The sequence below is a fragment of the Siphonobacter sp. BAB-5385 genome (assembly GCF_002261125.1).
Classification (GTDB): Bacteria; Bacteroidota; Bacteroidia; order Cytophagales; family Spirosomataceae; genus Siphonobacter.
On the sequence record NZ_NMPS01000046.1, the window covers coordinates 57,672 to 112,658 of the forward strand.

At 50.3% G+C, this 54,987-nt stretch carries 41 protein-coding genes, 1 tRNA gene and 1 pseudogene (1 of these 43 cut by a window edge); 27 read left to right on the plus strand and 16 right to left on the minus strand.

Annotation, left to right across the window (positions count from 1 at the left end):
- The 3 genes from BWI93_RS04245 to BWI93_RS04255 all read left to right on the plus strand — a co-directional run.
- Nucleotides 1-1,053, plus strand: the 3' end of a protein-coding gene (locus BWI93_RS04245; RefSeq protein WP_094808904.1) for a c-type cytochrome. 1,248 nt of this gene lie to the left of the window's left edge; 1,053 of the gene's 2,301 nt are visible here — the last part of the coding sequence; its start codon lies off the left edge, out of view; the stop codon is at nt 1,051-1,053.
- Between the two features lie 99 nt (nt 1,054-1,152).
- Complete coding sequence (locus tag BWI93_RS04250; RefSeq protein WP_094808905.1) at nt 1,153-1,872, plus strand: class I SAM-dependent methyltransferase; 720 nt, start codon at nt 1,153-1,155, stop codon at nt 1,870-1,872.
- Between the two features lie 88 nt (nt 1,873-1,960).
- Nucleotides 1,961-2,842, plus strand: coding sequence for an alpha/beta hydrolase (locus BWI93_RS04255; RefSeq protein ID WP_176454128.1), 882 nt, complete (start codon nt 1,961-1,963; stop codon nt 2,840-2,842).
- A 3-nt stretch (nt 2,843-2,845) separates the two neighbouring features.
- Here BWI93_RS04255 and BWI93_RS04260 read toward each other — a convergent pair whose 3' ends face one another.
- The gene (locus tag BWI93_RS04260) at nt 2,846-4,351 is read right to left on the minus strand and encodes a hypothetical protein (protein WP_141217352.1); all 1,506 of its coding nucleotides are present in this window, start codon (nt 4,349-4,351) and stop codon (nt 2,846-2,848) included.
- Nucleotides 4,352-4,819: 468 nt separating this feature from the next.
- Between BWI93_RS04260 and BWI93_RS04265 the strand changes: the two genes are divergently transcribed.
- The 10 genes from BWI93_RS04265 (at nt 4,820) to BWI93_RS04310 (ending at nt 14,101) form a co-directional block, all read left to right on the plus strand.
- On the plus strand, nt 4,820-5,389 hold the full coding sequence (locus tag BWI93_RS04265; RefSeq protein ID WP_094808946.1) for a cupin domain-containing protein: 570 nt from the start codon (nt 4,820-4,822) through the stop codon (nt 5,387-5,389).
- 84 nt (nt 5,390-5,473) lie between these two features.
- Complete coding sequence (locus BWI93_RS04270) at nt 5,474-6,499, plus strand: sensor histidine kinase (protein ID WP_094808908.1); 1,026 nt, start codon at nt 5,474-5,476, stop codon at nt 6,497-6,499.
- 85 nt (nt 6,500-6,584) lie between these two features.
- Entirely contained in the window at nt 6,585-7,775 is a 1,191-nt protein-coding gene (locus tag BWI93_RS04275; RefSeq protein ID WP_094808909.1) for an exo-beta-N-acetylmuramidase NamZ domain-containing protein, read from the plus strand.
- A gap of 121 nt (nt 7,776-7,896) precedes the next feature.
- Nucleotides 7,897-9,195, plus strand: a complete 1,299-nt coding sequence (locus tag BWI93_RS04280) for a M20/M25/M40 family metallo-hydrolase (RefSeq protein ID WP_094808910.1) — start codon at nt 7,897-7,899, stop codon at nt 9,193-9,195.
- Between the two features lie 117 nt (nt 9,196-9,312).
- On the plus strand, nt 9,313-10,113 hold the full coding sequence (locus BWI93_RS04285; protein WP_094808911.1) for an SDR family oxidoreductase: 801 nt from the start codon (nt 9,313-9,315) through the stop codon (nt 10,111-10,113).
- A gap of 133 nt (nt 10,114-10,246) precedes the next feature.
- The gene (locus BWI93_RS04290) at nt 10,247-11,554 is read left to right on the plus strand and encodes an MFS transporter (protein ID WP_255157726.1); all 1,308 of its coding nucleotides are present in this window, start codon (nt 10,247-10,249) and stop codon (nt 11,552-11,554) included.
- A gap of 30 nt (nt 11,555-11,584) precedes the next feature.
- Nucleotides 11,585-11,659: transfer RNA gene (locus tag BWI93_RS04295), tRNA-Val, on the plus strand.
- A 114-nt stretch (nt 11,660-11,773) separates the two neighbouring features.
- The gene (locus tag BWI93_RS04300) at nt 11,774-12,049 is read left to right on the plus strand and encodes a PAS domain-containing protein (protein ID WP_094808912.1); all 276 of its coding nucleotides are present in this window, start codon (nt 11,774-11,776) and stop codon (nt 12,047-12,049) included.
- Between the two features lie 52 nt (nt 12,050-12,101).
- Nucleotides 12,102-13,673 carry a PAS domain S-box protein gene (locus tag BWI93_RS04305; RefSeq protein ID WP_176454129.1) on the plus strand — a complete coding sequence of 524 codons (1,572 nt, stop codon included), beginning with the start codon at nt 12,102-12,104 and terminating at the stop codon, nt 13,671-13,673.
- Nucleotides 13,670-14,101, plus strand: coding sequence for a response regulator (locus BWI93_RS04310; protein WP_094808913.1), 432 nt, complete (start codon nt 13,670-13,672; stop codon nt 14,099-14,101). The genes BWI93_RS04305 and BWI93_RS04310 overlap by 4 nt, the downstream gene beginning before the upstream one ends.
- A gap of 53 nt (nt 14,102-14,154) precedes the next feature.
- On the opposite strand, the gene BWI93_RS04315 is transcribed toward BWI93_RS04310, so the two are convergent.
- The gene (locus tag BWI93_RS04315) at nt 14,155-14,577 is read right to left on the minus strand and encodes a response regulator (protein ID WP_094808914.1); all 423 of its coding nucleotides are present in this window, start codon (nt 14,575-14,577) and stop codon (nt 14,155-14,157) included.
- A gap of 462 nt (nt 14,578-15,039) precedes the next feature.
- Here BWI93_RS04315 and BWI93_RS04320 point away from each other — a divergent pair, with 462 nt between their 5' ends.
- Complete coding sequence (locus BWI93_RS04320; RefSeq protein ID WP_176454130.1) at nt 15,040-18,054, plus strand: PAS domain S-box protein; 3,015 nt, start codon at nt 15,040-15,042, stop codon at nt 18,052-18,054.
- Between the two features lie 76 nt (nt 18,055-18,130).
- Nucleotides 18,131-18,382, plus strand: coding sequence for a hypothetical protein (locus BWI93_RS04325; protein ID WP_094808916.1), 252 nt, complete (start codon nt 18,131-18,133; stop codon nt 18,380-18,382).
- An 85-nt stretch (nt 18,383-18,467) separates the two neighbouring features.
- Here BWI93_RS04325 and BWI93_RS04330 read toward each other — a convergent pair whose 3' ends face one another.
- Nucleotides 18,468-19,403 carry a hydrogen peroxide-inducible genes activator gene (locus BWI93_RS04330; RefSeq protein ID WP_094808917.1) on the minus strand — a complete coding sequence of 312 codons (936 nt, stop codon included), beginning with the start codon at nt 19,401-19,403 and terminating at the stop codon, nt 18,468-18,470.
- Nucleotides 19,404-19,601: 198 nt separating this feature from the next.
- Here BWI93_RS04330 and BWI93_RS04335 point away from each other — a divergent pair, with 198 nt between their 5' ends.
- Both BWI93_RS04335 and BWI93_RS04340 read left to right on the plus strand, forming a co-directional pair.
- The gene (locus BWI93_RS04335) at nt 19,602-20,156 is read left to right on the plus strand and encodes a peroxiredoxin (protein WP_094808918.1); all 555 of its coding nucleotides are present in this window, start codon (nt 19,602-19,604) and stop codon (nt 20,154-20,156) included.
- Nucleotides 20,157-20,257: 101 nt separating this feature from the next.
- Nucleotides 20,258-20,845 carry a carboxymuconolactone decarboxylase family protein gene (locus BWI93_RS04340; protein WP_094808919.1) on the plus strand — a complete coding sequence of 196 codons (588 nt, stop codon included), beginning with the start codon at nt 20,258-20,260 and terminating at the stop codon, nt 20,843-20,845.
- Here the strand turns inward: BWI93_RS04340 and BWI93_RS04345 are convergent.
- From BWI93_RS04345 to BWI93_RS04395, 11 genes and pseudogenes are all read right to left on the minus strand, one after another.
- Complete coding sequence (locus tag BWI93_RS04345) at nt 20,837-21,859, minus strand: hypothetical protein (protein ID WP_094808920.1); 1,023 nt, start codon at nt 21,857-21,859, stop codon at nt 20,837-20,839. The two genes, BWI93_RS04340 and BWI93_RS04345, sit on opposite strands and share 9 nt — an antisense overlap.
- A 41-nt stretch (nt 21,860-21,900) precedes the next feature.
- Nucleotides 21,901-23,331 carry an MBOAT family protein gene (locus BWI93_RS04350; RefSeq protein WP_094808921.1) on the minus strand — a complete coding sequence of 477 codons (1,431 nt, stop codon included), beginning with the start codon at nt 23,329-23,331 and terminating at the stop codon, nt 21,901-21,903.
- 78 nt (nt 23,332-23,409) lie between these two features.
- On the minus strand, nt 23,410-26,127 hold the full coding sequence (locus tag BWI93_RS04355; RefSeq protein WP_094808922.1) for a hypothetical protein: 2,718 nt from the start codon (nt 26,125-26,127) through the stop codon (nt 23,410-23,412).
- Between the two features lie 151 nt (nt 26,128-26,278).
- Entirely contained in the window at nt 26,279-27,670 is a 1,392-nt protein-coding gene (locus BWI93_RS04360; RefSeq protein ID WP_094808923.1) for an NAD(P)/FAD-dependent oxidoreductase, read from the minus strand.
- Nucleotides 27,671-27,724: 54 nt separating this feature from the next.
- Nucleotides 27,725-28,471, minus strand: a complete 747-nt coding sequence (locus BWI93_RS04365) for a glycosyltransferase family 2 protein (protein ID WP_094808924.1) — start codon at nt 28,469-28,471, stop codon at nt 27,725-27,727.
- Between the two features lie 245 nt (nt 28,472-28,716).
- Nucleotides 28,717-30,348 (minus strand): hypothetical protein, encoded by a 1,632-nt coding sequence (locus BWI93_RS04370; RefSeq protein WP_141217353.1) that lies wholly within the window; start codon nt 30,346-30,348, stop codon nt 28,717-28,719.
- Between the two features lie 34 nt (nt 30,349-30,382).
- Nucleotides 30,383-31,279, minus strand: coding sequence for a transketolase family protein (locus BWI93_RS04375; RefSeq protein ID WP_094808926.1), 897 nt, complete (start codon nt 31,277-31,279; stop codon nt 30,383-30,385).
- An 88-nt stretch (nt 31,280-31,367) separates the two neighbouring features.
- Nucleotides 31,368-33,352, minus strand: a pseudogene (locus BWI93_RS04380) (GDP-mannose 4,6-dehydratase).
- An 80-nt stretch (nt 33,353-33,432) separates the two neighbouring features.
- The gene (locus BWI93_RS04385) at nt 33,433-34,251 is read right to left on the minus strand and encodes a transketolase (protein WP_094808927.1); all 819 of its coding nucleotides are present in this window, start codon (nt 34,249-34,251) and stop codon (nt 33,433-33,435) included.
- Nucleotides 34,252-34,350: 99 nt separating this feature from the next.
- Nucleotides 34,351-36,087, minus strand: a complete 1,737-nt coding sequence (locus BWI93_RS04390) for a glycosyltransferase family 39 protein (RefSeq protein ID WP_094808928.1) — start codon at nt 36,085-36,087, stop codon at nt 34,351-34,353.
- Nucleotides 36,088-36,234: 147 nt separating this feature from the next.
- Entirely contained in the window at nt 36,235-38,298 is a 2,064-nt protein-coding gene (locus BWI93_RS04395; RefSeq protein ID WP_094808929.1) for an OmpA family protein, read from the minus strand.
- A 286-nt stretch (nt 38,299-38,584) separates the two neighbouring features.
- Between BWI93_RS04395 and BWI93_RS04400 the strand changes: the two genes are divergently transcribed.
- From BWI93_RS04400 to cls, 4 genes are all read left to right on the plus strand, one after another.
- On the plus strand, nt 38,585-40,291 hold the full coding sequence (locus BWI93_RS04400) for a M14 family metallopeptidase (protein ID WP_094808930.1): 1,707 nt from the start codon (nt 38,585-38,587) through the stop codon (nt 40,289-40,291).
- 265 nt (nt 40,292-40,556) lie between these two features.
- Nucleotides 40,557-42,350, plus strand: a complete 1,794-nt coding sequence (locus BWI93_RS04405; RefSeq protein ID WP_094808931.1) for a M14 family metallopeptidase — start codon at nt 40,557-40,559, stop codon at nt 42,348-42,350.
- 460 nt (nt 42,351-42,810) lie between these two features.
- Nucleotides 42,811-43,827, plus strand: a complete 1,017-nt coding sequence (locus BWI93_RS04410; protein WP_141217354.1) for a metal-dependent hydrolase — start codon at nt 42,811-42,813, stop codon at nt 43,825-43,827.
- Between the two features lie 2 nt (nt 43,828-43,829).
- A complete protein-coding gene (gene cls, locus BWI93_RS04415) occupies nt 43,830-45,293 on the plus strand; it encodes a cardiolipin synthase (protein WP_094808933.1) in 1,464 nt (487 codons plus the stop codon).
- Nucleotides 45,294-45,348: 55 nt separating this feature from the next.
- Here cls and BWI93_RS04420 read toward each other — a convergent pair whose 3' ends face one another.
- Nucleotides 45,349-46,767, minus strand: a complete 1,419-nt coding sequence (locus BWI93_RS04420) for an MDR family MFS transporter (protein WP_094808934.1) — start codon at nt 46,765-46,767, stop codon at nt 45,349-45,351.
- Between the two features lie 351 nt (nt 46,768-47,118).
- Between BWI93_RS04420 and BWI93_RS27650 the strand changes: the two genes are divergently transcribed.
- Complete coding sequence (locus tag BWI93_RS27650) at nt 47,119-47,292, plus strand: hypothetical protein (protein ID WP_176454131.1); 174 nt, start codon at nt 47,119-47,121, stop codon at nt 47,290-47,292.
- 209 nt (nt 47,293-47,501) lie between these two features.
- Nucleotides 47,502-49,925, plus strand: coding sequence for a TonB-dependent receptor (locus BWI93_RS04430; RefSeq protein WP_094808936.1), 2,424 nt, complete (start codon nt 47,502-47,504; stop codon nt 49,923-49,925).
- A 215-nt stretch (nt 49,926-50,140) separates the two neighbouring features.
- Here BWI93_RS04430 and rpe read toward each other — a convergent pair whose 3' ends face one another.
- Nucleotides 50,141-50,770, minus strand: a complete 630-nt coding sequence (gene rpe / locus BWI93_RS04435; RefSeq protein WP_094808937.1) for a ribulose-phosphate 3-epimerase — start codon at nt 50,768-50,770, stop codon at nt 50,141-50,143.
- A gap of 134 nt (nt 50,771-50,904) precedes the next feature.
- Between rpe and ligA the strand changes: the two genes are divergently transcribed.
- From ligA to BWI93_RS04455, 4 genes are all read left to right on the plus strand, one after another.
- A complete protein-coding gene (gene ligA, locus BWI93_RS04440) occupies nt 50,905-52,950 on the plus strand; it encodes an NAD-dependent DNA ligase LigA (RefSeq protein ID WP_094808938.1) in 2,046 nt (681 codons plus the stop codon).
- 49 nt (nt 52,951-52,999) lie between these two features.
- Complete coding sequence (gene dapA, locus BWI93_RS04445) at nt 53,000-53,881, plus strand: 4-hydroxy-tetrahydrodipicolinate synthase (protein WP_094808939.1); 882 nt, start codon at nt 53,000-53,002, stop codon at nt 53,879-53,881.
- Nucleotides 53,882-53,976: 95 nt separating this feature from the next.
- Nucleotides 53,977-54,279 carry a Dabb family protein gene (locus BWI93_RS04450; RefSeq protein WP_094808940.1) on the plus strand — a complete coding sequence of 101 codons (303 nt, stop codon included), beginning with the start codon at nt 53,977-53,979 and terminating at the stop codon, nt 54,277-54,279.
- Nucleotides 54,260-54,676, plus strand: coding sequence for a heavy metal-binding domain-containing protein (locus BWI93_RS04455; RefSeq protein ID WP_094808941.1), 417 nt, complete (start codon nt 54,260-54,262; stop codon nt 54,674-54,676). The genes BWI93_RS04450 and BWI93_RS04455 overlap by 20 nt, the downstream gene beginning before the upstream one ends.
- Nucleotides 54,677-54,987 lie beyond the last annotated feature (311 nt).

Consider the following 54,987-nt stretch of genomic DNA (forward strand, 5'->3'; position numbering starts at 1 on the left):
GTTTCCAAACAAAAGCCGTACACGGCCGCTCAACGGTCCTTACCGCAGCAACCCGAGCAACTGGTAGCCTTATTGGAAAGTCCGAACGGCTGGTTACGGGATTACGCTCAGCAGGCCCTGATTGATGGCAAATACACGACAATGGTCCCCCGGCTGCGACAACTCCTGACGGAAGGCACGCAGGAACTGGCCCGGGTGCACGCCCTGTGGACGCTGGAAGGCTTAGGAGCCTTGTCGACGCAAGACGTACTGCTTTGCCTGCGGGATTCTTCCTGGCCGATTCGTCGGCAGGGGCTAGGCGTGATTCCTTCGCAATTATCGGTGACCAACTGGCAACTGTACGCGGCCGAACTCGAAAAAAGAACGAACGATACGCTGGCGTACCCGTACCTGGCTTTTTTGAGCGGCTCCCTGCGTCGCTTTAACGCTCCGGCTGCCGATGCATTGGCGGAAAAAATACTACAAAAACGGCCCCGCGATCGTTACCTGGCAGCGGCCGTGGTGAGTACGTTGGCGAATAACGAAGCGGAATTTCAGGATCGACTCCGAGCGAATTTACCGGATTCCAATCTGGCCGTGTATCGAAGCCTGAAAGTGGCCCTGAAGAATGCCGCCAGCACCCGTACCAACCGCGATCCGGCCCTGCTAGCCCGACAGTATCCGAAGGGAGCAAACCTTTTCAATACCATTTGCCAGACCTGTCACGGAAAAGACGGGAACGGCGTGGCTTCGCTGGCTCCCCCGCTCAACAAATCGGAGTGGGTAACGGGTCGGAAAGATCACCTGATTTCCATTGTGCTGTATGGTCTGACCGGACCCGTATCGGTGAACAATCACCTGTACACGGCACCCGAAATCAATGCCGATATGCCCGGTATTGGGTATGATCCTTCGCTATCGAGTGGGGATGTGGCTGAGCTACTGAGTTTCATTCGGAAATCCTGGCAAAACAATGCCGAAGGGGTGACGACTGGCGAAGTAGATCAGGTACGGAAAAGCCTGGTGAAACGCGAAAAAGCATTCACGATTAAAGAATTACAGGGTCAACAGTAATTCCTTTGTGTTAAAATCCTGCGTCCCTTTGCTACGTTTCGGTAGTGAAGGGACGTAGGCGTTTAAAGCCATGGTTCAACTTACTAATGAATGGCGTGTATGACTATCGAAGAAACGAACGGCTGGGAAGCTTCCGCGGCAGCCTGGATTGCCGACATGGGAGAAACCGGTGATTATGGTCGCCAGTACGTATTGGATCGGCCGATGCTTGATCGGGTTCGTCCCTTTCGGCGGGCTTTGGATGTGGGTTGTGGCGAAGGGCGTTTTTGCCGGATGATGCAGGAAATCGGACTTCAAACGGTTGGCATCGACCCAACTGAAACCTTACTGAAACAGGCTCGGCATCGCGATCCGGCGGGTGAATATCACTTGGGCAAAGCCGAAGCACTACCGTTTCCAGACGCCTCGTTTGATCTGGTCGTAAGTTATTTAACGCTGATTGATATTCCCGATATTCGACGGGCCATTGCGGAGATGAGTCGCGTTCTGATGCCCGGCGGAAGCCTGCTGATTGCTAACCTGACCAGCTTTAATACGGCAGGCGTCGAAACGAGCTGGATACCCGACCCGACAGGACAACTTAAGTACGGAATTGACCGTTACCTGGAGGAGCGAGCCGCCTGGGTGAGCTGGCGGGGCATTCGCATTCAGAACTACCACCGACCGCTGAGTACCTACATGACCCTGCTACTCGAACAGGGCTTGCAGTTACGGCATTTTTCTGAGCCCAGGCCCTACGGTGGCGATCCGGCGAAAGTAGAGCATTACAGCCGCGTACCTTATTTTATGATGATGGAATGGCAAAAGCCACTCAGTTAAGTGCATGACAACAAAACGGTTTAAAGTCCAGCTTCTACGATGGCTGGGTGGAGTTATATTAGTTATTTTTCTAATTATCAATGTACTGATGGCTTTTCATGCCTATCGGTTTACGTACTTTTACGAAGCTCACGAAGCCCAGTTTCGTCGTCCGGAGCGGATGACCAGGGGCGAAAAGCTATCGCAGGCCCTCTTTGGTTTCCGTTTTCCCAAACGTTCAGTCAACGAAACGCCCGATTGGCCGTACCAGACCATCCGACTTAAAAACGAACGTAATCAAACGCTGGTGGGGTGGTACAGCCCGGCGGAAGAAGCCTCGAAAGGAACGGTGATTCTCTGGCACGGGCACGGCTCTGCGAAATCCCGCGTACTTGCCGAGGCGACTTACTTTCGACGACTGGGATACGCCGTTGCTCTGTTTGATTTCCGGGCTCACGGACAGTCGGATGGGAACGTGTGTACCATCGGTTACCACGAAACCAGCGATGTCAAAACGGTCTATGATTGGGTACAGGCCAAAGGCGAACAACGGATCATCTTTTGGGGGATGTCGATGGGAGCCGCCACGATATTGAAAGCCATACCGGAGTTTAATCTACAGCCGACGAAAGTCATTCTAGAGTGCCCCTTTGCTTCTCTGGAAGATGCCGTGAAAGGTCGCCTGCGTTCCCTGCATTTACCCGAACAACCCTTGGCGAATCTGCTGCTCTTTTACGGCGGACTGGAACGCAACCTAAAGGCTTGGGAGTACCAGCCCGCCGAATATGCCCGGAAGCTAACGATGCCCGTATTGCTCCAATGGGGTCGCAGTGACCCTCGGGTATCGCGGGATGAAACGAACCGGATTTTCCGTAATCTGGCTTCGGACCAGAAACAACTGGTGATTTACCAGGAATCGGGCCACCAGTCGTTTTGCCGCCACGAAACCGATCGTTGGGAGCGGACTGTGCGTAACTTCCTGAATCGTTGAAAATTAATCGTTAACCGATACGGTGGCCGCGTGTACCGTCTGACTTTTGAGCGTCATCGGAAACTGGGTACCCTGATAACGAACCAGCACGGACTGGCTGCCCGTACCCAAGTGAATGGGTTGTCCGGCGGTGGCTACCACCAGCAGTTCGCCCTTGGAGATAGCACCCCGGATGTAGGGGCGAGGGTCCTGGTTCTCGGCCAGGAGTTGCGTACCGGGCCGTTTGTCGGTTTGCCAGGTTTTACCGTTGTCGATTGAGAATTCCAGTAACAGGTTGTATTGCGTATTGGGGTCATTCCAGAAGCGATTGAACTGGAACGATCGCCACTTGCCCGCTTCGATGTAGTCCTGACCGATGGTACGCTTGCGACTGTCCGTCCAGTTGTACAACCCACCCCCGTAGCGATACGAACCCGTGACGTATCCCCACAGCGACATACTTTCCAGAATCCAGCTACCAACGACGGGCCAGGCTCCGGTGCCATCGTTACCACCTTCGTACACGGACATGATCCATTCGATATTCTGCGGACGATGGCCCGCGGGTAGGGTCTGGAAATAGGCGTCCGTCCATTCCAGTTTTTTCTGAATCGGGTGAAGGCTTTTGCTGGCATAATCCGCATGGGAAGCGTAGAGTTTCCCCGGCCCAATAACACTGGGCTCGTGTGAAGGATCATTCCAGAAATAGTACGGTAAATGGAAATAGGGGAGTGTACCGGGAAAAACCGTAACACCCGCTTCTTTAAACATTAGGTACCGCTGCATATTAGCCAGCTTCCCGCCCGGGTTCTGCTCCGAGCCGCCGGCTTCATTACAGAGCGAATTGTGCGAAGAACAGTACACCTGAAACGAAACGTTAGGGTATCTGTCTTTGACTTCCCGAATGGCCCGGCAGAGGGTTTTGACACCAAGGTACGTATACGGTCCTTCTTCCAGATCCAAGTCGAGCAGGATCGGATGATCGCCCCAGCCTACTTCCATGGGAAAGTCGATGGCGTACCCTCTCACCGCGTTATATACATCCTGGTACCGTTGGGCAACCTGTGGCGAATCCATCCAGTTGCCCGGAAAGACATTGGAGTACATCATGCGGTAGACGCCCGTTGTTTTCGGAAGGTTATACGCCGCCAGAATAGGTTTAAGCCGACCAGGCTGTATACCCCGCTGATTCCATTGGGGATGATGAAAACCGCCGTGCAAATCGGCCAGCATCGTCAGGTGTACGTAGTTGATCGCTCCCTTTTTTACCTGTTCGGCCTGTACGTTGAAGTCAAAATCAGTTGAGATCGTATTGATCGCTCCCTTGGGTAGCTGATAGGCAGGAATCTGGTTGAGGGCCGCCCGTCCGACCGGAGCCGTGAGCGTAAGTCGATTGATTTCCTTGGGCGAAGCCAGCGTAGTCGTCGATGTTCCGGAAAGCAGGCGGGGCGATCCTTCGGGGCGGTCGAACCAAAACCAGGCGGCTACAGCCATCGTAAAGGCCAGGGCCATGAAAAGGTAGTTTTTCATCAGAAGCATATCTACTAAACTGAAAAAACGCCGGATTTAGCGTTTTGGTTACGGAAAAGGAAAATCAGAGCGGAAAAATAGCCTTCCAGAAGTCCCGCAAAAATGATTCTTCTTTTGCTGATTTGTTCATCGATCTTCTTGTTTTTGCCGGATTTTCAAGGAATAGTCCTGCTTCCACGAATGTCCGTTAAAAGCATTTAAGTATTGAATATGGTTAGTAAAATTCTTCTGCCCCGCCCTTCAAAATCAGGTAGAGAGAATCGGCGTCCAGCGGCGGTTACAAGTCCTTGGAGCTTTGTCAGACTTGTACTTCGTCTGGAAAATACGCATACCGTCTTCTGCTCAATTCAGTACGGACAAATCCCACTTCAGTTCTTTTGACGTAGTAAACCCATTCGATTCGCTTCAATTTTGAACCGTCGATTTCATACATAAGTCGAATTATTCAACCTTCAAACAATGATTACCATGTCTGTAAAAACAAGTATCGCAGCCTCCCGTACCATTCGTAATCCCATGCTGAAAGATGAAGTAGTCTTTCTGGAAACCAGTCTGGAAAGTCAGGGCCAGCATACGCTGGTCGAAGTGACGCTGTCGGCGGGGGGAGGCAATCCGCTGCACTTCCACCGGGCTTTTTCCGAAGAGTTTACCTGTCTGGAAGGCGAACTGGGTATTCAACTGGGTAAGCAGATGCTGTACCTCAAACCGGGCGAATCAGCGATGGCTCCCGCCATGAGTCGCCACCGTTTCTTCAACCGGACCAGCGAACCCTGCCGGTTTCGCTGTCGCATTGCTCCGGGTTTTCCGGGCTTCGAGCAAACGTTGCAGATTACCTACGGCCTGGCCTGTGATGGCAAAGCCAATGCCCAGGGAATGCCCAAAAATCCCTATGAACTAGCGTACGCCTTTATGATTAGCGGAACGTGCCTGACGGGCTGGATGAGCGTACTGCAACCCGTATTGAATTACCTCGGCCAGCAGGCGATCAAGAAAGGAATTGCTGCTGAGTTACAGCGTAAGTATCTGAAAATCTGGTAGAATCGTTTGCTTTTTTAGTACCTTTTTCATTGGCTACATCCGCGAAGTTCTCGTCGGTCTTGAATGCACTGAACATTCGATTTCATGAAACAGTGGGCACGGTTTGATCGCTACGACTTTCTGATTTATCTCCTCAATTACCCGGCACTGATCATTGCCAATTACATCATCTTTGGAGCGACGTACTTTCAGCACCGTTCATTGTTCCTGGGTACTACGCTGATCGCCAATGGCTGGGGATTGATCGTTTTTGTCACGCTTACGCTCTGGATGAAATTCATGCGGTTTTGCTACGGAGCCCCGGATGAGTTCGGGCAGCGATTACTGTACTCCATGCTGGGCTACGTGGCGGTGATGATGTCGGTTATTCTCGGCGTCTTCTGGGTATACGACCAACTGGGGTATCCGTACAATCCCGACAAGATTCCCTGGGTATTGATGATAGGTTTTGTTACGAACGTTACGTCGGCGGGTTGTCACGAATCCATTTTTACGTATAACCAGCTCCGGGAAAGTACCCGTCGGGAAGTGGTACTGAAAGAGCTGAACATGCAACAGCAGATGGACGTGCTCAAACAACAGGTCAATCCGCATTTTCTGTTTAACAGCCTTAATTCGCTGATTGCCCTGATCGGCGAAAATCCGGTTCAGGCGGAAACTTTCGCTCAGGAGCTGAGTTCCGTGTACCGCTACGTGTTACGGGCCAATGAGCAGGATCTAACGGATTTGCATACGGAGCTGGAATTTATCCGCTCCTATGCTCATTTGTTACGCACCCGGCACGGGGCGGGCTTTCAATTGGTGAGCCAGATCGACCCGCAGTTCCGGCGGTACCAGTTACCGCCCCTGACGCTTCAGCTACTGGTGGAAAATGCCGTCAAGCACAATGTGGTACTCAACAGCCAGCCCTTACGCGTAGAAATCCACACGGATGAACTGGCCAATCTGTACGTCCGAAACAACCTGCAACCGAAAAAGCAAAGGCTTCCTTCCAATGGGGTAGGGCTGACGAATATCGTTCGGAAGTACCAGATGCTCGGACAGGCTCAGCCTTCCGTACGACAGGAGGCGGGACAGTTTGTCGTAGCTCTGCCGCTGATACCCGTCTAAAAATGCACGTAGCCGCATCGGTAGGCACCCAATTTCCCGTACCTTGGGTTCGAATTTCAGTCACCTCCGAATCTACGTCTTACTTATGCGGCTCGCTATTCTGCTTTTCTGGCTCTTTTTTGGCTTCTACGCCCAGGCTCAATCCTCCAAACCCATCCTCACGGGAGCCGACCGAATCGATGAATACCTACCGTATCTGAAAGGAAAACGGGTAGCTCTGGTTGTGAATCAAACCTCGATTATTGGCTCCCGGCCCAGTGTGGATAGTCTGGTGAGCCGCGGCGTACAGATTGTAAAGATTTTCGGTCCTGAACACGGCTTTCGGGGCAATGCCAGTAATGGAGCCAAAGTCGGCGACGAACGCGATCCCAAAACGGGAATTCCGGTGCTCTCGCTGTACGGCAAACGCAAGAAACCGCTACCCGAGGATTTAACGGATGTCGATCTGCTGGTTTACGATATTCAGGATGTAGGAGCCCGCTTTTACACGTACATCAACACCCTGCACCGGGTGATGGAATCCTGCGTGGAAAATAAAAAGGAACTGGTGATTCTGGATCGGCCCAATCCCAACGGGTACCTCGTCGATGGCCCCATCCTGGAAGATCACCTGCACTCGGGCATCGGGATGCACCGTATTCCCGTCAGCCACGGCATGACCATCGCCGAATTTGCCCGGATGATCAACGGAGAAGGCTGGTTGCCGAACAAAGCGACCTGTCAACTACACATTGTAAAAGTGGCCAACTACCGGCACGAGTTGCCCTATGATTTACCCGTGATGCCTTCGCCCAACCTGAATACGCAGCAATCCATTCTGCTGTATCCGCACATTTGCTGGTTTGAAGGGACCATCATCAGCCAGGGACGGGGTACGTACTTTCCTTTTACGGTACTCGGTGCTCCGGCCCTGAAAGGTAAATATGCTTTCTCGTTCAAACCCGTCAGTATCAAAGGGATGAAAGAAGAACCTTTGCACGAGAATCAGGACTGTTACGGACTGGATTTACGGAAATACGATACCCGGCAACTACGTAAAAGCGGTCGCCTAAATCTGCAATGGCTTATCGAACTATACCAAGCGTATCCGGACAAGGACCGTTTCTTCGATAAAAGTCAGCATAAAGAAATTGGCGAGTTTGATAAACTATCGGGTACTGAACAACTGCGGAAACAAATCATTGCCGGCAAAAGCGAAGCCGAGATTCGAAAGAGCTGGGAGCCGGGTCTTTCCCAGTTTAAGACCATGCGGAAAAAGTACTTGTTGTATCCGTAGGGCATTCATTCAAGACCTAGCTTGAGTAGCTATTTTTCTTAGGGGGATTTCCGGAAGGCTTGTCAAACAAAGGGGCGTACCTTAAATTGCTTCCTTTCCCATTTTGTAAACGAACGAACCTATGAAGAAAACACTACTATTGGCTCTGGCCACGGTGGTTTACTCGGGCTCCGTCTGGGCTCAGAAGACGGCTACACCACTCACGGCTGAGAAGAAGTACGAAACTGAAATCAGTACACTTATCAGTCGTCCTCGGGTAAAAACGGCCTTTCAAACCATTCTGGACCTCGAGCCCGAAACGCGTAAAGATCATTTGCTGTTAACGCAGATTCCTTCCCCGCCCTTCAAAGAGCAGGTACGGGCCAAAAAATACGCTGAATTACTGCGAGCCGCCGGAGCCGATTCTGTATGGATGGATGAAGTAGGCAACGTACTGGCTCGTCGAAAAGGCAAAACGGGCAAACGGACGGTAGTCCTGGAAGGACACCTCGATACCGTTTTTCCGGAAGGAACGGATGTAACGGTGAAACAGCGGGGCGATACCCTGTTTGCTCCCGGCATCGGGGATGATAGTCGGGGACTAGCCGTTGTGCTGGCCGTTCTTAAAACCATGCAGAAAAACAACCTTCGTACCGAGGGTGATGTACTCTTTGTCGGCACAGTAGGCGAAGAAGGCCTGGGCGACCTGCGGGGCGTTAAACACCTGTTCTCCGGAAAAGGCCCTAAAATTGATTCTTACCTGTCGGTAGACGGGTCGGGGATCGGACCAATCACCAACGGCGGTGTCGGTTCGGTTCGGTATCGGGTAACGTACAAAGGGCCGGGCGGGCATTCCTACGGTTCGTTTGGTCTGGTTAACCCGCATCAGGCCCTGGGTCGGGCGATTCATTACTTTACGCTGGAGGCGGACCAATTTACCCGTACGGGGCCTAAAACAACCTACAGCGTCAGCGTAATTGGTGGCGGGACTTCCGTAAATGCCATTCCGTTTGAATCGTGGATGGAAGTCGATATGCGTTCGGAAGATCAGCAGAAACTTTCCGGAATCAACGACTTATTTCTGGCCGCCGTACAAAAAGGGTTGAAGGAAGAAAATGCCATCAAACGTTTGGGTGCCGACCTGACAGTAGACGTCAAGAAAGTAGGCGATCGACCTTCGGGTCTGACGGAGGCTAAGCAGCCCCTCATTCAGCGGATGATTGCCATCAGCCGGTATCTCAAAGCCGAACCTTCGCTGCACAGCAGTTCCACCAATGCCAATATTCCGTTTGCGAAGGGCGTTCCGGCGGCTACGATTGGTATCGGTGGCGTGGGTAGTGGAGCCCACTCCCTAAACGAGTGGTGGATGAACGATAAAGGATATCTCGGTATTCAGCAAGCCCTGCTGATCGTACTGGCGGAAGCTGGTTATACGGAATAAGGAATGTAGTTAATTGCTTCATGAACAGCCTGGTGGGACTTTTTACCCCATCAGGCTGTTGGGTTTTGCTGGGTATGGTTGTTTTCGAATTCAGTACATAACCAGCCCTTATCAACTATGGCAACGCAGGAAAAATTTGCTCTGATCACCGGAGCCACGAGTGGCATTGGGTACGAACTGGCCAGGCTATTCGCCAACGATCAGTATAATCTGGTCATCGTCGCTCGCAATGCCGACGAACTGAATACAACGGCTATCGAATTGAGCCAGCAATACGGAGTGGAGGTCGTCACCCTGGCGAAAGATCTGGTACAGCGGGAAGCTCCCCAGCAAGTATACGAAGAAATAAAAGCCAAGGGCATTCAGATCGATGTACTGGTCAACAATGCCGGTCAGGGCCAGTATGGACTGTTTATCGATACGGATCTGGAACGGGAGCTGGATATTATTCAGCTGAACGTTAGTGCCTACGTATCGCTGACGAAGTTTTACTTGCAGGACATGGTAGCCCGCAACGATGGAAAAATTCTAAATGTGGCCTCCATTGCCAGTAAATTGCCCGGTCCCTGGCAGGCGGTCTATCACGCGACGAAGGCCTTCGTGCTGTCCTTTACCGAAGCCTTGCGTAGTGAAATCAAGGAAAGTGACGTTACGATTACGGCTTTGTTGCCCGGCCCGACGGACACCGATTTCTTCAACAAAGCCCAAATGCAGGAGTCGAAAATCGTGCAGGAGGGCGATCTGGCCGATCCAGTACAGGTGGCGAAAGATGGTTACGAGGCCCTGATGGCAGGCGACGACAAAGTAGTATCAGGTCTGAAAAACAAGCTGCAAACAGCGGTGAGCAACGTTATGCCCGATTCGATGTTGGCGGATACGATGAATAAGCAGCAGCGGCCTGCGGATACGCATTCCTGAACTCTCAAATGAATCGATTACAGCACCCGGCTTTCGTATGGTCATGTACGGTAGTCGGGTGTTTTTATAAGTCAACTTTGCGGTCGGCTGTCGAATAGCTCTATCTTTAAGGGGCCGTAAACAACCGTTCTGTATGCTGATTAAAAATGACCCCAAAGTGATCAATGCCTGGTGTTTTTATGACTGGGCTAACTCCGTACACGCTTTGGTGATTGTAACCGCCATTTTTCCCATCTATTTTGGAGCCACGGCGGTAACCCGCTCCCCGGATTTTGTTACCTACTTTGGGATGGAATTTCAGAATTCGGTGGTGTTTTCCTATTCTGTATCCATCGCTTTTCTGATCATTGCCGTGCTGAGTCCCCTGTTTTCAGCCATTGCCGATTACTCCGGTCGCAAGAAGCTGTTCATGAAAATCTTCTGTTATTTCGGAGCTTTCAACTGTGCCTTACTCTTCTTTTTTACGAAAGAAAATTACGTCAGCTCAACGCTGTTTTTCATCTTTTCACTCGTTGGCTGGGCGGGCAGTATCGTCTATTACAATTCCTTCCTGCCCGAAATCGTGACAGAAGATCGTTACGATGCCGTCAGTGCCCGCGGTTTTTCTTTGGGCTACATCGGTAGCGTATTACTGCTGATTTTTAACCTGACGATGGTATTGAAGCCCGAATGGTACGGTATCACCGATGCGAGTTTGCCGCCCCGCATTGCCTTCCTGAGCGTGGGCGTATGGTGGGCGGGTTTCGCTCAATATACGTTTGCATACCTGCCGGAAGTATCGCTGGAAAAGGAACGGCAGAAAAACTGGTTATGGAATGGCTTCATCCAGCTGAAACTGGTGCTGCAACAGATCAAAGGAATGCCGCTGTTGAAACGCTTTTTGCTGGCGTACTTCTGCTATAACATGGGGGTACAGACGGTTATGTATCTGGCCACACTTTTCGGCGATAAAGAGCTTCATCTGGACTCCGGTTCCCTCATTGCCGTCCTGCTGGTCATTCAGCTGGTGGCGATTTTGGGGGCCTGGCTGTTTGCCAAAGCCTCGGCCCGTTGGGGAAATTTCCGGGCTCTGATGGTCGCGGTATTCATCTGGATTGGTATTTGCGGGGCTGCGTACTTCGTGCAGACGGGGGCTCAGTTTTACGTACTGGCCTTCGTCGTGGGTCTGGTCATGGGTGGGATCCAGTCGCTGTCGCGTTCGACTTACGCCAAACTGCTACCCACGGGTACGCACGATACGGCTTCGTTCTTTAGTTTTTACGATGTATGCGATAAAACATCAACCGTGATCGGGACCTTTCTTTTTGGGGTAGTCATTCAGTTCACGGGCTCGATGCGGTACAGCGTGCTGGTCATTGCTGGAGTCTTCGTCGTCGGATTCATCATGCTAACCATTTTGACCCGAATAAAAAAAAGGAGTCCAATTCTTGCATCCGTCTAATCGAGCCTTATTTTGTGATCCTAAACGCTTGGAATGTTAGCTCAGTTGGTTCAGAGCACTACCTTGACAGGGTAGGGGTCAGGGGTTCGAGTCCCTTACATTTCACTTCTGTAAAGCCTCAGTAAACAAAAACACCCGCTTAAAGTTAATTTAAGCGGGTGTTTTTGTTTATACTCGAATGGGCCAAGCCCGATTCCGTTATTTATTATTGTAAGCTCCATGGTGGTCAATTACCGTCAAGTACTGGAACACATCAGTGAGGCCGTCTTCCTGCTGGATGCAGATGGATATATTCAGTATTGTAATCCCGGAGCGACTCGGCTGACGGGTTATTCAGTCAATGACCTGAATCATCAGTCGATGGCCCTGCTGAGAAGCGGCGACAACGATCTCATTCAGGCGGAATACGAGCGAACGGTCGCACTACGCGAAGGCTTCACGCACAGCAAAAACTGGATTTTCCGAAAAGATGGCAGTTTTTTTGGGGTGAAATGACAGTCACCCCCGTTTTGACGAAGAACAGGTCTGCACGGGTTATACCTGCCTGTTGCGGGATAGTACCGCGGTGCTGGAAGAAACCATTCGCCTGCGAGACAATGAAGAACGCTACCGGCTGATGGTGGAAGGGGTGAAAGAGTACGCCATTTTTCTACTCGACACCGGCGGCCATATCGTTACCTGGAATGAAGGAGCTCAGCGTACCAAAGGCTATTCACCGGATGAAATTGTGGGGAAACATTTTTCCATTTTCTATACGGCGGAAGACCTGGAAGATGGCAAGCCCGCTCGTGAACTAAAAATTGCCATTGCAACGGGCAAATACGAAGAACAGGGCTGGCGAGTCAAAAAAGACGGTTCCGTCTTTTGGGCGAATGTGGTTATTACGGCTTTGTTCAACGAACGAAACGAACACATTGGCTTCTCGAAAGTAACCCGCGATCTTACCGAAACCAAGTATCAGCAGGAAGCCCTGCGAGAGAGTGAGGAACGCTATCGTTCGCTCGTGGAGCAGGTAGGCGATTACGGTATTTTCATGATGGACGAAAAAGGTCGCATCGTTAGCTGGAATACCGGGGCTCAGCGAATCAACGGATATACGACTGAGGAGATTCTGGGTAAGTATTTTTCCATTTTCTATACCGAAGAAGACATCCTGAACGGGAAGCCGGATTTTGAATTACGAACGGCCCGGACTGTAGGCACGTACAAGGAAGAAGGCTGGCGACTACGGAAAGATGGGAGTAAATTCTGGGCGAACGTGGTCATTACGGCCCTGTACAGCAGTGAAAAAGTGTTCATGGGCTTCTCAAAAGTAACCCGCGATCTGACCGAACGCAAACAGGCCGAGCTGGCCTTACGCGAAAGTTACGAACGCTTCCGCTCCCTGGCCCATACGCTTAAAAAAACCAATACTGAACTGGCCTATGCCAATCAGGAACTGGAACAGTTTACCTCCATCGTTTCCCACGACCTGCAGGAGCCCATCCGGACCATTAAAAGCTATCTGCAATTGCTGGATTTGAAACTCGATGCCGAACAATACACGGACCTGAAAGCGTATATTAGCCGAACCATTCACGCGGCCAATCGCATGCGGGAGCTGATTCAGAACCTGCTGCATTATTCGCAGTTGAGTCGCGGCGAAATTCTGGAAGTAACCATGCCGACGTCGGAACTCATCGAGCAGGCGTTGCAAAACCTGAAGACTTCGATCGAACGCACGCAGCCGGAAATCCGTATCGAATGCGAAGTGGATGCCGTGAAGGGAGATCGGGTACAGCTGGTGCAGTTACTCCAGAATTTGCTGAGTAATGCATTGAAATTTACCAACGCGGAAAAACCACTCCTTACGATTCGGTGTACGGAGGTGGAAGGACACGTGAAATTTTCCGTATCGGACAATGGCATCGGGATTGCTCCCGGGGATTACGCGAAAGTGTTTGATATGTTCAGACGCCTGCATACCCAGAAAGAATATCCCGGTACGGGTATTGGACTGACGATCTGTAAAAAGATTGTCGATCGGCACCGGGGCACGATCTGGCTTGAGTCAGAAGCCGGCCAGGGAACGACCTTTCATTTTACGTTGTACGAAAAACCAAGTGAACACTTCGTATGAGAACTTATACGATTTTAATTGCGGAAAACGACGAGGACGAACGATTCTTTATGCAACAGGGATTCGACGAAGCATCGGGTTTGTTTGCCGTGGAAGCTCTGGTGAAAAACGGCGATGCCCTGCTGGAATGGCTGACGCTGAATGCCCCCCGTCGACCTGACGTGATTTTATCAGATCTTAATATGCCGGGAAAAAATGGTTACGACGTCATCAACGAGCTCAAAATCCAGCCCCTGTACGCTTCCATTCCCGTTATTATTACCTCAACGTCGCCGATTCAAAGTACCATCGAACGTTGCCTGACGCTGGGAGCCGCCGATTACATCGTAAAACCCGAAACATTCATCGAATACGGACCTTTCGTACGGGAATTACACCAGCGTATCCGCACGAAACAGCTTATTCCTGATGCCGAGGAGCCTTCATAAAAAAAGCCGTAATCAGGAGCGATTACGGCTTTTTTATAAGGGCTAGAACAGTACTAACTTGCCTGAACGGGCAGTTGTACGGTGTTTGTCCAGAAGTGATAAACGGTATCCCATAAATTGGACAATCCACGAAAGTTGTTTGGTTTCACGATGTATGAATTCGCTCCCAGGTCGTAAGCCGTATGAATGGTATCTTCATTGTCCGACGTCGTCAGCATCACAACCGGCATTTCTTTCCAGGCGGAAGAATTTTTCAACTTTTCAAGTAAAGCCAAACCACCCATTTTAGGCATGTTAATGTCCAGCAACATTACGCTGGGACGCGTTTTCAGGCCTTGTAATACTTCAAGGGCGTGCTGACCATCCTCGGCAAAAACTAATTCGCAGTTGTATTCCCCTTCCTGACAGGCCAGTTGCAATAAATCACGATCATCTTCGTCGTCTTCAACGACAATAAAGAGTGGTTTTATGGACATGAGTTGGCTATAAAATAATACGTTCCGAAAATGGTTTCGGCGTAGGTATACAAACGAAAAGTGGGAAGGGTAGTTCCCAAAAAAGAACAATAATTTTTCAAAAAATGTACGTTCTATCACAAAGAAATACAATTTTTTTGGCACCAGGAATAAGGTCGTATTAAATGTAGATTAGAGTTATCTGAAAAAAGAGTTTACTTGAGAAATGATAAGTATACACCCATTCTGTCGATTATTTTCGCAGTGCTAATAGTGTAGAGGTTATGTCTGGTTTTCGGATAGCGTCATCCCGTAGACAGTAGATTTAGCCAACGAAACACGTGAGTAGAGAAAACAGAATGACTTCGTACGGGTTACGTAAAAGGGAAAGTTTTTCCAGAATAGTATTGTTTGAAAATAGGCATGCAGCATACCCAGGAATCAAACCCTGAAGAGAAACGGACACGGGCAATAGATGATTTCATGTGGGAATGGAATCGGGAAGACGGTGACGTCTGGTGGAGTGAAGGCTACGCAGCTCGGGTAGGGTTTCCGGAAGAACCGACCTTGGCCTCAGGAGCATACTGGCATTCGCGTATTCACCCCGATGATCAGGTGTGGGTAAGTGAAAGCCTGCAACAGGCTTTGCAAAAAAGGCAGAATGCCTGGGATACGACATACCGCTTTCAGAAGGCGGATGGTTCCTATATAATCGTGAAGGATCAGGCTCATTTGATATGGAAAGGCGAGGCAGTCCGGTTGCTGGGCACTTCTACCGTACAGAACGAAGCTCTCTACAGATCTACGCAGTTCTATTTAGCCGCTTTTGATCAGGTACCTTTGGGTATGATCGTTACGGATGCAAACGGTCAGATTGTGCGGGCCAATGCCAGTTTTCAGCAACTCAGTGGCTATACGGCTGCCGAACTACAGCAGCTTTCCTATCGGCAACTCATCTACCCTGCGGATTTGCCGGTGTATAATGCCCGTCTGGAATCCCTGCAAACGAACAGTTCAACGCAACTGGAAAGCCGACTTCGCCGAAATAACGGACAGGTTTTATGGGTAAAGCAGACGATTACCCGGATTCCGGAGTTGGGCTATTACTTTACTACCGTTGAAGACATTACGCATGAACACCTGCACCGGCAACAGCGGGAACGCTTACTGACGCTGGTGGAAAACAGTTCAGAGCTGATGGTGATTGCCGGTATGGATGATCAGTTGCTGTACATTAACCAGGCGGGTCGCGAACTGGTTGGCTTACCGGCCGAGGTTTCCCTTTCGCACCGCAAAGTATCCGACTTTTACTGGCAGGATCAGTATGCTTTCGTTCGGGAAACGATTTTACCGGCCTTGATCGAAAAGGGGCACTGGAAGGGGGAATTCAGCATCCGGCACTTTCAAACTGGAGCTGCGATTCCCGTTTTTGCGAGTGGTATCCGAATTGATGATCCGGATACGGGCAAGCCCATTGCCCGAGGTTTTACGTTACGGGATATGCGACCGGAGGAGCTGGCCCGACAAACCATCCTCGAAAGTGAGCGGCATTTCCGTAATCTCGTTATGCAGGCCCCGGTCGCCATTGGCCTCCTGAAGGGGCGGAAAATGGTAATTGAAACCGCCAACGAATTTATGCTGGAGGTGTGGGGAAAGACGGAGTCGATTGTTGGGAAACCCCTGCTTTCGGCACTGCCAGAACTGGCCGGACAAGGTTTCATCGAACTCTTGCAGGATGTGTACGATACGGGCAACCCCTTTTACGGGAACGAAATTCTGGCTCAGATCATCCGAAATAATCGTCTCGAAGCCCGCTACTATAACTTTGTATACGCCCCAGTACGCCAGTCCGACGGTACGATTACGGGCGTGATGATTGTCGCTAACGATGTAAGCGATCAGGTGAGGGCTAAGAAAGAAGTTCAGTTTAGCGAAGAACGATTCCGGAGTTTTGTGCTGGGTTCGCCCACGCCGATTGCCATTTATACGGGCAAAGAACTGCGAATCGAAACCGTGAATCAGGCGATGCTCGACACCTGGCACCGGGATGGTAGCCTGGTAGGAAAAACGTTTCGAGAGGCGTTCCCGGAGCTGGATCCCCAGCATTTTTACCAGCTGCTGGAGCAGGTCTATGAAACGGGTCGAACGTACAACGCTCAGGAAGACCGGGCCGATCTGCTCATCGACGGTGAATTCCGTACCTTTTATTTCAACTTTACCTATAAAGCCTTACGGGATGCCCGTGGAGAGGTATATGGGATCATTAATACCGCAACGGATGTTACCGCCCAGGTTAATGCCCGGCAACAGCTGGAGGAAACCGAGCAGAACTTACGCGATGCCATTGAACTGGCCGAACTGGGGACCTGGAGTCGTAACCTGAATACCGGAAAGATCAGGTGCTCCAGCCGAATCCGGCAATGGTACGGTTTTGCTGAATCCGAAACGGATATTGAAACGTTTATGGCAGCGGTGCATCCGGAAGACCGACATCAGGTCCTGGATATGATTTCTCAGGCCGTAGCTTTCCGGAAATCCGATCACTATTCAGCAGAATACCGGGTTGTACATCTGCAAACGGGCGAGGAGCGGATGGTTCAGTCCCAGGGAAAAGTAACCTGCGACCCGCAGGGAAAACCCTGCCTGCTCAGTGGAACGTCACGGGATGTGACTTCGCAGAAGCAGGCGGCTCTGGAACTCGAACGTCTCGTTTCCCAGCGTACGCGGGAATTGCAGCAGGCCAATGAATTATTACAGCTTTCCAACCGCGAACTGGAACAGTACGCCTACGTGGCCTCGCACGATTTGCAGGAACCCCTGCGAAAAATCCGGATGTTTTCGGGAATTATTCGGGAGATGAACGATTTACCCGAACGAGCCCGAAGCCCGCTGGCCAAAGTCATTCACTCGTCGGAACGCATGACGTTACTGATTCGTGATCTGCTCGAATTTTCCCGGCTCCTGAAGGTCGATCGTGTGCTGACGTCTACAAATTTGAACACCATCGTCCAGAATGTGATTACGGATTTCGAACTTGCCATTCAGGAAAAGTCGGCTACGGTGGAGGTGAGTACGTTGCCCACGGTGAATGCCGAGTCGCTGCAAATGAATCAGCTGTTTTATAATCTGCTGAGTAATGCACTCAAGTTTACCAAGGAAGGTGTACCGCCCCGGATCAGCATTACCTGCGAGCGTCTGTTACCCCAGGAAGTACAGGTGTACGCCCTGCCCGAAGGAGCGTATTATGACATTCGGGTACGCGACAACGGCATTGGTTTTTCGGAGAACTACAAAGAACAGATTTTCGAAGTTTTCAAGCGACTGCACACGCGGGAAGTCTATCCTGGTTCGGGAATCGGCCTGGCGTTGTGCCGGAAGATTGTTCAGAATCACGGCGGCCTGCTATACGCCGAATCGGAGGAGGGGCAGGGGTCTACTTTTCACGTAATCCTTCCCGATCCTTCGGAAGCATTCCGGTCGGCGTCGGTTTCCTTTTAACTGGTAAAATCACGAATGAAGAGCACGGTGGCACCGGTTTTTTAGCGTATCGGTTATAAATCAATACCACGAGACTATGGAAAATGCTGAAAAGAAAATCGATCCTAATCAAACCAAGCACCAACAAAATCCCAGCTTGTCTTCGGGAAAAGGTGAGGGCGATGTCTACCATGAAAACCAACGGGTAGAAGTAGAAGAGGAGGGCGAACGTCCGAAAAAAGAACCGCTGGGTGGTTTGGAAGTAATCCCGAACAAGCCAAATGTATCGTATACGGCTAGTGACGAGGAAGGCGATATCATCCGTCAGGAAAAAGAGAATAACCAGTGAGATTGAGACTGCCGCCTTAAGCGGTGATCATCGTCCCAACCTTCGTTATAAAAAAACCTCGTACATCCATGTACGAGGTTTTTTGTTATAAACTAACCACGGCCCGTTCTTGCTGTCGTAGCATTTTTGCGGGTACCACTTTCTGAATTTCTTCAGACAAAGCCGCTACTATTTTTTCTTTGAGGTAATTACGGCTGGTAACCAGACCGACCTCCCGGACGGGGGCAGGTGTCTGGAAGTACCGAATCAGTTCGAGCTGGTCTTCCGTGAAATCCTGGGTTGCCAGTTCGGGTAGAATGGTCATGCCACCTGACGTATTCACCATTTTCTTGAGCGTTTCCAGGCTGCCTGCCTTGTATTCGATCTGGTGAAGATCGGCCGCCTGCCGGGTCAGCTGGCAGAGGTGCTCAATCTGGGAACGCAGACAGTGGCCTTCTTCCAGCAGCCAGAGTTCGTTGGGGTCCAGCTCCTCAGGAACCGCGTATTTCTTGTAGTAGAGCGAATGTTCGGGTGAAACGTATACGAGCAGCTCTTCGTAAAACAGCGGATATTCCTTCAACATATCATCCTGAAAAGGCGTAGCCATCAGGCCAATGTCGAGTTGCCCGTTTTTCAGCTGTTCAATGATGCTTTCCGTATTTTGTTCCGTAATCTTCAGCCGAATATCGCTGTAGGTAGTCAGAAACTGCTTCAGAAACAGAGGAACCAGGTACGGAGCAACCGTGGGAATGACGCCCAGCCGTACTTCGCCGGCGAGTTCATTCTTGCGTTCGTCAACGATGCCCTTGAGTTTTTCGCAGGATTGTAACACGTGGCGGGCCTGCTGTACAATCAACGCACCGATCTCGGTGGGCTGGGTGGGCTGCTTCTTGCGGTCAAGCAGTTGTACTTCCAGTTCGTCTTCCAGCTTCTGAATTTGCATACTCAGCGAAGGTTGCGTAACCGAGCAGGCATCGGCGGCTTTCCCAAAATGACCGTAGTCAGCAATGGCCACCAAGTATTCGAGTTGTGTGATCGTCATTAGAAAAACTTATTCTTTCTTCAGAATAATTGATTTGTATGATGGAGTAAAGTTGGCTTGTTTTGCAGCCGAAACCAAATAAAACATTTCCGGGATCGTCCTTTTCCAGTATTGCAAATTAGTACATTGATTAGGATTATTCAAGGGAAAAATTGTTTTTATTGTTACTGTAATTCATTACTAAACCATCTTCTTCTCATGGCAAATGGTATGCTGGGCTTAGGTGCCCAATTCCCGGAATTCAAGAAAACTGCCGTTGTATCTCTCGAAAAAGGCAACGAATTTTATGATATCACGAGTGAAGATCATAAGAACGCTGGAAAATGGCTGGTGCTGTTCTGGTGGCCTAAAGATTTCACGTTTGTATGCCCTACGGAAATCGCTGCTTTCAACCAGAAAGCTTCTGACTTCGCCGATCGCGATGCTCTGTTGATCGGTGCTTCTACGGACAGCGAATTCGTTCACCTGGCCTGGCGTAAAAACCATGACGATCTGCGTGATCTGAAATTCCCCATGCTGGCCGATACATCAAAGTCACTGGCGGAAGAGCTGGGCATCCTGACTGCTGACGAAAGAATCGCTTACCGCGTAACGTATATCGTTGATCCCCAGGGTATCGTTCGTTTCGTAGCCGCTAACGACCTGAACGTAGGTCGTAACGTGGACGAAGTACTGCGTGTACTCGACGCTCTGCAAACCGACGAACTTTGCCCCTGCAACTGGGTAAAAGGTGAAGAAACGATCAACGCCTAGGTCCAGGACATATTTCAAAAGTATTTAATAACCCTGGTGAGTCAATCGTCAGGGTTATTTTCTAAGAGGCCACGCCTCTTTTCCCAAAAAACAACAAGCGTATGTTTGGCATTGCATCTGAAACCAAAAAGAACTTACTCGCTGAGATTAAATTGCCCGAGACTTTCGAAAGCCTCTGGCTCGACCGTCTGAATGCGACGGATCACCGATACCTGAAGGACCTGCGTATCAACGTACAGAACGTCCTGAAATCGCAGAACCTGACTAAGAAAGAAGCGTTGTTGATGGCCCTCGGCGTGGCGATCAATGAGAAAAGTCAGGCTGCCGTGATTGAAGCCATCGAATCCGCTGCAAAAGCAGAAGGGGCAGAAGATAAGGAAATTCAGGAAGTAGCAGCCTGCGTTTCTTTGATGAACGCCAACAACGTATTCTACCGTTTCCGTCACTTCATGGATTCCGAAACGTACAATACAATGCCCGCGGGTATCAAGATGAGCATCATGGTGAATCCGGTGCTGGGCAAGGAGTATTTCGAGCTGCTGAGTCTGGCTATTTCGGCCATCAACGGTTGTGAAATGTGCGTAACTTCTCACGAAGCCAGCGTTCGTCAGCACGGAGCTACCCAGGCTCGCGTATTTGACGCTATTCGTCTGGCCGCGATCTTCAAAAGCTTCCTGACGTTATTGTAAGAGCTGACGATTCAGTTGCCGGAGCCATAAATCCCGGCTCTGGCAGGTCCAGTGACTGTCGCCCGGCTGGTACGCAGCAGGCCCCAGCGGCCGCACGAGTCGGTAGGCATCCACTACTTTTAGTTTCAGTCGCGGATCCGACTGAATGCGTTCGATCAGATGATTATAGCGGCCCAGGTAATTGGCCGCTATAGTTGTTTTATTGGGGATGATGCTCAGGTACACCTCATCAAAACCCAGTGAGTGGTACTTCTCGTAAGTCTGGTTCAGATTCTTAATGAGCGTACTGATTTCTTTATCGCTGACGGGATTAAAGTTGGAATTAATCACCGTCGAATCCGTATCCAGATTTAAAAGTAAATGCTGATGATCGGGCGTAATCGTCGTCATCGAATGGACCCGATTGAAGAAAGTGAGGTTCATCCAGGCCTTGAATTCACGCAGGTGTAGAAAGACCGGCCAGTTAAACAGCACATTATCCAGCCGTTCTTCGGGGTAGGTGAGTCGCACATCCTTCGGCCCCGTCATAAACTCATCGAAATCGGCCTCGTATGAATGCGTTTTTTCGACGGGTTTGACCGGCTGCGGGCTCAGTACAAAGTTACTAACCGGCGTCGCCAGGTGTTCCCGAAAATGCCGCTCGACCGATTCAATCAGCAAAATATTACGGACAGACGTATCCAGATGAATGGTCGTATGATCGTTCCAGTGCGTATACGTATAGGTACGGGTCTGAAAATCCTGAGCATCCACCGAGCCGGGTTCCATAAAGCTATCGCCAATGGCGTACAAAGCCACGGGTGCCTGAGGCGTAGGATCACTAAATAATTTCCGACACGATTCACGTACGGCTTTAAACGCTGCCAGATTGGTAAATCGGTACAAGTCCCCGTATTTGTAATCATCGGGCAAATAACCCTCTTTCCCAACAGTGAAATAGAGGGTTTTAGACGTACTCGCCGCAAAAACGACGAGTAGAGCAAGCAGAGCAATAATGCGTACGAATGAGGCCATGGCGTATTCGCGTATGGATGATACCGGCAGGCCGAAATCTCCTAAAACTGAAAGTAGATAAACTGGTTAGAACTGAATACTCCGAAGAAATAACAGCTGAGAATCAGGAGCGTAAATACCGTCCAGAACGGTCCATTTTTCTTCGTTGGAATGAGAAAATAACAGTACTCTTTCCATATCATAAACGCGACCAGGGCGATACTAAACCACATTTCCGTAGCGTTGAGCGGCGTTTGTAAAGTGTCGTGGATGGAAATGGACGCCAGCCCTTTGAATACGCGGTACGCATCTCCCAGCGTTACCGCCCGGAAAAATACCCAGGTCAGGGTTACCAGCCCAAAGGTCAGAATGACCTGAAACAGACGGTACCACAGGGCCGTAGGAACCTGAATACGCCGTTTTTCCATGAACTTATCCCGAATCTGGGCGAGCGTCTGGTACAACCCGTGAAGGGTACCCCAAATGACGAAGTTCCAGCTGGCTCCATGCCAGATACCGCTGACAAAAAACACCGCAAACCGATTGAAATACTGGCGAGCGGGCGACACCCGGCTACCGCCCAGCGGAATGTAAATGTAATCGCGGAACCAGGTAGACAGGGAAATGTGCCAGCGACGCCAGAACTCGGAAATCGAAGCAGCTTCGTACGGGGACTTGAAGTTTTCCATCAGGGTAAAACCCATCACTTTGGCCGCTCCAATGGCGATGTCTGAATAGCCCGAAAAATCGCAGTAGATTTGGAAACTGTAGAAAATGGTTGCCACCCAGAGGCTCGTACCGTTATGATCGCTAATGTTGGCGTAGGCCGGGTCTACGACCATCGCCAGCCGTTCGGCAATGACTACCTTCTTAAACAGGCCCCAGGCCATTCGCATGAGCCCTTCCTTGACATTCTCCCAATTATAAGGGAAGTATTCGTGGAACTGCCAGAGTACGTTCTGCGGGCGTTCGATCGGCCCGGCCACCAGCTGCGGATAGAACATCACGTACAGAGCATAGATCCCAAAATGGCGTTCGGCTTTCTGATTGCCCCGGTACACTTCAATGGTGTAACTCATGGCCTGGAAGGTGTGAAACGACAGACCAATCGGTAAGATAATGCCCGGTAGCAAATCCATCCCGAGCCGTGGAATATGCCGCGTATTGCCCAGCAGATGCAAAACGGCTTCCACATTTTCGGCAATAAAATTGAAGTATTTGAAAAAAGCCAGAATCCCCACATTCGCCACCAGACTCAGCAAAAGCAACGCTTTTCGGTTGCGGGGATTTTTGGTATTTTCAATCCAGATACCTGCGATGTAATCAATGACAATCGTTCCAAAAAGAATCAGAATATACTTGGGAACGAAGATGAGATAGAAATAACAACTGGCCAGTAATAGTAATAGCCAGCGTCCACTCCACCGGAGACTGAAATAACTAAGCGTTACGATTCCGAAAAAGAGAAGAAATTGAAGGGAATTAAAAACCATTGGAAGTCGTATAAAAAACGCCCAAAACTAACGGTTTGGATTGGAAATTCATGGGAATAGGAGCATCGACTCCTGGAATTAACGGATTTTGGACGTCAGAATCTGTACTCCTTTTCCGCTGGTGGCATAGATGAACAGCTTCTGATAGGACTCCGCAAACTCGATTGTAACCGGGTAAAGGCTCGGAATGGGGGCCTGAATCATCGGTTCGCCCTGTAAATTGTACAGCATAGTACCCCGCGAATCCGTCACGGATAAAATTTTCGTTTCTGCTCCAAAAGCAAAGTATCGCAACTGACTTTCCGGCGTAATCGGGAAAATATTAAAGAGCGAATTGGCCTGTTTATCCAAGATCGTTACGTTCTGATTCGTTTGCTGCACAATGAGCCAATCCTTCCCGGTTTCTTCTAATAATGTCCGGAAACGCGTTTCGCGGGAGGGCTTAATCAGCTGTCGGTGCTGAATAATCTTGCCTTCCTGATTCATTTTTAGAATTTCACCAGAAACGCTGACCAGTTGCAGGGAGAAATCCGCGTCGCGATCGGTCGTTTCGACAAAGGCAGGCCCGTCAAAGTTTTGCTTGAGTTGAATCGGGAAATGAGGTAAAGCTTTGCCTTTCGCGTTGGTAAGCGTCAAATGGCCATTCGGTTCGAGTAGCACCGCGTACGAATCGCCCTGCGTAGTTACCTGAGTAATGGGAGTCAAGGCGTGCCGCACATCGGGAATGGTACCGGAAGGAACGAGGTTGAATGCAGCTTTGCTGACTGTGTATAGTCGTCCTTCGGCGTCGAGGGCCGAAAACTGGGTACGCCGTTCGGGCGTCTGATCGAAAATGGTCAGCCGATAGTCCAGCAAACGGCTGAAGGGTTTGGACGCGTACAGTTGATAGCCTTTCGCCGTGGGGTTCAGGATGTACAGGCGATCGGCGGTGAAGAGTACGAGCTGATCGCGTCCTTTCCCAAAGTAGTCCATCAACTGAATGGGAGCAACCAGCGGACCCGACAGCCGGAATTTCACCGAAGGAGCCGCCCCTATGGCTATCGGAATCAGATCATGATCCTGCGTCTGAACGATCAGGTCGGTCGTACCCGTAATGGCATTCCGGTACACGTATGGCTCTCGCTGCAACGGTCGACCCAGCGGATTCGGGATGAGCTTTTGCAGGAATACTTTTCGCAGCAGACCCGGTTCCGTCGTAATGCGTCCTTTGGTCCAGATGAGTCGATGATCAACTTTACCCGCCCGAACGCCGGTTTGCCAGGTAAGAAAATTCAGGCGTTTGAGCGGTTCTTCCAGATTGGTAATCGGACCTTTCCACTCATTTTTGAGGCCTTTCAGAACTGAAAACCAGGATTTTCCGGCATTAAAAACCATCGTGAATGGTTGGGGCTTCATAAGCCGCAGCACTTCCTGAGCCTGAGCCGAATTCATCCACACGTTTCCCCGTCGGTAATCCATGATGTAGTTTCGGATCACCTGCACATTGCTGCCAAAGACGGCGTATCCATCTACGATCGTGTAATAGGTGCGGGGAAAGCCCTGAAAAGCACTCCCAAACCACACCGCCGGAACTTCTGTCAGTAGTAATTGCCGCACAACGTTTCCGGCAACCAGTTCTTCAAAACGGGGAGCTTTTTCGTGTTCCCGAATAGCGGCAGCATCTTTCTGAATCCAGCGAATAAAGGCTTTGGGTTGATTCAGCTTTACCAGGAGCAGGTTCCCACCTTCGTTGAGTTCATCACTTTCCATGCGGCACAGCACCAGCTCCCGATTGACGTGGTAGTAAATGGAATCAGGGGTAACGGGATAGTTGTCCTGCCAGAGTGATTTCTGGTCCGCCAGCTCGGATTCGTGCTTTCGCTGGTAGCGGATAAAACGATTGGCCCAGCCAATAGGGTCCGACAGGTTGAGCTTCACCATCGTGGCCGTTCCGTTGGGAATGAAGCGTTGACTGAGCATGCTGCCCGACTGCTGGCCGTCGAAGGTATGCCAGTAGGGATTGGCTTCCGGAAGGGTGGTGGTGGTCTGAACCGATAGTTCTTTCCGTAGGCCATCGACCTGGCATTGAAACGCCGTATTCGTGGGCAGTAGCGACAATAAGGCTCCTCCGGGCGATTGCTGATTCATGAGCCGTCCGGCCAGTAACTTCAACGCCGGGCCATTCATCCAGAGTTTGGTTTTCGCAGTAACATACTCCGCAGGTACGGGTGGCGAAGTGGCCGGAACATCGAGTAACTTACTGATTTTCATGGCCACGTTTTCCACCAGTAGCGAAGACGGACTCAAGATCAAATAGTTATCGTATTGCATGAACGAAAACCGTTTACGGCTGGCCGCAATGGTAACGTCGGTAATGGCCTGTTTGGCCGTTTGATGGGTAAGACCCCGTACAGCTTTGGAATTGAGGGAATTGAGCTGGCTTAAAAAGATCTGATCCTGAGCCTGGTAGGGAATGTAGAGTACGTAATTAACGGTACTACTGGTTTCTACGTGCAGAGCGTATGTGATGGTTTTACCGTGCAGGAAGTTCGACAACTGAGCCGTGTCCGTCACCGCCTGCCGAAGCACACTCAGGGCGTCCTGAGCTTCTTCCAGAATCGGTAAATCGGAAAGCTTCATCTGGTACGAACGCAGAGGCTCGGACGGATTCTGTAGTTCCGTACTTTCGACGGCTAACAGATAATCTTCCGGGATGTATGCCCAGGCCGAGCGTTCGTTCGTTGACCAGCGGTAGTACGCCCAGCAACCTAATCCGATAACGATAGCAAGGCCCAGAATCCAGTAAATACGCTTCACTAAGGGTCAATTTTTAGAAAATCGGTGAGCGGGGCATGAGCCACCGTATGTAATACCGAATGTACGGAACAACTTAATAAAATTGCCAGTCGGTTTCCCGACTGGCAGCGAATAAAAGGTTCCTCGTCGAAACTTCAAATAAAAATTGAGCTTACTTGCCCCACATGGCGTTAGCGGTGTCTGGGAAGAAGAGGGAAAGTTCGGGTACGTTCATCGCTACCCGGTTGGCCCATTCCACGCCCTGCATCAGGGAGTGATCCTGGTTGGAAACTTCGTACTTCCAGGCACCGAAGCGACCACGGGAATAGATGTCAAAGGGTTCCAGAGCGGGTAATACGGTTTTCAGAATGCCGTCGCGTTCAACACTTGGCGTGGGATAACCGTACTCGAAGCGAATATGAAATTTAGAAATGATATCGTCGGCCGATTCAATCAATCCATCTTCCAGCAACGCCTGGATGGTTTCAGCCATCAGCGTTTCCTGGTTCACAGGTTTCTTGGGTGACTCACTCACTTCCACCATTAATGACCACTGTGTGTTAATGTCGGGTACGTTGTTGGGGGAGTAGTTCGAGAATACCGTAATCCGGTAGTAGGGACTATTGGATTCGGGGAAGTACATCCAGCATTTCGTCGCCAGTTCCGCTTTGGGCTGTCCTTTCAGACCAATACCAATCACGTTAGTTGACGAGTGTTTCAAACCCTGAGCTTTCTCCACAACGGCTGGATCGAGGCCCTGTACCTTTTTTGTGAACAAATCAACGGGCATGGTATTCAGTAACGTCTGATAGCCTACCGTACGACCGTCAGCCAGCGTAATCTGCTTTTGTTCCGCATCAACGCTGGTTACTTCGGCGTTGAGCAGAATGTTTTCGCGACCCACCAGATCACCTACGGCTTCCCAAATTCCTCCCGTACCGCCATGTTTGGGGAACTGGAAGGTGGCATTGGGGCCCCAGGAATAATCGTCGTTATTGAATAGGATATTTTTGGTAATGCGGTGCAAATCCACAACGGATACGCGTTCGCCTACCCATACAGCGTTCATGTCTTCGGTCGGATAGGCCCAAACCTTGAAGTTATACGGGAACATGAAAACCTCGCCCAGACCTCTACCCTGCGTAGCCAAAATCCACTCGCGGAAGTTTTTAGGCTTACCCTGGAAAGGATTCTTGTACAGGTCGATCAGGCCATCCAGACACTTCCACATCGTATCCTGCGAGAGGTATTTGATGTTGTTCTGGAAGGGATAGGGTACGAAACGGTTCTCAATCCAGACCCAGCTTTCGCGTTGGTGCGTCAACCAGCCATCGGCTCCGAGAGCCTTCAGCATCAGGTCGTCAAAGTACTTATAGTGAGAAAACTGGACGTGTCCGCCTACGTCCCAGGTAAAGCCTTGTTCATCAACGAAACTGGTGGCGAGCCCTCCAATGTGGTCTTCTTTTTCCAGAACCAGAAAATCGGTAATGCCCAGTTCTTTCAAACGATACGCCGCCCCCAGGCCCGTTGGGCCTGACCCAATAATTACATACTGATAATTCATGCCTGAATAATTTTCTAAATGAGTCAGAATGGTAGAGTTAGACAGTTACTAGCACTAGGATTTGATGGCTTTCACTTTCGAGTTAAGCTCCTGGCGGAATTTAAAGAGCTCCTGAAAGCTTTGCCAACACACTTTCAATAATTTCATTTTTTGGATGGAGACCTCACCGGTTGCCCGTTCCTTGTGCGTAATGGGGATATCGAAGGTTTTGTTACCCGCCTTACGAGCCATGATGGCCAGGAAGATATTAGGAGCAAACGGCAGTGGCGTTGGAAGCTGAGCGAGCAGCTTCTTCAGCAAACTTCCTTTAATAAGACGGAAGGGGATGTTACTATCGGAGATAAACGTACCGTAAACGGCGTACAGCGAGTACTTCAAAACCCGGGTTACAAAAAGCCGGAATGTCGCATCGTGCCGTACTTGACGGAAGCCCATGATGAACTCGGATTCGTTGCGTTTCTCCCAGAGTTTCAGGACATCTTCCGCCACAAACTGATCGTCGGAATCCGTTTGAAACACCCATTCCGAATTAATTTCAACGGCTTTCCGGTAGGCATGAACGACCGCATTCCCGTGTCCTCCGTTCTTTTGATGGACAACCATCAAAAGGGGATATTTCGGAGCGATTTGATCTAGTTTGGCTCCAGTTGAATCCTTAGAACCGTCGTTTACAACAATCAGGCGGGTTTCGCCAAGGGGTTGAAAATATTTTTCAAGGAATGCCGACCAATTTTGAACAACGGTTTCAATGATTTCCTCCTCGTTGTAGGCAGGCATTACAATGGATAGCAGAACAGACATGAAATAACTATTGGTTGGGGACTAAAGGCAACATGATATAGGTTGATGCCGCAAAGGTAGTGCAATATTTCGATGAATCAGGTTTATACTCCTGAGCTTCGTTGGTTTCAGTCGAAATAAGGTCAAACGCTTTCAAGCCATGTCCCTGGTTTATAGTATAACTTTAAGATGGAAGCTTTGTTTTCAATGCTATGGATTAAAAGTACCTTCCTCAAGGATCATAACAATTCCTTAATCCATCTAACTTACCAGTTCTGGGGTAAGGCTGGCGTTTGAGGTCGTGGCTGAATATGAATGGACCGCCCCGTCTGGTAAAAGCGGGGAGAACCCGTAGCAGTCTGCCGAATCACGAAAACCAGATATAATCCCGGCTCGTACTCCGCGTGTGAAACGGCAGTCTGCGAAACGGGCTGAACGTACTGCTCACGGGTCGGAGAGGCAAAGGGCTGAGTTGTCGTCGTAAAACCAAAGGGTACGAGATACGATTTTTTCAGACTACGCAGTAGGTAATACGAATCAAGGAAATCCTTTCCAGTCGGCACGCCTTCACTCGTCAGCAGGGTATACGCTGCCGACGGTTGTAGAGAGATCGGGTAGGGTTTCCAGCGGGCAAACTCACCTTTAATCATGTCATCTGCGTACGCATCATACCAGGCCGGAGCCGGGTCATTGATCAGGGGCTCTTTTACGGGTACCCGCGGGTACGTCCAGTTGAACTGCATACTCAGCAACTGATTACGCAGGCGAAGCGTATCATCATAAAAATACGAATAGCAACCGAGCAGAATGGCTACGCCCAGTACACTCGCCGTAACCCCAATTGCTTTTCGTACGGTAGTCGAGACTTGCATCAGTAGCCAGGTATACACCAGCATCGTCAGCAGAATCGTATAAATTTTATACCGGCTGGTCATGAACGTTGCTTCGTCAAAACCCATCCGTCCAATCGCTACCATTACTGTCGTGCCGCCAACGAAGGCCAGCATACCCAGTAAAAAAGTATCCAGTGAAGTCAGTTTCAAACGCCAGGCCTTCCAGCTCAGTTGCGTAGTCATACCCAAAGCAGCCAGTACTAGCAGGGCTCCGGTCGCCAGTACCACCAGTGTCGACTTGCGGGGCCATAAGGGTTCGGCAACGGAACCGGAAAACAGCAGGACCGACCGGATGAAGGTCAGTACTTTATTGGTAACCGGTTGTGTAGGCTGCTCGGTTTTATTGTAATGTAGGAAATATAAAATCCAGAAAAGAATGCCCAGGCCCGTCCACAGCCAGGCTTTCTTTCGGGAAGAACGAAGGAATAACAGCACTGCTCCGATGGGCCAGAGTAGCAAACCGTTAGTACTGGTAATACCCGCCAGTATTCCCCAGCCTATGGCCCAGCCCAGCGTACGGTGATAAGACAAAGCGTATAGTCCGCACGCGACCCAGGCAACGACGCTGAAATTCTGCAAAGCAGCCATACCCCAGTACATGTTTTCCCACTGCGAAAGATTGAACAGCAGAAAAGGCAGCGGCAAGAGATAGGCCAGCGAGCGATACGGTTGTAGGGCTTTCCCCCAAACCACCAGCAAAAGCAGCAGCGAGGCATTGCCCACCCACATCAGGTGCACGAAGTTGAGCTTGCCCGTGAGCGTGTAATCCAGAAAGGAAATGATTCGATCATACACGATCCGGTGCTCATTGTGCTGTCGCCAGAACGCCTGAAATACCTGCCCCAGGGTTTCCGCCGACTCCACCCGTTCGATGAACGCCCGTAAGCCGTGATCATCCCATTTGGGAATATTAAGTGCGTAGGTATGAAGCAGGCTGAAGTACCAGAAAATGGGTACCAGACCGACCAGCAGAGCCACAAAAGCGATACTTTTTTTAAGGGACATTCCGAAAATCAAAGCCCGCGAGGGGCCGCTTCAATTACAGGGTTAAGGCTTGAAGAATAGAGTCGGGGTCGAGGTGAGAACGTTGCTGATGATACGCCTGATCGCCGTACAACCCACCCGGATAGCCCTCGGCCCGCAGACTTTTGAAGGATTTCAGCGAAAGTCCGCGTTCGAGTACCTGTACTGATAATTGCTGAGCCAGTCCACCAATGCTGACGTGTTCTTCAGCCACCAGCACGTGACCCGCAGATTCGAGTAAGGTGGCTACTTCATCCGTGAGCTGTAAGGGCAGGGTGAGAGCCGTAAGCAGGTTCCAGGGCTGACCCGATTGTTCCAGAGCCGTCAGTACATTCTGAGCCACCGGTCCCAGGGCCACCACCGTACCCTGAGCATCGGGGTAGGTACGCAAAATGCGGAAGGAACCCGATTCACGTTCGAATGAAGGCGTGTTTTTTCCGTAGCCCAGTCGCAGATAAGCCGGACGGGCTTCCCGTACCATGCTTTCGATGCTGAGTTCCACTTCGTCGGCAAAGGCGGGTACCCAGCACTTGACATTTTGCAGCGGACTCAGAGCCGCCATATCTTCAATGGCGTGATGGGAGCTACCCATGATTCCGTAGCCGTATCCACCCCCATTACCTACCAGAAAAACGGGCAGGTTATGCAGACAAACATCGTTACGGAACTGCTCCAGGCAGCGATACACGATGAACGGAGCAATGGAATAACAAAAAACTTTGTAACCCCGGTAGGCCAATCCGGCGGCCATACCGACCATATTCTGCTCGGCGACACCGGCATTGATGAAGCGGGGCCCCAGGGTTTTCTGTACATTTTCGAGAGCGTTGTAACCTAAATCACCCGTAATGAATACGAGTCTCTCATCCGCCGCTCCCAGTTTTTCAATGGCTTCACTAAATTCTTTTCTCATGAGGAATTAGTTGTCAGTTTTCGGTTTACCGTTTTCAGTTGAAAGCACTGTTCAATTGAAAACGGTAAATCGAAAACAGTAAACTACATTACTTTTTCTGCTGCGTGACCAGCGTTTTGATTTCTTCGGACGTCTGGTATTTCTTTCCGCCTTTACGGACGATCGTTCGGATGAACTTGGGCCGTTTTTTCGTTTCTTCAAAAATCTTACTGATGTACTCGCCCAGGAACGACAGACCCATCAGGGTTAAACCGCCGAATAGCGTAATCAGGATAATCACCGTCGTAAAGCCCTGCGGGGTATCCGGTGCAAAAAAGTACTTGGCTAGAATCTGATAGAAAATGCCCAGTACGGAAAGTCCCGTGAGCGTAAAACCCGCGTAGCTCATCAGTTCCAGTGGTACGAAACTGAAGGAGAAAATGGCCTTTTTCGCCCAGCCAATGTTTTTCCGCCAGTTATTGGTCGATACGCCAAACATCCGCTCGGGCCGTACGTAGGGAACGCCCGTTTGCTTGAAGCCCACCCAGGCCCGTAATCCCCGCAGGAATTGCTCGGTTTCGGGGAGAGCGACCAGTTCTTTGACTACTTTCCGGTCAATCATGGAGAAATCACCGGCATCGCGGGGGATGGGGATGTAACTCAGACTTTGGAAAATCCGGTAAAAGAGTTTGTAAAATACGTGCATGTGCGGTTTCATTTCCCGCTGTACCCGCGTTCCGTAGACGACCTCGTAGCCTTCCTGCCACTTTTCGTAGAGTCGGGAATAATCTCCGGTGGATCCTGTAAGTCACCATCCATCAGGACAACGGCATCGCCCGTTGAGATTTCCATCCCACTCAGGAACGCCGACTGACTGCCAAAATTCCGCGAGTGCGTAATGCCAATTACGTTAGGATCTTTGGCACACAACTCTTCCAGCACTTGTTCCGTATTATCGGGCGAGCGGTCGTTGACGAAAATGATTTCGTACCGCACCTTCATGGCATTGAACGTCTTCACGAGGCGTTCGTACATGTAAGGCATGGCCTGGGCATCCTTGTAACAGGCAATAATGGCCGAAATCACCGGATTCAGGTACGGATTCTGGAAGGCCGGAATGATGCGTTCTTCGTACTGATGACGCTCCTGCCAATCGTAAGTGCGTCGCAGACCCTGAGCCAGCGTATACTGGGCTTCCCAGTTCAGATCCCGGCGGGCGGCTGAAGGATCGCCGTACCACTCGGCCAGGTCCCATTTGCGGTTTTGCATGGTGCCGTAGACCGCTTCCTGGTTGATCCCGAAATGTTCCTGTACGGTTTTGACGAGATCGGCGATGGTGGTTTTCACCCCGGATGCAATATTATAGGAATTACCGCCAATGACGTTGAAGTCGGCCAGAGCCGCTTTCACAAAGGCGGCAATACAGTCATCCACGTACACAAAATCGCGGGAAATTTCGGGGGATACCAGCGGGGGTAGTTGTCCTTTGCGAACGTTCTCCACCAGACGTGGAATCAGGCGGTCGGGTTCTTCCCAATCGCCGTAAATGGAATACAGCCGTAAGTTGACCGCTTTTTTCCGTTGTACCTGGTGATAAAACTGAATCAGATACGCCGAAGAAACCTTCGATACGGCATAGTGACTGTTCGGTTCTACGGGATCCGTTTCGGCGGGAGCCGTACAGTTGAAGCCGTATTCGGAACTGCTGCCCGCGTGAATATACACGGTCTCCGGCGTACAGTTTTCCAGAATGTTTACCGTACCGATGACGTTGGTTTCGTAGGTAAGAATGATATTCTGCTGTTTGGAGTACGCCCCGTACGCCGCCAGATTGAAGACGGTTTTGGGTTGCAGTTCATCGAAAACCCCCTTTACGGACGTAGGAGAAACAATGTCACAGTGAATGACATTCTCCGCCGGTACGTCGAGTAATTTCAGTCGCCAGGCTTTGCGGGCGTCGTGGGTAAGGGTATACACGTCCTTGCGAACGGCGAAAATCTTTTCAAACAGGGCAGCTCCGATAAACCCACTGGCTCCATACACGAAGATGGGCCCTCGCAACTGCAAAATATCGTCACGTAATAATTCGGTCATTAGATAGGGTAGTTTACAATTTTCAGTTTTCAGTTTTCAGGAAGAAACCCAACTGAACACTGCAAACCGACAACTGTAAACTAAAGAACGTGTTCTACAGATAGTTGATACGCTTCGATGACGTCTTTTTGGGCCTGGGCGTACAGGTCTGCGGACATGGGTAGGTAATGCCATTCCATGCGGTTTTCCATGTACGAGATACCCTTGCCTTTGATGGTATTGGCGACGACTACTTTCGGCTTGCCGTTGCGTTGGGTACGTAGCTGTTCAATGGTTTGAATGATCGTAGCAATGTCATGGCCATCGATCTCAACGACGTCAGCTCCCAACACTTCGTATTTGCGGGGGTCCGCCGAATCACCTAGAATATCCTGGGTGTGGCCAAATCCCTGCAAACGATTCCGGTCGATTAATACTACTAACTGATCGAGCTGATTGTTTACGGCAAAGTGTAAAGCTTCCCAGGTTGTCCCTTCATTGGTTTCCCCGTCCGACATCAAAACGAACGTCAATGCATCCACGCCGCTCAGCTGGTTGGCTTTCGCAATGCCCGTGGCAATGGGCAAACCGTGGCCCAGGGAGCCGGTGGCAAAGGGAATACCCGTATGCTTGTTAGGAGCGGGGTGAGCCGGAAGCGTTGTATCGTTTTTGTAGAACGTCTGGAGGGTGTCGTCCGAAATTTCACCGAGATGATTCAGGCACGCATACAAAGCCGCTGCGGCGTGCCCTTTGGACAGGATAAAGACTTCCGAATCCCGCTTTTGTTTGACGAGCGATCCGATCATCAAATCAAGGCAACTCATCGAACAGCCAATATGACCGGCATTGGCCATTTTGTAGAGTTCGAGCGTCTTTAGTCGCAGTTCCCCGGCTAATTGTTTCAATTCAGTTTCCAACATGGAAAGTAAGGCTGGCAGTTGAAAATGGTTAATGGTAGTCAGACCCGTAGAGGGCTTATGCTAAGGTCGGTACCGGAAGGCTTTTCGTGCGAAGCAACCTTAGTACCGATATTTAGAACGTTCAAAATCGAAAATCAGACGTTTCTGGCCCGTTGATTTTTGCCAAAGATACAACTTATCCTGCTCAAGGGAGTCAATTCGTTGCCAATACGAGGCATCTTTCGGTAAGTAGACATTGGTCAACTGAGCGTCCAGAATCGAGATTTTAATGTTCGCTGTGTACTCATCCGCTGATCCATACACATCCTTCACACCGCTGGGGTACAGGATGGTATCGCCGGGAGCGTACAGCTTTTTGATCTCCTGAGCCGCCGCCCAGTACGGATTCGCAATCCGTGCTTCCGAACGGTATGTGTACTTGGGTGATCGGTCTTCGTAAATTTCCTGTAAAACCTGAACCAGCCAGCCCATCTGAGCGACGCAGGCCACACCCACGACCGCTTTACTCCAGAGCGGCAGGCGTCTACTTTCACGTAAGGCAATGGCAATCAGGATTAACGCATACGGAAAGGAGAAGCCACCGTAGCGTTGCGTAATGCCAAAGGTATGTCCGTTTTTCAGGGACATGACCACCAGAAAAGCGGTTGGTAAAAAGGTAAGCAGTACAAAAAAGACCAGTAAAGGGCGTTCGGCCACCGCCCGGTTTTTGAACGCGTACACCAGCAGAACACCCGCCAAAATCATCGAACTCTGGAAAGCCAGGAAGGCAAAGGGCTGAGTCGTGTATAAAAACAGGGATACGATGGTTAATATAATCGCAATCAGCGACCAGCGAAACTGTTGTTTGCGTTGGTACTGCCAAATGGCAAACAGGGAAAGTACGGTGGTAATCGATAGGATAATCAAATTTCGCTTGCCACTCAGGCGGCTAGCCAGTCCGTTGCTCACCCAAAACTGATCAGCTAATACCGGAGCCAGTTTCTTCCAGATGTTCGGAAGGGTAGCCTGGGTGATCATGCTATCCGTCTGCGTATCCGCAATTTTTTTGTAAAGTTCTCCCTGATACTTCAGCGTGTGTAACGTGTATTCGCCGCCTTTGCCGGGCGACATCCACCAGACCATGCCCAGTACCGGAAAAATCAGAGAAAGAGCTAAGCCCATCCAGATTCGCACGTTCCGGACGTAGAGCAATACGTACAAGCCGTGAATACCAATCACGACAATGCCCAGGAAGTGGCAGAACCACACCAGCCAGGCCAGCAATCCGTACCAGAGAAATCTGGTCCAGTGAACAGGTCTGGTGGAGCGAACAATATCCAGAAAAACGTCCGTAGCCAGCAGCGTAAAGAAGAACGTCATCGAATAGTTACGGGCCTGATGACTGTAAGCGACAAAAAACGGCTCGATGGCCATTAATAAAGCCACAAACAGGGCCATTCGATCGCTTTTCAGGTGTTTCTGCGTGAACCGGAAGACCAGAGCCACCGTCAGAACGCTGAAAATGACCGAAAGCAGTCGGACCGCAAAGTCACTCATGCCAAACAAAGCCACCCAGGCGTGAAACAGCACGTAGTACGCGGGAGAATTTCCGATGTCACTCCGGTTGATGGCTTCGTAGTAATCAGCCATGTGCTTGGGTCGCCAGAAATCCTTGGGGGTAAAATATTTCTGGTGTAATTCCGGTTGATTGGCCCCCTCCAGCGGTACGCCCTGCGAAACCAGCAGGGTTGATTTTTCGTCGAAAAACAGACTGTAATCGCTGAGCGTATACAGACGTAAACCGACCGCAAGGATAAGAATTCCAGAGAGAAGAAGGTAGATAGTGGGTCTTGACATGGCACCATGTATTCAGTCCGGTTAGACCGAATCAGCCGCGAAAATGATTAAAAACCCACAGTCCTGCAAATCAAGAATGGATTTGAAAGCAAGCTCATCTCCCGGTCCTTTGTCAGGAAGCGGGCTTTAAAAGGGTGCAATCCGGGGTTATTTCCGCAAAATCGTGAATTCTACCCGGCGATTTCGTCGTCGGTTTTCCTCGCTGTAATTGTTGGTGATCGGGCGACTCGACCCATACCCTTTGCAGAGAACCCGGTCGGCGGCAATGCCTTTGAATACTAAAAAGCTCTTGATATGCTCGACGCGTTGCTGGGATAAAACCAGGTTGGCATTGAAATCACCCTGATTGTCGGTATGCCCTTCCATCAGAATCTGCATGTTGGGATTTTCCTTCATGACCTGAACGAGTCGGCGTAGTTCTGCAAAGGAAGCCGAATCAACTTCGGGCTGACTTTGCTCGAAATAAACCGTATTCATGACGATTCGGGTGCCTTTTTCCATGGGAACCAGAAGCAGGTTCTTACGTACTTCCCGATACCGTTTTTCATTCCGCAGATCCAGCTCCTCACTTTGGGCGTAAAAGCCCTCTTTTGACGAGTTCAGACCATAGAGTTTCTTGAGTGGCAGAATCAATTTATACTCCCCGGTTTCGGGATTAAACTCCGTTTGGATACTATCTTTTTTACCTTCCAGCACCTGAGCGATCACATCGGCCGTGATCGGTTTGAGCGTATAGGCATGGAGCACGGTACCCGAAACAATGACCACCGGTTCGGGTTTAATGGCTTCATTGATGCGGATCCGAAAAATATCTTCGAATCCGAGCGAATTCTGGTCCGAGCACAGGTACGCATAATCACCCGAAGCGGGTACCGTAAAGTAACCATCCCAACCCGGTGTATTGATGTCCGGTCCCAGGTTTTCCGGTTCTGACCAGCGTTGCCAGCTATCGTCGAGACGTCGGCTTACGAAAATGTCCTGCTCACCGTATCCTGGCCAGCCTCGGCTACTGAAATAGATGGTCTTCCCATCCGCCGCCAGAAAAGGTGAGCCTTCTTCTTCGGCGGTATTGATGTCCGGACCCAGGTTACGGGGTGTAGACCATTGTCCGTTTTTTTGCAGGAACGAAATGTATAAATCCCGGCTACCCCGTGAATCACTGCGTTGAATGGCCATGAGCAGGGTCCGCTTGTCGGGCGATAAAGAATATTCAGTGGTGAAAAACCCTTTTTTGTTGGGGATAAGATTCAGGTTTTCAATAATGACCGGTTTGGGGAAAGACCAACCCGTCTGGCCTTTATGGGAAGAAGATATGCCGAACTGCATCTCACCGTTTGGCATATACTGGTTGAGCAGCAGAGCCGTGCGGGAATCAGCAGAAATGGAGCAGAGGGCATTATGATCTTTATTGTTAAGGGGGGCTCCGATATTCTGAGCCGGTTGCCAGACGCCATTCAGATTCTGGGCAAACCAAATGTCCTGAGGTTTCATTTCCGGGGCGTCCGGATAATCAGCCTTGGGTTCGCCCATATTATCCGGGTGATTCCAACGCGTAAAAAAGAGCGTTTTACCGTCCGGGGCAATGATGGGATTCAGTTCTTTGGCCGCCGAGTTAATGGCCGGGCCCAGGTTTTCCTTGACCAGTTTCTGCGGAAATCGGCTGTTGGCTAGTTTGATGACGGGTTGGTATGTTTCCGCACCCAGCGATATGCCGATGGCATCAATCTGGTTCATGCCCGGTCGGCGGGCGGTGTTTAGTACTACGCGAATGGCGGAGACCCGGTAGGGGGTAAGGGCCGGAAGCTTGATCGACCAGATCTTTCCTTCGCTCGCTGGCACAGCTTCCGTATTAGAAAAAATTAATTTTTCAGCACCCTTTTCGTCGCTGGCCCAAACCTGATGTACACAGCCCGCTCCGAAGTTTTCAACCACAATCACCTGCCGGATGCGGGTGAGCGTATCGAAAGCTACTTTGACAAATTCCTCGCCCGAATCGGGTTGGGCCGGTTGCCAGGCAGCCTTACTAGGACCTGCGTAAGGACCCGTATTGGGTTTGCCCAACACCTGTACCGCACGGTACGCCGGATCATTACTGGCTGTTTCAGAAGAAACCTGTATGACTTTCGAAGCCCAGTAGATACGTTGAGCCTGAAGGCTAAATCCCCAAAAAATAAAACTACTACTAGCCCAATCGCTCGTTTCATGAATCAAAGACGGTGATAAAAGGAGTAACCCTTCTGCAGAAATTAGGTGGTGGTACGCAGAAAATGGGTTGCTCCGGTACTTCTTAACGCAAAAGCTCAGACCTCTTATCTCTGTTCTTTCGATTTTAGTCGAAAATTAGAAGAAAACCAAAGTGAACGCCCGGACCAACATCTATTTTTGTCTGGAAGCGGGAAATAAACGTTGTTTTTTTTCGGTACAGCTCTGGCTGTTGCAGTGAAAAGATGGGCCGAATGCCCCCTTTCAAGTTTCAAATAAAATCAAATAACCCCTTATGAGAAAACGCTTCATCAGCACGCTTGGGCTTGGCCTGCTGCTGGGAGGCCGTTTGTGGGCCCAGTCTGGCTATACCGACCAGGCGGCTTTAACCAAACGCCTTCAGCAACTTAACGCCCAGTACAAGAACCTAACTTCCCTGCAATCCATCGGCAAAACATCTACTGGAAAAGACCTCTGGGTACTGAGTGTGGGTCAGGGCGATCGCGGCAAAAAACCGGCGGTCGTGATTGTCGCCAATCTGGAAGGCTGGCACCTGGCCGGTACAGAATTAACTCTGCAAACCGCAGAAAAATTATTGAGCGGAGCATCTTCCGACAGCGTAGCCCGACTTCTTTCGAGCAAAACCTTCTACTTTCTACCCAATCTGAACCCCGACGCGGCGGCTCAGTACTTCGCTAAACTGAAGTACGAGCGTTCGTCTACGGCCCGGCCCGTGGACGAAGATCGGGACGGTCGTGTGGATGAAGACGGTCCGGAAGATTTGAATGGCGATGGGCTCATTACCCAAATCCGAATTGAAGATCCGACGGGAACCTACCGTGTAGCCAAAGGAGACCCTCGCGTATTGGTGAAAGCAGACGCCGCCAAGGGCGAACAGGGGCAGTACCTGGTGTATACCGAAGGCATCGATAATGACAAAGACGGGGCGTTCAACGAGGACGGACTCGGCGGAATTCACCTCAATAAAAACTTTACGTTCGAATACGAGCCCTTCAAGCCCGGTTCAGGTGATTACCCCGTATCGGAATTGGAAAACCGGGCTTTGATCGACTGGTTGTACGAGAACAAAAACGTGTACGCCATTCTAACGTTCGGTCCTTCCAACAACCTGACTGAAGCCTACAAGTTTGATCCGATGAAGGCCAATCAGCGGGTCGTAAAAGGCTGGCAGGCGAAAGATGTGGCTGTCAATGAATACGTGAGCAAGCTGTACACGGCGACTGGACTGAAAGACGCTCCGAGCTTACCGTCTACGAAAGGCGACTTCCCTTCCTGGGCGTACTATCACTTCGGGAAGCTGAGTTTTTCAACGCCCGGCTGGTGGATGCCTAAGGATACTGCTCGGGCGGGCAGTCCTCGTCCGGCCGGAGCTACGCCAGCACCCGGTGGACGGCCCGGTATGGGAGCTGGTCGCGGAGCCGCCGCGAGTCCGGCCCTGGGTTCGGAAGAAGACGTAGAACTGCTGAAATGGGCGAAAGCCCATAACATCGAAGCCTTTGTAGAATGGAAGGAAATCAAACACCCCGATTTTCCCAATAAGAAAGTGGAAGTCGGTGGACTGGTACCCTTCGTCAAATGGAACCCACCCGTGGCTATGCTGACGCCAGCGGCCGAGAAACACGCCAGTTTCCTGTTGAGCGTAGCCAAAGCCATGCCTGAAGTGGAGATCGTGAATGTACAAACGGAAACGCTGTCGCCGGGTCTGAACCGCATTACGGTGGATGTGCATAACAAGGGCTTACTGCCGACGCACTCCGAACTGGGTAACCGCGTGAAGTACGAAGACCGTCTGAAGATCGTGGCGACACCCGCCAAAAATCAGAAGCTGGTATCGGGTCGTACGCATCAGCTGGTTCGCACTGCGATTGCCGGTAATGGCGTCGAGCAACTGACCTGGCTGGTATCGGGTACGGGAACGTTCACCATCGAAGCTTCGTCGGCACCGGCAGGTTCATCCAAAGTTACTGTTAATCTGAAATAAGGAGGGGTGTTTGCGGTGGTTTGACTAGCGTTTGAAAAGGTGTGAGGTGGTTTGAAAGGGTTTGATAACGTTTAAAAAGGTAGGATGAAGTAAAAGCAAGTATAGTATGATCTACGCTTGAATAAACCTTCAAAGCATACCAATCCTCAAACCCATTTAAACCAAAAACCTACGCAAACTTGAAACCTCATTAAACCTGAAACGTACTCAGACCTGAAACGCAGTCAAACCCAGACAGGCACTTCTCCATTCATACGCTATTTCCATGAAGAAAATTTTAACCCTTTCGCTGCTGCTGTCGGGCGTATCGGTGCTGGCTCAGCAGAAAGATCCCATCGGCATTCGGGCCATTGGTACGCCGCCGAATCCGAAAGTACAGGTTTCCTGGAACCGGTACTACGACTACAAAGGTCTCGTTGACATCATGCAACGCATGGTGAAAGCGTATCCGAATCTGGCGAAACTCGAAACCATCGGCAAATCGCAGCAGGGTCGTGACCTGTATGTATTGACGATAACGGACCTGAAGTCCGGTAAGAGTGATACGCAGAAGCCCGCTTTCTGGACGGATGCCAACATTCACTCGAATGAATTACAGGGCTCTGAAATGGCTCTGTACGCGGCCTGGTACCTGACCGAAAACCACGCCAACAATCAGTTTATCAAGGAATTGCTGCGGGATAAGACCTTTTATTTCGCTCCGACGATTAACCCCGACGCCCGCGAGGATTTCATCTACAAGCCCAATACGGCCAACACGCCCCGCTCGGGTATGACGCCGATTGACGATGACGGCGATGGACTGGTCGACGAGGATAATTTCGATGATCTCGACGGCGACGGTGAGATTACGATGATGCGTCGGAAATCTCCCTATGGTCGTTTGAAAGTAAATCCCGAAGATCCCCGGATGCTCATCCCGGCAAAACCTGACGAAGCCGGTGAGTACGAAATGCTCGGTATCGAAGGCCTCGATAACGATGGCGATGGCCTCGTCAATGAAGACCGTCCCGGTAGCTACGATCCGAACCGCGACTGGGCCTGGAACTGGCAGCCCGATTACATTCAGGGCGGGGCTTATAAATACCCGTTTAGTCTGCCCGAGCCGCGAGTGATTATGGAATGGGTGATGAAGCACCCCAACATTGCCGGGGCTCAGAGTTACCACAACTATAGCGGGATGTTTTTACGCGGTCCCGGAGCGGCCGAAGACGATGTACATTACGATCCGGCTGACGTACAGGTCTACGATTATTTGGGCAAAACGGGCGAGAAAATGATCCCAACCTACCAGTACGGAGCCATTCACAAAATTCTGTATACGGTGTACGGGGGAGAAATCGACTGGTTTGCTCTGGGTCGCGGGATTTTCATGTTCTCGAATGAATTGTGGACGTCCTATCTGTATTTCAACAAAAAAGGCGAAGCCAACGAACTTCGGAACGCTCCCAATACGGAGCCGTACGATTTTGATCGGCTGCTGCTACACGGTGATGCCTTTGTGGACTGGAAACCCTTCAAACACCCGCAGTACGGCGATATTGAAATCGGTGGATTCAAGAAAAATTACATTCGGAATCACCCCGGCTTTATCCTCGAAACGGACGGTCACCGTAACGCGGCCTTCACGATTTTCCACGCGAACCAGATGCCTAAAATCGAGGTGAAGGAAGTAGCAAAGAAAGAACTGGGCAACGGACTCACGGAAATTACGGCCACGATTATCAACAGCCGCATTATTCCTACGCACTCGTCGTTTGATGTGAAAAATAAAATCAACCTGCCCGATTACATTACCCTCAAAGAGGCTCAGGTAGTAAGTGGTCTGCAAATGACGAATCCCGATGGAAGCGGGTACGGATACGGCTCTACCCCGGCTTTTGAAAGCTACAAAGAGCAGAAACTTAACCCGCAAACGCTGGAAGTTGCCAATATTCCGGGAATGGGCTACGTTCGCCTTCGCTGGATTGTGAAAGGAAACCCGGCCAACTGGAATATCGAAGTCAACAGCCAGAAAGGTGGTCTGACGACGGCTACGGGCAGTTTTGCAAAGAAGTAGTCGGGATGGGTTTGACGTTTGAAAGGGTTTGAAGTTTCAGTAATTAAGAGGGTTTGAGGTTTAAATTCCCGATTCGTGCAGGGTGAACCTTTCTGTGCTCAACCTTTAAACGCATCAAACCTTACTCAAACCTGATCCTTTAAAAAGACGCTGTTCCTCCGGGGATAGCGTCTTTTTTCTGTTGGTTTCTCGGGATGTAGGTTGATGTATGATCGGGTTGGATGGTTTAAAATTTACCCCGCATTGCATACGGGTCCAATATCATTAGCCATGGGTTATACCCATGGAACGCTGGTCTGGAAATCAGTTTAAGGTCTGATTGGTTTGAAGAGGGAAGATGTGTGAGGTTTAAACTTTCAAACTTCAAACGTATTAAACCTTAAACTCCCTTAAACCCAACTCCCGAAACAATTTCCTTCCCACGCCTCTTTATACGAGCGAATTGAACGATCCCTTTCCCATGGATACACTGACCCATATCACCATCGGAGCTTGTGTGGGCGAAGCGATACTAACCAAAAAAATAGGCAAGAAGGCTCTGCTTTGGGGAGCAATTGCTCAAAACCTGCCCGACATCGATTCGGTCACGAGTCTCTGGTTATCACCCGCTGAAAACCTGCTGGTACACCGGGGAATCACCCACTCGCTGGTTGTTGCGTTTCTGGTACCAGCTTTGCTGGCGGGGCTGATTCGAAGGTTTTATCCGCAAGTCTCTTTCCTTCGCCTGTACGGATTTGGGGTACTTCAACTACTGCTGCATGATCTGCTGGATTTATGTAATTCCTACGGGACGGGTATTCTCGAACCCTTTAGTTCGCAACGACTGACCTTCAATCTTTTATACGTAATTGATCCCCTGTTTACGCTTTCACTGGTAGTGGCGAGTGTAGCCCTCTGGCGATTACGGCCGGAGGCTCACAATCGTCAGGTATGGGTGCTGGTGGGACTGATTCCCTGCGGTTTGTACACCCTGTGGACGATTGAGCACAAGCGACGCATCAACGAGGAAATCGAAGCCTCTCTGGCGTCCCAGCATTTGCCGTACAGTGATTATTTTACCACGCCTACACCCTTCAACGGGCTACTCTGGTATGCCGTGGCAAAAAGTGGGGCGGGCTATCAGCTGGGGTACCGTTCCGTATGGGATCGGGGGCAAACGGATTTTCATTACGTACCGCAGGGAGAAGAATTACTGAGTAATGAGAATGCACAAGTCCGGAATTTGAAATATTTTTCACGGGGATTTTATACCGTGAGCCGTAACGAATCGGTCCTGCAATTCAACGTCCTGCGGTTTGGACAGATCCGGGGCTGGGAAAACCCGGACGCCGAATTCGCCTTTCATTTTTACCTGACACCCGGTTACGACAATCGGCTGGTGATGCAGCGGGGCCGCTTTACGGGCTGGACCTGGCCAAGCGTGCAGCAAATGTTCCGCCGCATCAAGGGCGAAACGGGTAGCCTTGAGAAGTATTGAGTATGACCTTACTGGAAGAAATTGACTGGCTGCTCATTGGCGAATTAATTTACGGTCTGATCGTTGCTGCCACGTGCGTACGCATCATTTATGACACCCGAACCAGCACGAAAACGCTGGCCTATCTGCTCTTAACGGTTTTTCTGCCCGTTGTCGGCATGATTCTGTACTTCTCGGTAGGACTGAATTATCGAACCCGTAGTCTGTACAGTAAAAAACTTTTCGACGATGATCAACTCCTCAAGAAGCTCTACGCTCAGATAACCCGGGTCACCCGTAACAACCTCGAAACGGATCATCAAGCCGTGCAGCAATACCGTGAACTGGCGTATTTGCTACTCAATGATAATATTAGTCCGTTAACGGCTAATAATGACATCAAAGTCCTTCGCAACGGTGAAGAAACATTTCCTGAAATTCTGAAGGCCTTGCAAGCGGCCAGGCATCACATTCACATCGAATACTACATTTTTGAGGATGATACCATTGGGAATGCGATCAAGGACGTGCTGATCGAAAAAGCCCGCCAGGGTGTACAGGTCCGCTTTATCTACGATGATTTTGGCAGTCGGTCCATTCGCCGCACATTGGTACCGGAACTGCGGGCGGCGGGCGTGGAGGCGTATCCCTTTTACCGTATTATATTCATCGCACTAGCCAACCGACTGAATTACCGCAATCACCGGAAAATTATTGTGATTGACGGGAGTACGGCTTTTACCGGGGGAATTAATATCTCGGATCGGTATCGAAATCCCAATCCGAATAAGCTGTACTGGCGGGATACGCATCTGCGAATCGACGGTCCGGGAACGTACTATTTACAGTATATTTTTCTTTGCGACTGGAATTTTTGTGCCGGACAGTCGCTCATGCCCGAACCCGAGTTTTTCTGTGAACCCGAAGCGTCACAGACGAACGCTCTGGTACAGATTGCTTCCAGCGGTCCCGATTCCGTTCAGCCCAGTATTCTCTTTTCGCTGTTACAGGCGATTAATCTGGCCCGAAACGAAATCCTGATTACGACGCCTTATTTCATACCGGGAGACAGTCTGCTGGATGCCCTGATTGTGGCGGCTTTGAGTGGTGTAAAAATCAAATTACTCGTACCGGGCATTTCAGATTCCTGGCTGGTCAATACGGCCGCTCAGTCGTATTACGGGGATTTGCTGCGGGTAGGCGTGGAAATTTACCGGTACCAGAAGGGCTTCGTTCACGCCAAGACCCTCGTGGCCGATGGCTTACTGTCTTCGATCGGAACGGCCAATATGGATTTTCGAAGTTTCGAACTCAATTTCGAAGTGAACGCCTTCCTCTACGACGCTCAGGTGTCCGAACACCTGCGTACCATCTTTTATGAAGACATACAGGACGCTGAACGGATCGATCCCGGTCTGTGGCTACAGCGACCAGCCTGGAAGAAAATGCTGGAAAAAGTAGCCCGGATGATTTCACCTTTGTTGTAAGGAAAAGGATGAATCGGTTGATAGTCAATAATTTAATTCAAACTGATTAGAAAGCTTAGGGATTCACCGACAGTTGCTCATTGTTCTGCGGCAGTTTGGCTTTATACCGGGGCAATTTGGTAGCGATAAAAATACCGAGAGCCACCAGCGACCCAGAAATCATGAAGACATACTGAATGGAGTAGTGTTCAGATAACATTTCCGACGTATTCCGACTGATGTAATACTGATAGATAAATTGCTGGATCATCCCACTAAAAGCGATGCCAATGGAACCGCTTAATTGCTGAATGAGCGTATAGACCGAAGAGGCGGGCGTCACCTGATTGGGGAGTACGGCATTCATGGCGGTAGCAGTCAGCGGCGTAATCAAGAGGCCTAGTCCAATCCCCCGAATCATCATGGAAAGGAGTACATACCACACCATGGGCTCATTGATTTGCGAGAACAGGAACATGGAAAGAGCTACCAGTCCCAGCCCCGCCATGACAAAACGTTTGGGACCGTACTTATCCGACAGATTTCCTGCGAGTGGCGTGAAAATCGCCATCATGATGGAGTTGGGCAGAATCATCAGTCCGGATTCCAGTTCAGAAAATTTCAGATAACCCTGGAGTAAGAACGGTAACAGAAATAAGCCGCCGAATAAAGCGATGGAACGAAGTACCGTAATCAGCACGCAGTACACGTACGTCGGTCGCTCAAAAATGCTAAGATCAAATAAGGCTCCGGGCCGATGATAGCTGCGTTTGATAAATACACCCAAGGCTACTAAGGAAAGAACCAGAGGCAACCATACCTGCAAAGACCCGAAGCCCTGGCTGGAAAACTGGGCAATGGCAAACTGAAACAGCAGAATAAATAGTGTAAAGAGGGCAAAGCCACCCAGGTCGAAATGAATACTGGTATCCCGACTACGGTCCAGAAACTTCAGTGACCGCATGGCGAGTGCAATAGCCAGGATGCCGATGGGCAGGTTAATATAAAAGATGGAAGTCCAGCCGAAATATTCCGTTAGCAAACCACCCAGCGTAGGCCCGATCGCTGGACCCGTAATGCCTCCCAGCGACCACCAGCCCATGACTTTACCGCGTTCGTTAGCCGGAAAGACGGTTGTCAAAATCGCCATGGCGGTAGGGGAGAGCGAACCCCCGCCGAAGGCCTGAAAGGCTCGGGCCGTAATCAGCTCGGGCAGGGTATCGGAAAGGGCACAACCCAGCGAACCTAAAATGAATAACAGTAAACTTCCCAGATACAATTTGTAAAAACCAATGCGTAGCCGTAGCCAGTTGGTCAGAGGCATGAACATGCAAAAACCCAGCATGTAAATGGTAATGACCCATTCAATCTCATCGACGTTTACCCCAAACTCCCGACTCATGGTGGGTAAGGAGACATTCACAATACTACTGTCAATGCCTGCCATTAGCGTACCCAGCATCAAAGGGATAATCAGGGAAATAGTATTCTTCATAAATCGCTATACATTCATCCGGTAGTTGAAGTTAAATCCGAAAAAATCCTTCCACGATCAACTATAAAGCTTCAACTACAAACCAAATATCAAAAGCTTTTCTATTTTTGTAACACATCGTCCCTGATTTGAAACCTTCCCTGTGAACGTAACTACGCAATCTTCCTGGCGAAGCCTGTACCGGCTGACAGTCGCGAGATTTTTTCTCGGCCTGTTTACGGTAATGCTCGTCAATGGCGTAGTATTCCGGCACGGGCACCGACTGGCCGATGGACGGATTATTTCCCACGCTCACCCGTTCCGCTCGAAGACAAAAGGCCCATTCAGCCCAATTCCCATACCTCGCTGGAGTTGCTGTTACTGGATGCGGTGTCCAATCCCGTACTGGATCTGCCGAGTGTTGAATCGATTGATTTTCAGACTTGGGAAATTGCATTAAGTCCGGTTTTTACGCTTTTCTACCAGGGAATTACGCCGATTGGTGAATTCCTCTATTACTCCCTCCGAGGTCCACCCGCGGCCTAGCGTACTCATTTTCGGAATGATTGGCTACTCAGGCCTAATGTAGAGGTGTACCGGCTCCGCAGGAGATCGTATGTCTTTGCACGTCAATGTAGTCCGAAGATTTCTCCTTTCTTTCTTTTTGTATCCTAGCAGGTAGCGTCACGTGTAGTCCCCGTGCCTTGGGGTTATGCGTATGCCTGTATGGTCCATTTTTCCCGCAAAAACACTCGATGAAAAATATTTTCTTCTTCTTCTGCTTTCTGCTTTCAGGAAGCCTGTTTGCTCAGAATACCCTTTCCGGTAAAGTGATTCACCGGGAAGACAACGAAACCGTCGTGGGTGCAACGGTATACATTCCGGAATTACGCGTGGGAGCTACTTCCGACGTAAACGGTACCTACAAAATTTCCAATCTGCCCAAGGGTACCTTTACGGTGCAGGTCAGTTACGTTTCGCACCGGACGGTGATCGAAAAAGTGGCTGTGGATGGAGCAACGACCAAGGATTTTGTGATGGAAAACGCCGCTCAGTCGCTCGAAGAAGTGATTGTTTCGGGATCCTCCACGAAAACAGTAATCAAGGAAAGTCCCATTCCGATTGCGGCTATTACGCAGTTGCGGTTATTGCAGCAGTCTTCGACCAACCTGATCGATGCCGTGGCTAAACTACCCGGCATGTCGCAGGTATCGACCGGAGCGGGGCTGAGTAAACCCATCATTCGGGGACTGGGCTTCAACCGGGTGATCACCATGCACGACGGCGTTCGGCAGGAGGATAACCAGTGGGGGGAAGAACACAGCATCCAGATTGACGAGTATTCGATTGATCGCTACGAAATCATTCGGGGAGCTGGTTCGCTGATGTACGGTTCCGATGGGCTAGGAGGTGTAATGTCCGTATTGTCGCCGCGTCCGATTGAGGAAGGCAAAATGGTGGGTCGTATCCTGAGTAATTATCAGACGAACAATAACCTGTACGGAATCTCGGCTCAGATCGCGGGGAACAAAAACGGATTTGTCTGGCTGGCTCAGGCTTCGACCAAGTCCACCAAGAATTACCGCAATGCGTACGATGGTCGCGTATTCGCCTCCAACTTTACCGAGCCGATCAATTTCAACGGCTATTTTGGTTTGAATAAGAAGTGGGGCTATTCCCGTATTCACTTCCTGCGGACGTTCCAGAAGTACAACATCATCAACGGTACCCGTGATGCTATGGGCCGCTTCACTACCGCGAGTATTAATGCCAGCGGCGAGGAAGTAGACCGCCCGGTTACGGATAGCGAACTCAACAGTCGCGATTTCATTCCGTACAACTCGCAGAAGCTCATCAACGAAAAAGTTTCCTGGAATAACCTGGTCAATTTTGCCAATGGCTCATCGGCTACCGCCGTCGTGAGTATGGCCCGCAACCGCCGGAGCGAGTACGGAGATGTCACCCGACCCTGGGAGTCCCAACTGGACTTGTACCTCTATACCAATTACTACGACGTGCGGTACAACTTCGCGGCCAAGAATAACTGGGAGGTGAACGTCGGTACCAACGGGATGTTCCAGCGACTGGACAATCAGGGTTTTCAGGTACTGTATCCGAACTACAACCTCTTCGACAACGGCGTATTCCTGTTCGCCAAGAAGAGCTACGATCGGCTGAAACTTTCCGGTGGGGTGCGATATGACATTCGCTTACTCGACATCGGCAAACTGTACATTGACCCAGACGGTAATTTCCAGGTAACGCCGCAGGGTGCGGGCAGTGAGCGTTTTGCGGGCTTTGACAAAAACTACCAGAACGTATCGGCCAGCTTAGGCGGCGTGTATAACCTGACCGAAAAATTAGCCGTACGGGTGAATGGTTCGCGGGGTTTCCGGGCACCTACTGTACCCGAGCTTTCGTCGAACGGCATTCACGCCGGGACTTTCCGCTATGAAATCGGTAAGCTCGATGCCGTACCGGAAGTAGCCTATCAGGGCGATTTAGGGTTGACCTACGAAGACAAAAACTGGTACGTGGATCTGAGTGTCTTCCAGAACTCGATTCAAAACTACACGTACTCCGAACGGGTACAGAAACCCAATGGACAGGACACGCTGTACAACGGCAACGTGCCCATTTACCGTTACGCTCAGGGCAACGCCCGACTCCGGGGTATGGAAGGTACGGTAACGTTCAATCCGCAGGCGGCCCGCTGGTTTAGTATCACGCAGAGTTATTCAGCGGTATTTGGGGACAATCTCTCGGCCCGCGAAGCGGAAGCCAAGTACCTGCCGTTCATGCCCGCTCCCCGCTGGATTTCGCAGGTAAAACTGACAAAGGATCGGTACCGGGATTTTCTGCGGAACCTGTACCTGACCGTCGATCTGGAAGTAACGCAGAAGCAGAATCGCTTTCTGGCCGCTTATGGTACGGAAACCGCAACGCCAGGGTATCAGCTCGTGAATATCGGACTGGGCACGGACATTGTAACGAAGAACAAACGAACGCTGGCATCCTTCTACTTCTCGGCTAATAACGTTTTCGATGTAGCGTATCAGTCACACCAGAGCCGCCTGAAGTATCTGGAAGTAAATCCACGAACGGGCCGGGCCGGTGTCTTTAACATGGGCCGGAATTTGAGCTTTAAGTTGATTATTCCGTTTGAAGTGAAGATTTAGAAACAATCAGAAACGCAAAGAAGGACGAGCTTCGGCCCGTCCTTCTTTGCGTTTTACAGAAAAATCTATTAAGGCATAGGTACGATCCACGCCGTAGCCCAGGGTTTCTCCCCGTTTAGTGGGAAGGAATACCGGAAGCAGCAACTTCAATAGCCCAGGGTAAAACCTCGGGTACTAGTGTCTTTACAACGCAGCGTCCTTCTTCAAATCAGCAATCACTGTTTCCGGGCTTTCCGCGGAAAAACAAAGTTTCCGGCAACGAGCACATTGGCTCCGTGCTCCACCAGCTTCCGGGCATTTCCGGCGTTCACCCCGCCATCCACTTCAATAAGTAATTGAGGGTTAAGCGTATAGCGTAATTCCGACAAACGGTTGATTTTTTCGTACGTCCGTTGGATAAATTTCTGTCCACCAAAACCCGGATTCACGGACATAATCAGCACCAGGTCCAGCTCTTCCAGAATATCCTCCAGCAGGAAAACGGGCGTATGCGGATTAAGAGCCACGCCCGCCTGACAACCCGCATCTTTAATCTGCTGAATGGTACGGTGCAGGTGCGTACAGGCTTCGTAGTGAACCGTAATCCGGTCAGCTCCGGCTTTCTGAAACGTTTCAATGTAACGCTCGGGTTGCGTAATCATCAGGTGAACGTCGAGGGGTTTCTGGGCGTAACGTTTGACGGCTTCGACCACGGGAAAACCAAAGGAAATATTGGGGACAAAGACCCCATCCATGACGTCCACGTGAATCCAGTCGGCTTCGGAGCGGTTGAGCATTTCGATTTCACGTTGCAGGTTCGCAAAATCAGAGGCAAGTATCGAAGGAGCGATTAAAGGCGTTTTCATTCTGCAAAGGTAAATTTGTATGCGAAAGTTTTAGACCTTTGTATAAAATCAGTTTCCAGTGGGTAAAGACTGCGTTTAGGGTAGATAAAACCGTCACGCGTCGCACTGAAAACGGTCCCTTAGTAACCGTACGCATGACTCCTCAGCAACGAATTGACGAACTCACCGAACGTCTTCAGTATTTAAATAACCGATATTATCAGGACGCCGTTTCTGAAGTATCTGATTTTGAGTTCGACGCCCTTCTGCGGGAGTTGACCCAGCTCGAATTAGAGTACCCGCAGTTCAAGCACAAAGGCTCGCCCACGCAGAACGTCGGGGGTACTGTTTCCAAAGAATTTGCAACCGTGTTTCACCGGTACCCGATGCTGTCGCTGTCGAATACGTACAACGAACAGGAAATTCTGGACTGGGAAGAACGCATTCGTAAAATCATTCCTGAAGAAGAACTTGAATTCATCTGCGAACAGAAATTCGATGGGATTTCGCTGTCCATCCGCTACGAAAACGGGCTGCTGACCACGGGCGTAACTCGGGGTGATGGGACGCGGGGGGATGACATTACCAACAACGTACGAACCCTGCGAACCCTGCCGCACCACATCGAAGCCGAAGATTTGCCGCCGATTTTTGAAGTACGTGGCGAAGGCTTCATGCCGCTGCTTTCGTTCAATAAGCTCAATCAGGAACGCGTAGACATTGGCGAAGAACCGCTGATGAATCCCCGAAACGCCGCTGCTGGAACCTTCAAATTACAGGATTCTGCGGAAGTGGCCCGTCGTCGACTGGATTGTTACCTGTATACCTTTCTGGCCGATACGGAAATTTTCAGTACGCACGAAGAGAGCTTACTGGCCCTGCAACGCTGGGGATTCAACGTGTCGCAAACCTGGCGAAAATGCTCCTCGATTCAGGAAGTACTGGACTACATCAACGAATGGGAAACCAAGCGTTTTGATCTGCCGCTCAATACCGATGGGATTGTCATCAAAGTGAATTCCTTCGCTCAACAGCGGGAATTAGGGTACACGTCCAAGTCGCCGCGTTGGGCCATTGCTTACAAGTTTAAAGCTCAGTCGGTTGAAACCACTCTGCGGTCGATCAGCTATCAGGTGGGGCGTACCGGAGCCGTTACGCCCGTGGCCAATCTCTCGCCCGTACTGCTGGCTGGTACCATCGTAAAGCGGGCCAGTTTGCACAATGCCAACGAAATTGAACGATTGGGACTGCGTTTAGGCGATCACGTGTACGTAGAAAAAGGGGGAGAAATTATTCCCAAGATTACGGGTGTCAACCTGGAGAAACGGCCCCTGATTTCGGAGGTCATTCACTACCCGACCACCTGTCCGGCCTGTGGCTCGACGCTGATTCAGCGGGAGGGCGAAGTAGCCCGTTTGTGCCCGAATGAAAAAGGCTGCCCCCCGCAGATTCGGGCCCGTCTGGAGCATTTTATCCAGCGGAAAGCCATGAATATGGATAGCTTGGGCGAAGGAAAAATAGAATTGTTATACGAAAAAGGACTGGTACGAACCGCCGCCGATTTTTATGCGTTGACCTACGAGCAACTCTTCGGGCTGGAAAAAACGATCACCGATCCTGATACGGGCAAAAGCAAGAAAATTGGTTTCCGGGAAAAAACGACGCAGGCTATTCTGAATGCCATCGACGTTTCCAAAACCGTACCCTTCGAACGCGTCTTATTTGCCCTGGGCATCCGCTATGTGGGCGAAACGGTGGCTCAGAAGCTGGCCCGGTATTTCAAAACCATTGAGGCAATCGAGAAAGCCAGTGCCGAAGAACTGGTAAACGTCCCCGAAATTGGCGGACGTATCGCTCAAAGTGTTGTAGAATTTTTCCAGGAAGAAGATAACCGTATTTTTGTAGAACGGCTGAAAGCAGCGGGGTTACAGATGAGCGTAGGTCAGGAAGCCATTGTTGAACAATTGAGCGATAAACTGGCCGGAAAGACGTTTCTGTACACTGGAACGTTCGAGAATTTCGAGCGGGAAGCCCTCGAACACCTCATCGAAGCCCACAGCGGTAAATTGCTCAGTGGGGTATCGGGTAAATTAAATTACCTCATCGTGGGGGAAAAACCCGGAGCTTCCAAGGTCGAAAAAGCCAAGAAGCTCAACGTAACGATGATTAGCGAAGAAGAATTTTTGAAATTAATAGTTTAGTTGATCGGGGACGGATACATAGGCAGACCTGACCCCATTACCATCCAGTATGAAAAAATTTCACGGCGTTGGAGTCGCCCTAGTTACTCCCTTTCACGAAGACGGCTCCATCGACTGGACGGGTCTGGAACGTATGCTGCAACACGTCACCGATGGGGGTGTTGATTACCTGGTGATCCAGGGAACTACCGGCGAGTCAGCCACGATGACCCAAGCCGAAAAAGCGGAGGTACTTCAGTTTGTCAAGGAAAAAAATGCGGGCAAACTTCCCATCGTCTACGGAATCGGTGGTAACGTCACTTCCAAGGTTGTTGAAGAAATTGCTAAAACGGACCTGACGGGCGTCGATGCCATTCTGTCGGTTTGTCCGTACTACAATAAGCCCGGTAAACGGGGCGTCATTGCTCACTACACGGCGGTGGCCGATGCTTCTCCCGTTCCCGTAATCATGTACAACATTCCCGGTCGTACGGGCATCAACATGACGAGTGCAACGGTGATCGAGCTGGCTCAGCACCCGAATATCATCGGGGTGAAAGAAGCGTCCTGCATCATCGAGCAATGCATGGAAATCTTCCGCGATATGCCCGAAGACTTTCTGCTCATCTCGGGCGATGACGTACAGGCCGTACCCATTATCAGCATCGGTGGCGTAGGTGTAATGTCGGTGATTGCCAATGCTTTCCCGAATAAATTCACTGGAATGGTTCACGCGGCTCTCAACGGCGATTTTGTTACGGCCCGTAAAACACTCGGTTCGTTCCTGGACATTGATCCATTGCTGTACGAAGAAGGAAATCCGGTCGGCGTGAAAGGGATTCTCGAATCCCTGGGACTGATTTCTTCCGATGTACGCTTACCCTTAATGAAAACCTCCGAAGAATTAAAAGAACGCCAACGTTCGGTGATTCAAAAGGATAAACTAGTTTAGTTGGCAGTTTTCGGTTTGCAGTTTTCAGTGGGGAATTCCCGGTAGGAACTGCAAGCCAGAAACTGTAAACTTAAAACCGACAACTGAAAACTCTAATGTTCGTACACGTCGTTAATTTTTTCCTGAAAGCGGATATTTCTGCAGAAGATCGTTTAAAATTTGAACAGGGCGTATCTTCCCTGGGTCAGGTCGAAGGCCTGGAGCTGTTTAATGTCGGCAAACCGGCTTCTACGGATCGTCCCGTCATTGATCGCTCATACGATTACTGCCTCCTGACCGTTTTTAAAGATATGGCGGGCCACGATGTGTATCAGGTAGACCCGATTCACCTGAAATTCGTGGAAGACTGCAAGCAATACTGGGATCGGGTAGTGATCTATGATTCAGAAACGATTTAATCGAACCCTCGGCCTACGCGTGCTGGGCTTTGGGATACTGGCCTGGACGGTAACGTCGTGTTTTATGCCTTCGGTACCCATTTCACGTGACCGGAAGTATGACCTGGATGTATACTGGGAAAACCAGGAAAAACCGGATCGCCCTTTTCAGGTAATTGATCAGGTAAGTATCCACGAAGAAATGCCTTTAACGGATGCTCAGCGGACGACTAAAGGCCCTATGACGCAACGCGGTAATGACGCCCGGCAAAAAGACCGGCTGACTCAGATGCTCGTGAAAAAAGCCGAAGATATGGGTGCCAATGCCGTCATTGACGTGAAGTATCAGTACTATACCTCGACGACTTCCAACGGTTACATTATGGAAGGAACGGCGGTATTGTATCGAGGAAATTAGAAGGTTTGAATGAGTTTGAGGTTTCAGGTTTGATGGATTGCAAATGCGACCGTCAAAACTGAAACCTCAATGGTTTGTTAGGGGAAAACGGACGGATTTTGGTGGCTTCTTCCCCGTATTGCATACGGGGCTATATATTGTTAAACCCCTCCGGGGTTGGGAAGTAGTTGAAAAAGAGGGAGGCAACTGGTGCAGGTTTCTAAGCCTGTACCCACCATTTAGCAGTTTCCAACTGCCACTTTCCATTCCAAGTTTATTTTAAAGTTCGATGCCGTTAGCGGGGCGGGTTGTCCGTAGCATTTGCTACGGAC

Coding starts and splice junctions, on each gene's coding strand:
- BWI93_RS04250 (WP_094808905.1), top strand. CDS start 1,153: ATGACTATCGAAGAAACGAACGGCTGGGAAGCTTCCGCGGCAGCCTGG.
- BWI93_RS04255 (WP_176454128.1), top strand. CDS start 1,961: ATGGCTTTTCATGCCTATCGGTTTACGTACTTTTACGAAGCTCACGAA.
- BWI93_RS04260 (WP_141217352.1), bottom strand. CDS start 4,351: ATGAAAAACTACCTTTTCATGGCCCTGGCCTTTACGATGGCTGTAGCC.
- BWI93_RS04265 (WP_094808946.1), top strand. CDS start 4,820: ATGTCTGTAAAAACAAGTATCGCAGCCTCCCGTACCATTCGTAATCCC.
- BWI93_RS04270 (WP_094808908.1), top strand. CDS start 5,474: ATGAAACAGTGGGCACGGTTTGATCGCTACGACTTTCTGATTTATCTC.
- BWI93_RS04275 (WP_094808909.1), top strand. CDS start 6,585: ATGCGGCTCGCTATTCTGCTTTTCTGGCTCTTTTTTGGCTTCTACGCC.
- BWI93_RS04280 (WP_094808910.1), top strand. CDS start 7,897: ATGAAGAAAACACTACTATTGGCTCTGGCCACGGTGGTTTACTCGGGC.
- BWI93_RS04285 (WP_094808911.1), top strand. CDS start 9,313: ATGGCAACGCAGGAAAAATTTGCTCTGATCACCGGAGCCACGAGTGGC.
- BWI93_RS04290 (WP_255157726.1), top strand. CDS start 10,247: ATGCTGATTAAAAATGACCCCAAAGTGATCAATGCCTGGTGTTTTTAT.
- BWI93_RS04300 (WP_094808912.1), top strand. CDS start 11,774: ATGGTGGTCAATTACCGTCAAGTACTGGAACACATCAGTGAGGCCGTC.
- BWI93_RS04310 (WP_094808913.1), top strand. CDS start 13,670: ATGAGAACTTATACGATTTTAATTGCGGAAAACGACGAGGACGAACGA.
- BWI93_RS04315 (WP_094808914.1), bottom strand. CDS start 14,577: ATGTCCATAAAACCACTCTTTATTGTCGTTGAAGACGACGAAGATGAT.
- BWI93_RS04320 (WP_176454130.1), top strand. CDS start 15,040: ATGTGGGAATGGAATCGGGAAGACGGTGACGTCTGGTGGAGTGAAGGC.
- BWI93_RS04325 (WP_094808916.1), top strand. CDS start 18,131: ATGGAAAATGCTGAAAAGAAAATCGATCCTAATCAAACCAAGCACCAA.
- BWI93_RS04330 (WP_094808917.1), bottom strand. CDS start 19,403: ATGACGATCACACAACTCGAATACTTGGTGGCCATTGCTGACTACGGT.
- BWI93_RS04335 (WP_094808918.1), top strand. CDS start 19,602: ATGGCAAATGGTATGCTGGGCTTAGGTGCCCAATTCCCGGAATTCAAG.
- BWI93_RS04340 (WP_094808919.1), top strand. CDS start 20,258: ATGTTTGGCATTGCATCTGAAACCAAAAAGAACTTACTCGCTGAGATT.
- BWI93_RS04345 (WP_094808920.1), bottom strand. CDS start 21,859: ATGGCCTCATTCGTACGCATTATTGCTCTGCTTGCTCTACTCGTCGTT.
- BWI93_RS04350 (WP_094808921.1), bottom strand. CDS start 23,331: ATGGTTTTTAATTCCCTTCAATTTCTTCTCTTTTTCGGAATCGTAACG.
- BWI93_RS04360 (WP_094808923.1), bottom strand. CDS start 27,670: ATGAATTATCAGTATGTAATTATTGGGTCAGGCCCAACGGGCCTGGGG.
- BWI93_RS04365 (WP_094808924.1), bottom strand. CDS start 28,471: ATGTCTGTTCTGCTATCCATTGTAATGCCTGCCTACAACGAGGAGGAA.
- BWI93_RS04370 (WP_141217353.1), bottom strand. CDS start 30,348: ATGTCCCTTAAAAAAAGTATCGCTTTTGTGGCTCTGCTGGTCGGTCTG.
- BWI93_RS04375 (WP_094808926.1), bottom strand. CDS start 31,279: ATGAGAAAAGAATTTAGTGAAGCCATTGAAAAACTGGGAGCGGCGGAT.
- BWI93_RS04385 (WP_094808927.1), bottom strand. CDS start 34,251: ATGTTGGAAACTGAATTGAAACAATTAGCCGGGGAACTGCGACTAAAG.
- BWI93_RS04390 (WP_094808928.1), bottom strand. CDS start 36,087: ATGTCAAGACCCACTATCTACCTTCTTCTCTCTGGAATTCTTATCCTT.
- BWI93_RS04400 (WP_094808930.1), top strand. CDS start 38,585: ATGAGAAAACGCTTCATCAGCACGCTTGGGCTTGGCCTGCTGCTGGGA.
- BWI93_RS04405 (WP_094808931.1), top strand. CDS start 40,557: ATGAAGAAAATTTTAACCCTTTCGCTGCTGCTGTCGGGCGTATCGGTG.
- BWI93_RS04410 (WP_141217354.1), top strand. CDS start 42,811: ATGGATACACTGACCCATATCACCATCGGAGCTTGTGTGGGCGAAGCG.
- cls (WP_094808933.1), top strand. CDS start 43,830: ATGACCTTACTGGAAGAAATTGACTGGCTGCTCATTGGCGAATTAATT.
- BWI93_RS04420 (WP_094808934.1), bottom strand. CDS start 46,767: ATGAAGAATACTATTTCCCTGATTATCCCTTTGATGCTGGGTACGCTA.
- BWI93_RS04430 (WP_094808936.1), top strand. CDS start 47,502: ATGAAAAATATTTTCTTCTTCTTCTGCTTTCTGCTTTCAGGAAGCCTG.
- rpe (WP_094808937.1), bottom strand. CDS start 50,770: ATGAAAACGCCTTTAATCGCTCCTTCGATACTTGCCTCTGATTTTGCG.
- ligA (WP_094808938.1), top strand. CDS start 50,905: ATGACTCCTCAGCAACGAATTGACGAACTCACCGAACGTCTTCAGTAT.
- dapA (WP_094808939.1), top strand. CDS start 53,000: ATGAAAAAATTTCACGGCGTTGGAGTCGCCCTAGTTACTCCCTTTCAC.
- BWI93_RS04450 (WP_094808940.1), top strand. CDS start 53,977: ATGTTCGTACACGTCGTTAATTTTTTCCTGAAAGCGGATATTTCTGCA.
- BWI93_RS04455 (WP_094808941.1), top strand. CDS start 54,260: ATGATTCAGAAACGATTTAATCGAACCCTCGGCCTACGCGTGCTGGGC.